This is a genomic window from Ferdinandcohnia sp. Marseille-Q9671, from assembly GCF_976954385.1.
Genome location: NZ_CDRJTA010000004.1, coordinates 346,028 through 403,698, shown reverse-complemented (window position 1 = coordinate 403,698; position 57,671 = coordinate 346,028). Strand labels below are relative to the sequence as shown.

At 36.7% G+C, this 57,671-nt stretch carries 58 protein-coding genes and 1 other annotated feature (1 of these 59 cut by a window edge); of the genes, 14 read left to right on the top strand and 44 right to left on the bottom strand.

The window, feature by feature from the left end:
* The 5 genes from ACWNMY_RS17210 to ACWNMY_RS17190 all read right to left on the bottom strand — a co-directional run.
* A protein-coding gene (locus ACWNMY_RS17210; RefSeq protein ID WP_449539480.1) for an ABC transporter ATP-binding protein crosses the window boundary here: on the bottom strand, positions 1-831 show its 5' portion. Its footprint begins 108 nt before the window's first position; the window shows 831 of its 939 coding nt (coding positions 1-831); it begins with the start codon at positions 829-831; the stop codon falls past the left edge of the window.
* Positions 832-839: 8 nt separating this feature from the next.
* Entirely contained in the window at positions 840-1,889 is a 1,050-nt protein-coding gene (locus ACWNMY_RS17205) for an ABC transporter ATP-binding protein (RefSeq protein WP_449539479.1), read from the bottom strand.
* Positions 1,890-1,901: 12 nt separating this feature from the next.
* Positions 1,902-2,819 carry an ABC transporter permease gene (locus ACWNMY_RS17200; protein ID WP_449539478.1) on the bottom strand — a complete coding sequence of 306 codons (918 nt, stop codon included), beginning with the start codon at positions 2,817-2,819 and terminating at the stop codon, positions 1,902-1,904.
* Between the two features lie 3 nt (positions 2,820-2,822).
* Complete coding sequence (locus tag ACWNMY_RS17195; RefSeq protein ID WP_449539477.1) at positions 2,823-3,758, bottom strand: ABC transporter permease; 936 nt, start codon at positions 3,756-3,758, stop codon at positions 2,823-2,825.
* A gap of 114 nt (positions 3,759-3,872) precedes the next feature.
* Complete coding sequence (locus ACWNMY_RS17190; RefSeq protein WP_449540479.1) at positions 3,873-5,513, bottom strand: peptide ABC transporter substrate-binding protein; 1,641 nt, start codon at positions 5,511-5,513, stop codon at positions 3,873-3,875.
* 173 nt (positions 5,514-5,686) lie between these two features.
* Positions 5,687-5,939, top strand: a binding site (T-box leader).
* A 242-nt stretch (positions 5,940-6,181) separates the two neighbouring features.
* On the opposite strand from ACWNMY_RS17190, the gene trpS reads away from it, so the two are divergent.
* The gene (gene trpS, locus ACWNMY_RS17185; protein WP_449539476.1) at positions 6,182-7,171 is read left to right on the top strand and encodes a tryptophan--tRNA ligase; all 990 of its coding nucleotides are present in this window, start codon (positions 6,182-6,184) and stop codon (positions 7,169-7,171) included.
* Positions 7,172-7,280: 109 nt separating this feature from the next.
* Here trpS and ACWNMY_RS17180 read toward each other — a convergent pair whose 3' ends face one another.
* From ACWNMY_RS17180 to ACWNMY_RS17115, 14 genes are all read right to left on the bottom strand, one after another.
* Entirely contained in the window at positions 7,281-8,030 is a 750-nt protein-coding gene (locus ACWNMY_RS17180; RefSeq protein ID WP_449539475.1) for a DUF3603 family protein, read from the bottom strand.
* A 147-nt stretch (positions 8,031-8,177) separates the two neighbouring features.
* Positions 8,178-9,086: an oligopeptide ABC transporter permease gene (gene opp4C / locus ACWNMY_RS17175; RefSeq protein WP_449539474.1), complete on the bottom strand. Its 909-nt coding sequence runs from the start codon at positions 9,084-9,086 to the stop codon at positions 8,178-8,180.
* 15 nt (positions 9,087-9,101) lie between these two features.
* Positions 9,102-10,052: an ABC transporter permease gene (locus ACWNMY_RS17170; RefSeq protein WP_449539473.1), complete on the bottom strand. Its 951-nt coding sequence runs from the start codon at positions 10,050-10,052 to the stop codon at positions 9,102-9,104.
* Between the two features lie 143 nt (positions 10,053-10,195).
* Entirely contained in the window at positions 10,196-11,872 is a 1,677-nt protein-coding gene (locus ACWNMY_RS17165) for a peptide-binding protein (protein ID WP_449539472.1), read from the bottom strand.
* A 114-nt stretch (positions 11,873-11,986) separates the two neighbouring features.
* On the bottom strand, positions 11,987-13,009 hold the full coding sequence (locus tag ACWNMY_RS17160) for an ABC transporter ATP-binding protein (RefSeq protein WP_449539471.1): 1,023 nt from the start codon (positions 13,007-13,009) through the stop codon (positions 11,987-11,989).
* Positions 13,006-13,989, bottom strand: a complete 984-nt coding sequence (locus ACWNMY_RS17155) for an ABC transporter ATP-binding protein (protein WP_449539470.1) — start codon at positions 13,987-13,989, stop codon at positions 13,006-13,008. The genes ACWNMY_RS17160 and ACWNMY_RS17155 overlap by 4 nt, the downstream gene beginning before the upstream one ends.
* Before the next feature lie 576 nt (positions 13,990-14,565).
* On the bottom strand, positions 14,566-15,474 hold the full coding sequence (opp4C, locus tag ACWNMY_RS17150) for an oligopeptide ABC transporter permease (RefSeq protein ID WP_449539469.1): 909 nt from the start codon (positions 15,472-15,474) through the stop codon (positions 14,566-14,568).
* A gap of 12 nt (positions 15,475-15,486) precedes the next feature.
* Entirely contained in the window at positions 15,487-16,452 is a 966-nt protein-coding gene (opp4B, locus tag ACWNMY_RS17145; protein ID WP_449539468.1) for an oligopeptide ABC transporter permease, read from the bottom strand.
* Between the two features lie 191 nt (positions 16,453-16,643).
* Positions 16,644-18,359, bottom strand: a complete 1,716-nt coding sequence (gene opp4A, locus ACWNMY_RS17140; RefSeq protein ID WP_449539467.1) for an oligopeptide ABC transporter substrate-binding protein — start codon at positions 18,357-18,359, stop codon at positions 16,644-16,646.
* A gap of 55 nt (positions 18,360-18,414) precedes the next feature.
* Positions 18,415-19,407: an ABC transporter ATP-binding protein gene (locus tag ACWNMY_RS17135; protein ID WP_449539466.1), complete on the bottom strand. Its 993-nt coding sequence runs from the start codon at positions 19,405-19,407 to the stop codon at positions 18,415-18,417.
* 4 nt (positions 19,408-19,411) lie between these two features.
* Complete coding sequence (locus tag ACWNMY_RS17130) at positions 19,412-20,428, bottom strand: ABC transporter ATP-binding protein (RefSeq protein ID WP_449539465.1); 1,017 nt, start codon at positions 20,426-20,428, stop codon at positions 19,412-19,414.
* 380 nt (positions 20,429-20,808) lie between these two features.
* The gene (locus ACWNMY_RS17125) at positions 20,809-21,435 is read right to left on the bottom strand and encodes a DUF2268 domain-containing protein (protein ID WP_449539464.1); all 627 of its coding nucleotides are present in this window, start codon (positions 21,433-21,435) and stop codon (positions 20,809-20,811) included.
* Positions 21,436-21,669: 234 nt separating this feature from the next.
* Positions 21,670-22,908, bottom strand: a complete 1,239-nt coding sequence (gene fabF, locus ACWNMY_RS17120; RefSeq protein ID WP_449539463.1) for a beta-ketoacyl-ACP synthase II — start codon at positions 22,906-22,908, stop codon at positions 21,670-21,672.
* Between the two features lie 72 nt (positions 22,909-22,980).
* Positions 22,981-23,913 (bottom strand): beta-ketoacyl-ACP synthase III, encoded by a 933-nt coding sequence (locus ACWNMY_RS17115; RefSeq protein ID WP_449539462.1) that lies wholly within the window; start codon positions 23,911-23,913, stop codon positions 22,981-22,983.
* Between the two features lie 315 nt (positions 23,914-24,228).
* On the opposite strand from ACWNMY_RS17115, the gene ACWNMY_RS17110 reads away from it, so the two are divergent.
* Positions 24,229-24,492, top strand: a complete 264-nt coding sequence (locus ACWNMY_RS17110) for a hypothetical protein (RefSeq protein WP_449539461.1) — start codon at positions 24,229-24,231, stop codon at positions 24,490-24,492.
* A gap of 30 nt (positions 24,493-24,522) precedes the next feature.
* On the opposite strand, the gene ACWNMY_RS17105 is transcribed toward ACWNMY_RS17110, so the two are convergent.
* The 3 genes from ACWNMY_RS17105 to ACWNMY_RS17095 all read right to left on the bottom strand — a co-directional run bounded on the left by ACWNMY_RS17105 (position 24,523) and on the right by ACWNMY_RS17095 (position 26,967).
* Positions 24,523-25,479, bottom strand: coding sequence for a BMP family ABC transporter substrate-binding protein (locus ACWNMY_RS17105; protein WP_449539460.1), 957 nt, complete (start codon positions 25,477-25,479; stop codon positions 24,523-24,525).
* Positions 25,480-25,588: 109 nt separating this feature from the next.
* Positions 25,589-26,146, bottom strand: a complete 558-nt coding sequence (locus ACWNMY_RS17100) for a hypothetical protein (RefSeq protein WP_449539459.1) — start codon at positions 26,144-26,146, stop codon at positions 25,589-25,591.
* Positions 26,147-26,235: 89 nt separating this feature from the next.
* Complete coding sequence (locus ACWNMY_RS17095; protein WP_449539458.1) at positions 26,236-26,967, bottom strand: alpha/beta hydrolase; 732 nt, start codon at positions 26,965-26,967, stop codon at positions 26,236-26,238.
* A gap of 392 nt (positions 26,968-27,359) precedes the next feature.
* Here ACWNMY_RS17095 and ACWNMY_RS17090 point away from each other — a divergent pair, with 392 nt between their 5' ends.
* Positions 27,360-27,548, top strand: coding sequence for a YjzD family protein (locus tag ACWNMY_RS17090; protein WP_449539457.1), 189 nt, complete (start codon positions 27,360-27,362; stop codon positions 27,546-27,548).
* A gap of 173 nt (positions 27,549-27,721) precedes the next feature.
* Here the strand turns inward: ACWNMY_RS17090 and ACWNMY_RS17085 are convergent, their stop codons facing one another.
* The 13 genes from ACWNMY_RS17085 to ACWNMY_RS17025 form a co-directional block, all read right to left on the bottom strand.
* Positions 27,722-27,901 (bottom strand): YjzC family protein, encoded by a 180-nt coding sequence (locus tag ACWNMY_RS17085; RefSeq protein ID WP_449539456.1) that lies wholly within the window; start codon positions 27,899-27,901, stop codon positions 27,722-27,724.
* A 257-nt stretch (positions 27,902-28,158) separates the two neighbouring features.
* Complete coding sequence (gene argF / locus ACWNMY_RS17080; protein WP_449539455.1) at positions 28,159-29,118, bottom strand: ornithine carbamoyltransferase; 960 nt, start codon at positions 29,116-29,118, stop codon at positions 28,159-28,161.
* On the bottom strand, positions 29,115-32,246 hold the full coding sequence (locus ACWNMY_RS17075) for a carbamoyl phosphate synthase large subunit (RefSeq protein WP_449539454.1): 3,132 nt from the start codon (positions 32,244-32,246) through the stop codon (positions 29,115-29,117). The genes argF and ACWNMY_RS17075 overlap by 4 nt, the downstream gene beginning before the upstream one ends.
* Positions 32,239-33,315 (bottom strand): carbamoyl phosphate synthase small subunit, encoded by a 1,077-nt coding sequence (locus ACWNMY_RS17070; RefSeq protein WP_449539453.1) that lies wholly within the window; start codon positions 33,313-33,315, stop codon positions 32,239-32,241. The genes ACWNMY_RS17075 and ACWNMY_RS17070 overlap by 8 nt, the downstream gene beginning before the upstream one ends.
* A gap of 124 nt (positions 33,316-33,439) precedes the next feature.
* A complete protein-coding gene (locus tag ACWNMY_RS17065) occupies positions 33,440-34,591 on the bottom strand; it encodes an acetylornithine transaminase (RefSeq protein ID WP_449539452.1) in 1,152 nt (383 codons plus the stop codon).
* Positions 34,592-34,687: 96 nt separating this feature from the next.
* On the bottom strand, positions 34,688-35,470 hold the full coding sequence (argB, locus tag ACWNMY_RS17060; protein ID WP_449539451.1) for an acetylglutamate kinase: 783 nt from the start codon (positions 35,468-35,470) through the stop codon (positions 34,688-34,690).
* 11 nt (positions 35,471-35,481) lie between these two features.
* A complete protein-coding gene (gene argJ / locus ACWNMY_RS17055) occupies positions 35,482-36,684 on the bottom strand; it encodes a bifunctional ornithine acetyltransferase/N-acetylglutamate synthase (protein ID WP_449540478.1) in 1,203 nt (400 codons plus the stop codon).
* A 169-nt stretch (positions 36,685-36,853) separates the two neighbouring features.
* Positions 36,854-37,894, bottom strand: coding sequence for an N-acetyl-gamma-glutamyl-phosphate reductase (gene argC, locus ACWNMY_RS17050; RefSeq protein ID WP_449539450.1), 1,041 nt, complete (start codon positions 37,892-37,894; stop codon positions 36,854-36,856).
* A gap of 135 nt (positions 37,895-38,029) precedes the next feature.
* Positions 38,030-38,263 carry a molybdopterin converting factor subunit 1 gene (gene moaD / locus ACWNMY_RS17045; protein WP_449539449.1) on the bottom strand — a complete coding sequence of 78 codons (234 nt, stop codon included), beginning with the start codon at positions 38,261-38,263 and terminating at the stop codon, positions 38,030-38,032.
* On the bottom strand, positions 38,260-38,733 hold the full coding sequence (locus ACWNMY_RS17040) for a molybdenum cofactor biosynthesis protein MoaE (RefSeq protein ID WP_449539448.1): 474 nt from the start codon (positions 38,731-38,733) through the stop codon (positions 38,260-38,262). The genes moaD and ACWNMY_RS17040 overlap by 4 nt, the downstream gene beginning before the upstream one ends.
* A complete protein-coding gene (gene mobB, locus ACWNMY_RS17035) occupies positions 38,730-39,245 on the bottom strand; it encodes a molybdopterin-guanine dinucleotide biosynthesis protein B (RefSeq protein WP_449539447.1) in 516 nt (171 codons plus the stop codon). The genes ACWNMY_RS17040 and mobB overlap by 4 nt, the downstream gene beginning before the upstream one ends.
* Positions 39,230-40,498, bottom strand: coding sequence for a molybdopterin molybdotransferase MoeA (locus ACWNMY_RS17030; RefSeq protein WP_449539446.1), 1,269 nt, complete (start codon positions 40,496-40,498; stop codon positions 39,230-39,232). Before ACWNMY_RS17030 ends, mobB begins: the two co-directional genes overlap by 16 nt.
* A 58-nt stretch (positions 40,499-40,556) precedes the next feature.
* Positions 40,557-41,519, bottom strand: coding sequence for a methyl-accepting chemotaxis protein (locus ACWNMY_RS17025; RefSeq protein WP_449539445.1), 963 nt, complete (start codon positions 41,517-41,519; stop codon positions 40,557-40,559).
* 186 nt (positions 41,520-41,705) lie between these two features.
* Here ACWNMY_RS17025 and ric point away from each other — a divergent pair, with 186 nt between their 5' ends.
* Positions 41,706-42,413, top strand: a complete 708-nt coding sequence (gene ric / locus ACWNMY_RS17020; RefSeq protein WP_449539444.1) for an iron-sulfur cluster repair di-iron protein — start codon at positions 41,706-41,708, stop codon at positions 42,411-42,413.
* 198 nt (positions 42,414-42,611) lie between these two features.
* Here ric and ACWNMY_RS17015 read toward each other — a convergent pair whose 3' ends face one another.
* From ACWNMY_RS17015 to modB, 5 genes are all read right to left on the bottom strand, one after another.
* A complete protein-coding gene (locus tag ACWNMY_RS17015) occupies positions 42,612-43,247 on the bottom strand; it encodes a hypothetical protein (protein WP_449539443.1) in 636 nt (211 codons plus the stop codon).
* Positions 43,248-43,257: 10 nt separating this feature from the next.
* On the bottom strand, positions 43,258-43,863 hold the full coding sequence (locus ACWNMY_RS17010) for an SCO family protein (protein ID WP_449539442.1): 606 nt from the start codon (positions 43,861-43,863) through the stop codon (positions 43,258-43,260).
* Entirely contained in the window at positions 43,856-45,337 is a 1,482-nt protein-coding gene (locus ACWNMY_RS17005; protein WP_449539441.1) for a cbb3-type cytochrome c oxidase subunit I, read from the bottom strand. The genes ACWNMY_RS17010 and ACWNMY_RS17005 overlap by 8 nt, the downstream gene beginning before the upstream one ends.
* A 12-nt stretch (positions 45,338-45,349) precedes the next feature.
* On the bottom strand, positions 45,350-45,874 hold the full coding sequence (locus tag ACWNMY_RS17000) for a cytochrome C oxidase subunit II (protein WP_449539440.1): 525 nt from the start codon (positions 45,872-45,874) through the stop codon (positions 45,350-45,352).
* Between the two features lie 254 nt (positions 45,875-46,128).
* Complete coding sequence (gene modB, locus ACWNMY_RS16995; protein WP_449539439.1) at positions 46,129-46,782, bottom strand: molybdate ABC transporter permease subunit; 654 nt, start codon at positions 46,780-46,782, stop codon at positions 46,129-46,131.
* Positions 46,783-46,956: 174 nt separating this feature from the next.
* Between modB and ACWNMY_RS16990 the strand changes: the two genes are divergently transcribed.
* Positions 46,957-47,664 carry a Crp/Fnr family transcriptional regulator gene (locus ACWNMY_RS16990; RefSeq protein ID WP_449539438.1) on the top strand — a complete coding sequence of 236 codons (708 nt, stop codon included), beginning with the start codon at positions 46,957-46,959 and terminating at the stop codon, positions 47,662-47,664.
* 255 nt (positions 47,665-47,919) lie between these two features.
* On the opposite strand, the gene ACWNMY_RS16985 is transcribed toward ACWNMY_RS16990, so the two are convergent.
* The 4 genes from ACWNMY_RS16985 to ACWNMY_RS16970 form a co-directional block, all read right to left on the bottom strand.
* The gene (locus ACWNMY_RS16985) at positions 47,920-49,044 is read right to left on the bottom strand and encodes a TIGR04053 family radical SAM/SPASM domain-containing protein (protein WP_449539437.1); all 1,125 of its coding nucleotides are present in this window, start codon (positions 49,042-49,044) and stop codon (positions 47,920-47,922) included.
* Between the two features lie 322 nt (positions 49,045-49,366).
* The gene (locus ACWNMY_RS16980; protein ID WP_449540477.1) at positions 49,367-49,609 is read right to left on the bottom strand and encodes a DUF5316 domain-containing protein; all 243 of its coding nucleotides are present in this window, start codon (positions 49,607-49,609) and stop codon (positions 49,367-49,369) included.
* 149 nt (positions 49,610-49,758) lie between these two features.
* A complete protein-coding gene (locus ACWNMY_RS16975) occupies positions 49,759-50,373 on the bottom strand; it encodes a molybdenum cofactor guanylyltransferase (protein WP_449539436.1) in 615 nt (204 codons plus the stop codon).
* 146 nt (positions 50,374-50,519) lie between these two features.
* A complete protein-coding gene (locus tag ACWNMY_RS16970) occupies positions 50,520-50,750 on the bottom strand; it encodes a DUF2249 domain-containing protein (RefSeq protein WP_449539435.1) in 231 nt (76 codons plus the stop codon).
* A gap of 193 nt (positions 50,751-50,943) precedes the next feature.
* On the opposite strand from ACWNMY_RS16970, the gene ACWNMY_RS16965 reads away from it, so the two are divergent.
* The 9 genes from ACWNMY_RS16965 to ACWNMY_RS16925 all read left to right on the top strand — a co-directional run bounded on the left by ACWNMY_RS16965 (position 50,944) and on the right by ACWNMY_RS16925 (position 57,522).
* On the top strand, positions 50,944-51,069 hold the full coding sequence (locus ACWNMY_RS16965; RefSeq protein WP_449539434.1) for a hypothetical protein: 126 nt from the start codon (positions 50,944-50,946) through the stop codon (positions 51,067-51,069).
* A 166-nt stretch (positions 51,070-51,235) separates the two neighbouring features.
* On the top strand, positions 51,236-51,925 hold the full coding sequence (locus tag ACWNMY_RS16960) for a Crp/Fnr family transcriptional regulator (protein ID WP_449539433.1): 690 nt from the start codon (positions 51,236-51,238) through the stop codon (positions 51,923-51,925).
* 423 nt (positions 51,926-52,348) lie between these two features.
* Positions 52,349-52,600 carry a DUF2249 domain-containing protein gene (locus ACWNMY_RS16955; protein ID WP_449539432.1) on the top strand — a complete coding sequence of 84 codons (252 nt, stop codon included), beginning with the start codon at positions 52,349-52,351 and terminating at the stop codon, positions 52,598-52,600.
* A complete protein-coding gene (locus ACWNMY_RS16950; protein WP_449539431.1) occupies positions 52,597-52,803 on the top strand; it encodes a DUF2249 domain-containing protein in 207 nt (68 codons plus the stop codon). Before ACWNMY_RS16955 ends, ACWNMY_RS16950 begins: the two co-directional genes overlap by 4 nt.
* 14 nt (positions 52,804-52,817) lie before the next feature.
* A complete protein-coding gene (locus ACWNMY_RS16945) occupies positions 52,818-54,059 on the top strand; it encodes a hypothetical protein (protein ID WP_449539430.1) in 1,242 nt (413 codons plus the stop codon).
* 14 nt (positions 54,060-54,073) lie between these two features.
* Positions 54,074-54,373: a metal-sulfur cluster assembly factor gene (locus tag ACWNMY_RS16940; protein ID WP_449540476.1), complete on the top strand. Its 300-nt coding sequence runs from the start codon at positions 54,074-54,076 to the stop codon at positions 54,371-54,373.
* Positions 54,374-54,603: 230 nt separating this feature from the next.
* Positions 54,604-54,912 (top strand): metal-sulfur cluster assembly factor, encoded by a 309-nt coding sequence (locus ACWNMY_RS16935; protein ID WP_449539429.1) that lies wholly within the window; start codon positions 54,604-54,606, stop codon positions 54,910-54,912.
* Positions 54,913-55,317: 405 nt separating this feature from the next.
* Positions 55,318-55,563, top strand: a complete 246-nt coding sequence (locus tag ACWNMY_RS16930) for a hypothetical protein (RefSeq protein WP_400244283.1) — start codon at positions 55,318-55,320, stop codon at positions 55,561-55,563.
* Between the two features lie 3 nt (positions 55,564-55,566).
* Positions 55,567-57,522, top strand: coding sequence for an insertion element protein (locus ACWNMY_RS16925; RefSeq protein ID WP_449536377.1), 1,956 nt, complete (start codon positions 55,567-55,569; stop codon positions 57,520-57,522).
* Positions 57,523-57,671: the final 149 nt, after the last annotated feature.

Genomic DNA, 57,671 nt, shown 5'->3' with positions numbered 1-57,671 from the left:
GTCACTAGGATCATATAGGATTCTTTCGCGAGTTCTTTCATAATCTGGGTCAGGGAGCGGTATAGCAGATAATAATGATTTTGTATAAGGATGAATTGGATTTTTATACAGTTCTTGAGCATCTGCCAGTTCAACTATTTTCCCGAAATACATAACTCCAATCCGGTCACTTATGTATTTAACCATTGATAAATCATGTGCTATGAATAAGTACGTTAGTCCTTTTTCATGTTGTAGTTTTTTCATTAAATTCACTACCTGCGCTTGTATTGAAACATCAAGGGCAGAAATTGGTTCATCGGCAATAATAAAATCTGGCTTTACTGCAAGGGCACGTGCGATCCCTATCCTTTGCCGTTGACCTCCACTAAATTCATGTGGATACCGATTTGCATGTTCACGATTTAAACCTACAGTTTCTAAAAGATTATATACTTGTTCCATGCGGTCAGACTTATTTTTAGCGAGCCCGTGTATATCAATTCCTTCAGCAATTATATCGGCAACTGTCATTCTAGGATTCAGTGATGCATAAGGGTCTTGAAATATCATTTGCATTTTTCTATTGAATTTTTTTAGTTCCTGTCTTGACTTGTTCCCGTGCACATTTTCTCCATTAAACAGGACCTCTCCACCGGTTGCATTATACAAGCGGATGATTGACCTTCCCGTTGTTGATTTGCCACAGCCTGATTCACCGACTAAACCAAGTGTTTCTCCTTTGTAGATATCAAAAGTAATTCCGTCTACTGCTTTTACCATGTTTGGTTTTCCAACATTAAAATATTGCTTTAAATTTTTTATTTCGACTAATTTTTGTTTTTCAGTCATTCCATTCATCATCCTTTCTCGGAGCTTTCGGATGTGAAGTTTTTCATTCTTCTTTTTACGGCTTCTGGAGGCTCTACTTTTGGTGCATCAGGATGTAAAAGCCAAGTTGCTGCATAATGAGTATCTGAAACCTTAAACATCGGAGGTTCCATTTCATGATCAATTTTCATGGCATAACGATTTCTAGGAGCAAATGCATCCCCTTTTGGAGGATTGGTTAAGTCCGGAGGGGAACCAGGTATGGCAATCAACTCTGATTTATCGTCATTGTCTAAACTTGGCATTGATGATAGAAGTCCCCACGTATATGGATGTTTAGGATTATAAAAAATTTCATCAACTGTTCCTGTTTCAACAATTTTCCCAGCGTACATGACGGCCACTCTGTCCGCCACATTAGCTACCACTCCTAGATCATGTGTAATAAATATAATCGATGTTTCTAGCTTCTTTTGGAGATCTTTCATTAATTCTAAAATCTGAGCTTGAATGGTTACGTCTAAAGCAGTAGTGGGTTCATCAGCGATCAATAATTTTGGACTTGAAGCTAATGCAATTGCAATCATTGCACGTTGTCGCATTCCTCCACTAAATTCATGTGGATATTGATTAACTCTCTGCTCTGGTTTTGGAATACCAACTAATCGCAAAAGTTCAATTGCTCGATCCTTAGCATTTCCCTTTGACATATTCTGATGTTTTGTTAATACCTCCATAATTTGAAGGCCAACCTTCATCGTTGGATTAAGAGAAGTCATTGGGTCTTGAAAGATCATTCCAATATCTTTCCCTCTAATTTTCTCCATATCTTTATTGCTTTTAGGAACCAAGTCCTCTCCATCAAAAAGAATTTGTCCTTTATTTATTTTTCCAGGTGGCATGGGAATAAGCTTCATTATAGTCTGGGAGGTTACGGATTTTCCAGACCCTGATTCTCCTACAATTGCTAGCGTCTCACCCTTATATAAATCAAAATTAACGCCACGAACTGCTTTGACTTCCCCTGCGTATGTTTGAAAAGACACTTCAAGGTCCTTCACTTCTAATAATTTTTTCATAAGCTCACTCCCTTACTTGCGCAGCCTTGGATCTAATGCATCACGCATTCCATCACCAATTACGTTAAAAGCAAAGATTGTGACACAGATTAAGGTAGCTGGAAAAAACAACCTCCACGGATAATATTCAAAGGCTGGTAACCCCTCAGAAGCCATAGTTCCCCAACTTGCAAGTGGAACCTGTACCCCTAAACCGAGATAACTTAGAAAGGATTCTGTAAAAATCGCATTTGGGATTGTTAATGTCATGGTAACTAAAATTGGACCCATTGAATTTGGTATCAAATGCTTAAACATAATTCTGGAAAGGTCCGCTCCTAAGGTTTGAGCTGCAAGTACATATTCCTGATGCTTTAACTGCAGGACCTGCCCTCTGACAATACGGGCCATATTAATCCAACCTGTTATAGTCATAGCAAGAATCATCGTTCCCAATCCTTGTTCCAGAATAACCATTAATAAAATAACCAACAGCAAATACGGAACTCCGTATAAAATGTCTGCAAATCTCATCATTAATTCATCAACTCTACCACCCATATAACCTGATATTCCGCCCCATAGTACACCAATTACCAAATCAATGACAGCTGCTGCAAGTCCAATAAATAAAGAGATTCGCGCTCCTTCCCATGTACGGGTGAATACATCTCTTCCTAGTTCATCTGTTCCAAACCAATGTACGCTTGAAGGTGCTTCATTAGCATGGGCAAGATCTGTTGTCCGATAATCAAAAGGAGTCATCATTGGACCAAATATCGCCATAAATAACAAAAGGAATAAAACAACAACACCTGCTAATGCAAGTTTATTGTTCTTAAATCTTGTTGTAACGTCCTTCCAGAACGACAAACTTGGCTTTGAAATTTTTTCTGCTTCTTTTTCGTTTATCGTTGCAGGAGTAAACATTTCCTTTGGAATATTCTGCATACATTACTCTCCTTTCTTCGCGCCAGACAGCTTGATGCGAGGATCAATAAAGCCATATAAAATATCAACAAGGAGAACAGAAACCAATAGTAAAATACTATAAAAAACTGTAACACCCATGATTACTGTATAATCACGATTCGTAATACTTGTCACAAATTCGTCCCCTAATCCAGGTATCCCAAAGATTTTCTCAATAACAAAACTTCCTGTTAAAATACCGGCTGTTAATGGCCCCATATATGAAACAACAGGCAGCATTGCATTACGAATTGTATGCTTAATAGTTATTGTACGCTGTGCCAGTCCCTTTGCACGTGCTGTTTTTATGTAATCATTACTTAATACCTCAAGCATACTAGAACGTGTTAAGCGAGCAATGAAGGCCATTGGTGAAGAAGCCAAGGCAATCGCTGGTAAAATGGTATGCATAAATGATTCCCATCTCGCTACCGGAAACAAGTCCAGCTTTATAGCAAATATATATTGTAAAACCGTCGCCAAAATAAAGCTTGGAACTGAAATACCAAATACAGCAATAATCATCGCAGAATAATCCTGCCATTTATTATGGTAAAGCGCGGCAATCACACCTAGCAAAACACCAAAAGCTATTGAGAGTAAAATTGCCTCAATTCCTAAAAATAGCGAGATTGGAAATCCCCTATTAATAATTTCATTTACTGTCATAGCCTTATATTTAAAGGACGGACCAAAATCCCATCTTGCGACATCAGAAAGATAGTCAAAATACTGTTTATATAATGGCTGATCTAATCCATAATGAGCATTTAAAGCAGCTTCAATTTCTGGAGGGACATCCTTTTCCTTGGTAAATGGACCACCTGGGGCTGCTTGCATTAAGAAAAATGTCGCAGTAACAATCAAGATAAGCGAAACTACCATATAAACCAATCTCTTAATTATATAAGTTGCCACTAAGACACCTCCCGTCAACTATCATTGACCTTCAAAAAGCAAGGTATATAGGTCAAACTATATACCTTACTCTGAATTTGCCGATTCTTTTGTTTCTATTGTATTCAATTACCTTTATTCAAAATGTGCCCACTTAAACTGAACGTCTCCAAGTGGTGAAATGACAACGTCTTTTAAATTGTCTTTTTGAACCCAGTTATTTGTGTAGAAATAGATTGGTGCTATTGGCATAGCATCAATGACTACTTGTTCTGCTTCTTTTAAAATTTCAAGTCTCTTTTCTTTATCTGTCTCTACAGCAGCTTGAGACAAGAGGTTATTAAACGTCTCGCTTGTCCAACCAGTATCATTATTTCCTGCTGGTTCCGTAAAGATTTCAAGAAAGTTCACAGGGTCATTAAAGTCAGCTAACCATCCAGTACGACCAATTTGGAAATTTCCTTGGTCAATATTATCAAGATACACGTTCCATTCAGCATTATTTAAGGTTACTTCGATGCCTAGAGTCTTTCTCCACATATCTTGAATTGCTTGTGCAACCTTTTGATGTCCTTCAGATGTGTTGTAGGAGAGTGCAATTTCAGGTAACTCAGAAACGTCAGATAATCCTAATTCCTCTAAACCCTTTTGTAAGAACTCTTTTGCAGACTCCGCATCATTGTCCTTAAAGTAGCCTTTCTCGTTTTCCTTTACGATTGTTGGAGGAACTAGGGCCATTGCAGGTACTTGTCCACCTTGGGTAACATTATCTACTATGGCTTGACGATTAATTGCGTAAGCAAATGCTTTTCGTAAATTTTCATTTTGGAACGGTTCTTTGTTTGTATTAAACTTATACCAGTAGGTTCCTGCAATGACACTCTCTTTAAGCGTTCCATCTTTTTGCAGAGTTGGGATTACGTCTGTTGGTAAGGAAGATGTTGGAGCACCCGCCCAATCTAACTCCCCTTTTTTGAAACTCTGGTATTCTGTATTTGGATCGTTAATCATATCCATTGTGATTTTTTCTAGTTTTACTGTATCTGCATCCCAATAGTCCTTGTTCTTTTCAAGAGTGATGCTAGCAGATTTATCTGTAATGACGAATGGCCCATTTGAAACAAATGATTCATCCACACGGTCTGCCCATTTTGGATTGTCTTTTGCAATTTTACTATTTACCGGAAAATACGTATAAAAAGCAGTTAATTCTAAGAAATAAGCAGTTGGATTAATAAGCCTTACTTCCAAGGTTTTATCATCAATTGCCTTCACACCAACGTTTTCCATTTTCTCAATCGTTATATCGGGCGTGTTATACGCTTCTTTTGCCCCTTCGATATAATTAAATAATTGAGATGCATAGTCAGATTGATTTCCAGGTACTAACACCCATTTCCATGCATATTCAAAATCGTGTGCAGTAACCGGATCTCCATTTGACCATTTTGCATCACGAATGGTAAACGTATAGGTTTTCCCGTCTTCTGAAACATCAATTTTTTCTGCCATCGCTTCTTCAGGTTCCCCATTCTTACTGATACGAGTTAATCCTTCAAAAGCGTGCTGTATAACCACTCCAGATGTAGAATCACTAGCTAGTCCTGGGTGTAGTGTAGGAGGTTCGGAACTAATGTTTATTCTTAGTTCCTGTGATTTTGATTCACCCTCGCCTCCACCACCTTCGTCGTCTGCATTATCGAATGTTCCACAGCCTGAAAGTAAGAGCGCACTAACTAAAAATATGCTTAGTAGCCAAGAAATTTTTTTCAACAGATTACCTCCTCAATATGTAATTTATAAATCTAATTCTTGAATATATACGCTACTTATGTTGTTTCAAAAGGAGCTATCTTATGCGCTAGGTTTCTATTGAAATTTGGTTTATTTTGGCTCCAATACTTGCATTCTTATCCGAAAAGATTATAATATGTAGATAAGAATATATGTAACTTGCTATGATAAAGAGTAGTACATATGAGAGCCATTTTAAGAGGGGTTTTACTCTATCAGAGAGTCTGTGGTTGGTGTGAACAGATATTGGTACATATGGAATGGACTTTGGAGCATCTTCGCCGAACAATTTGAGAGTAGGCAAAGCCGTAATCCTTACGTTACAAGGAACGAGAGATTTTACTATTCGATAATGATGAAATAAGTAAAATAACTAGGGTGGCAACGCGGTAACCATTCGTCCCTAACATTTATTGTTAGAGGCGAATGGTTTTTTTAATTTTATTCAGCAAAAAGTTATCCTCATCTATCAATGGTAATACAGTTTTTAAAAAATCATTAACATTGAATTTGGGTATTCTTATATTGGATAAAGTTAATGCCTCCGGCGGTTTCCTCAGATTTTCAAAGGAAATTTATCGAGCAAACACGATAAAATCTACGCACAAATACGCCAAGGCGTATTTGCTGAATTTAAAGGAGATATTAGAATGCAAACTATTTTTTCAGGTATTCAACCAAGTGGAACTGTAACATTAGGGAATTATATTGGGGCAATGAAACAATTTGTTGAACTCCAAAACAACTATAACTGTTATTTTTGTATTGTTGACCAGCATTCAATTACAGTGCCACAAGACCCTCAAGAGTTACGAAAAAATATTAAAGGCCTAGCAGCGCTTTATCTTGCTGTAGGACTGGATCCAGATAAGGTTACTCTATTTATTCAGTCAGAAGTACCTGCACACGCTCAAGCTGGATGGATGTTACAATGTGTATCTTATATTGGAGAATTAGAAAGAATGACTCAATTTAAAGATAAATCACAGGGGAAAGAGGCTGTTGTTGCTGGATTATTAACATATCCACCATTAATGGCAGGCGATATTCTTCTATATAATACGGATTTAGTTCCGGTTGGAGAAGACCAAAAGCAACATATTGAATTAACACGTGATCTTGCTGAGAGGTTTAATAAGAAATATCGTGAAATCTTCACCATTCCAGATGCTCGAATTCCTAAAGAAGGTGCAAGAATCATGTCGTTAGCAGAACCAACTAAGAAGATGAGTAAATCAGATCCAAACAAGAAGGCATTTATTGCATTACTTGATGATCCAAAGCAGATTGAAAAGAAAATTAAAAGTGCTGTTACTGATTCTGAAGGAATTGTTGTTTATGATAAAGAGAATAAACCTGGTATCTCAAATTTACTTACAATCTATTCTACATTTAGTAAGTTATCAATAAAGGAGATTGAAGCTAAATACCAAGGAAAAGGGTACGGTGAATTCAAAGCGGATTTAGCTGAGGTAGTATTAAATGAAATAAGACCTATTCAAGATAGATATTATGAAATTATCGAATCACCAGAACTAGATGAAATTCTAGATGCAGGTGCTGAAAAGGCAAATCAAGTAGCAAGTAAAATGATCAAGAAGATGGAAAGTGCCATGGGTCTTGGTAGAAAAAGAAAATAACAACAAAAAAAGGATTTGTTCGATAAACAAATCCTTTTTTCATTCGCTTTACACCTGGTGTAATCAGAGTTAGTTATAAGAGAGCAAGTACACCATCCATATAGCAAGATTACACTTTTGACTCATGTTCAATTTCCCAAAGCTTTTCAAAAAATGGTTGCCCTTTTATTAGGTTTTCACAAAGCAAAACATGTTTGCTTGTCCATCCATTTCTAGTTTCTTCATAGAGGTTTTGCCACACTTCTTCAAAATCCATTTCTTGTATCTCTTGGTATCTTGAAGGATTCCACTCGGTATACCAATATCTTATCTCTGCCGCATTTCTAGTTGAAGCTAACTGATCTAACGCCATAAATAATAGCTGCTTTAATTGTCTTTCTTTTCGAGTTAGCCCTGCCATTTCAATCGGCGAAGGAGATAAAATATGATATTCCTTTTCATTTTTGCTATCCTTATAATCAAATGTATAAGGAATCGCTTCATGTCCACTCACCATTTCATAAACGAGTTGTTCTTGTCTAGGTATTAATCTACTTTTCCGAATCGGGATGTTATAGCCTATTGTGTCTACAGCAAGAATACCTTGACCATCGGTGACAACAAAACAATAATCTAGCTGAATCCGTTCATGATTTTTTCTAACATACGCTTTTTGGTGAACATCCATTAACAATTGTTGAGGAAGTTCCATTAAATCATTCTCGATGTAGTTAAACAATGGAGACTCAATTTTTAGTAAAGGTACCTGGTCTAACAGTTCAACACTATCTTCCTTGCGCCATTCATGGAAGTGACAAACGTTGTAACCATTTTCTTCACCTTCAAACCAATTTACCCAAATATCATGAAGAAACAACATTTTTTACCCCTCACTTCAAAGCTGTTTGTCAACAGTATAGGCAGAAGAAATGAGTTTTATTCCATAATATTCATGTATTGTAAGAAAATACTTGAATACACGATACACCAACCCAAAAAGAAAAAGCCAAGATGGCATCTTGGCTTTTTACTCATTTACTTTTGGATCAAGTGCGTCACGTAATCCATCACCTACAAAGTTAAAGGAAAGTACGGTAATTAAAATCATTAAACCTGGTGCTAATGGTACCCACCACTGATTAAGCATGATTGTGATACTTTGTGCACCATTCAGCATATTTCCCCAGCTTGGTGTAGGTGGCATAATACCTAATCCAAGGTAGCTAAGAGCAGACTCTGCTAAGATAACTCCACCAATGGAAAGTGTTGCTGCAACGATAATTGGCCCCATTGCATTAGGAAGGATTTCCCTAAAGATAATGGTAAAGCTTCTTGTCCCAATTGTTTTAGAGGCTAATACGAATTCTCTGCCTCGTAATGATAAGAACTCACCTCGAACCAATCTAGCAGTACCCATCCATCCAGTAAGTGCAAAAATAAGAATTAGCTTATCAACACCTGGATTAAAAATAGTTACAAGTGTAATTAATAAGAAAATTTGTGGAATCGATAACATGATATCAACAAATCTCATAATTAATGCATCAATAAAACCACCATAGTATCCTGCTATTGCCCCAAGTGCAGTTCCGATTGTAATGGCTCCTGCAACTGAAGCAAAACCAACAAGTAAAGAAATTCTAGCCCCAAACAATAATCGAGTTAAGATATCACGTCCAAACGTATCTGTTCCTAATAAATGTTCCTTGCTTGGATCTGCTAATCTTTTTATTAAGTCTTGGTCCTCGTAATTGTAAGGAGTTAATAATGGAGCAAATATAGCTGCAGAAATAATAATAAAAAGCAATACCGAGCCAATCACTGCAAGCTTATTCTTAAAAAACTTACGAACCATTATTTTTGTCAATGTATCTGGCTTTGAGCTTAAACCTTGAAGTTCTATTTCGTTTCCTGGTGCTAAATTCGGTTGTGCCATCTTTCTTCCCCCCTTCTAGTATTCAATTCTCGGATCAAAGACAGCATATAGAATATCGGCAATTAAGTTTCCTAGTACTACTAGTACAGAAGAAATTACAGTTATCGCCATTACAATTGGATAATCACGTTGGAAAGCAGAATCAATAAATAATTTACCAAGACCTGGCCAACCAAATACCGATTCAACAATTACGGAACCACCAATAAAGCTCGGAAGCATTAACCCGAATATTGTAATAACAGGAATTAACCCATTACGTAAACCATGCTTCACGATAACTTTTCTTTCTCTAAAACCTTTCGCTCTAGCAGTTCTCATATAGTCTTGGTTTACAACTTCAATCATACTTGAACGAGTATAACGTGTTAAACTCGCCATATCAGCTGTAGCCAAAACGAATGCCGGCATAATTAAATGATGTATACGATCCCAAATACTAAATGGAGCATTTAATGTTTGAGTACCCGAAGCAGGGAACCAATGTAAATGAACAGAGAAAACCATGATCAAAACTAATCCAAACCAAAAGTTTGGGGTAGCCAGTCCTAAAAAGGAAGTTACTGTTACAGTATAGTCAACTTTTGAGTATGGTCGAACTGCAGATATAACACCAAAAGGAATTGCAATGACCATTGCTAATATTGTGGAAGCAACCATCAATAATAAAGTATTAGGAAGTCGATTCCAAATTAATTCAGATACATCTCTTCCCTTATTAATAACAGAATCTCCGAAGTCACCTTGAAGCATATTTCCTAACCACTTAAAATATTGTACATGTATCGGGTCATTAAACCCATACTTCTCCATAACTATCTCTCTATCTGCTGCACTAATATTAGGATCCATCATAAGTGCAGTTGGGTCACCAGGGGCCATATGCATAATTGCAAATGAGATGATGGTAATACCTAATAATAGGGGAATAGCCATTAACGTTCGACGGATGATATAAGATACCATAGCTATTTCTCCTTCACAATTTAATAAGTTTCCTCTATTTTCATCTAGATATAGGTACCTAGTAGTTTTCAGTATTCAAAAAGAAAGAAGGAAGGGAAAAATTTACCCTTCCCTCTGTAACTATCATGTTAGCTATCTATTTTTTAGTTAGATGGTTTTAACCACCATTTGTGAACATTGTAGAATGGTGATCTTGAGTGGAACTCATAACCACTTAACTCTTCCGGCATAGCACGGAATTCTGTTGGGTAATACAGGTAAGTATATGCTTGGTCTTCAACAAGAATATTGTAAAGCTCTTTGTGAATTTCTTTATACTTTTCAACATCAGTTGTTTGTCTTGCTTCTTCCATTAACTTATCAGCTTCTGGATTGCTGTACCAAGTCATGTTTAATCCTTCAGCAGCTTGTGAAGAGTGGAAGATATCATATTGATCAGGGAATGTTGATAGCGCCCAACCAAGAATCATAGCTTCATACTCCCAGTTTGGAGCAGAAATTTGCTCGATGAATGCAGACCACTCAACGATTTCAGGTTTTGCTTCAACACCAATTTGTTTAAATTGCTGTTGTAAAACTACAGCGATATCTTCACGAACTTTGTTACCTTGGTTAGTTTTAATAGAGAATGACATTTCTTTACCATCTTTATCTACGATACCATTACCATTAGTATCTTCCCAACCAGCTTCAGCAAGTAATTGCTTAGCTTTTTCTAAATCATACTCAAATTGTGGTACATCATCATTGTAAGTCCACATTAATGGGCTATCTGGAGCAGTTGCAGGTTGACCAGCACCATTCATGATGCTTGTAACGATTGCTTCTTTGTCAATTGCATGTGTGAACGCTTGACGAACTTTCTTGTCTTTAAAACGCTCATCCTGTTGGTTGAATCCAAGGAATGTATAAGATAAAGCTAAACCTTCTTCAACTTTCGTACCTTCAATAGCTTTTACAGTATCAATTTCAGTTCCTGGAACTGCATTGTACATGTCAATTTCACCAGCTTGTAAAGCAGCAACTAATGCATTTGCATCTGCCACATATCGAGTAGTGATAGAATCTAAGTGAGGACGTCCTTCAAAATAATCTTCGAATGCTTCAACTTTTACGTATTCTCCATCTTTCCACTCAACAAACTTGAATGGACCTGTACCGATTGGACTTTTTGTATTGAATTCATGCTCGTGTAATTCACCAGCAGGAACATCTTTTAGGATATGTTCAGGTAATACAGAGTAGCTTAAAGTAGTTGGATAGAAAGTTACGTCTACTTTGTTTAAAGTGAATTTAACAGTATAGTCGTCAATTTTTTCTACTTTTTCCATACTTTCAAAGTTTGACTTACGCTCTGAAACTACGTCTGGGTTTTTCATTAATCCATAAGAGAATACAACGTCATCAGCTGTCATTTCTTCTCCATCATGGAATTTAACACCTTTTTTAAGTTTTACAGTGTACTCTAAACCATCTTCTGAAGCAATGATTTCTTCAGCTAGGTCATTTGTTACTTCAAGATCTAGGTTTACTGTTACTAATCCATTGTAAATGAATCCTTCAATGTCACTTGAAGCTGTATCAGTAGAGAAATATGGGTTGAATAATGTTGGGCTACCAGCAGAACCTACTACTAAATCTCCACCATTAACTGGCTCATCGTTTGCTGGCTCTTCTTTTACAGGAGTTTCTTCTTTTGGTTTGTCTTCTTTCTCAGCATCTCCGTTAGCTTCTTCTTTACCACCGGAACAAGCTGCTAAGAAAAGAGACATTACAAGTGTTAGGACTAAAAATAGCCATAAGCTTTTTCTTAACTTCACGTTTGTTTCCCCCTATCGTTTTGTTTGAATTTTTAGTTTTTACTGCTTGTGTTCGATCCCTTATAGGTTGTATCTCCCCCCTTCAAAGAATCTATATATTCTGTGCCGTTACCTTTACTCATAAAGGTGACAAGCAACAAAATGCCCTGTTTTAACTTCTTTAAATTCTGGTACAAGCTGACGACAAATATCAGTCGCTGCTGGACATCTAGTGTGGAACACACATCCAGTCGGTGGATTAGAAGGACTTGGTAGCTCTCCTTTTAAAACAATTCGTTCCCTCTTAATAGAGCCTTTCGATTTAGGAACTGGAACAGCTGATAATAGAGCTTGTGTATATGGATGAAGTGGTTCAGCATATAAATCCTCTTTTTCTGCTAATTCCATCATCTTACCTAAATACATAACTCCCACTCTATCACTTATATGCCTTACAACACTTAAGTCATGCGAGATAAAAATATATGTTAGACCAAATTCTTCTTGAAGGTCTTCCATTAAGTTAATAACCTGGGCTTGAATCGACACATCTAGTGCTGAAACAGGTTCATCAGCAATAATCAATTCAGGATTTAAAGCTAATGCTCTAGCGATACCAATTCTTTGACGTTGTCCACCAGAAAACTCATGTGGATATCTATTGATAAATGAAGAATTCAATCCAACTGTTTCCATTAATTCCTTAACCTTTTCTTCACGTTCTTTTGCGTTATAAAGATTATGAGTGATCAATGGTTCTTTAATAATGGAACGTAACGTTTTTCTCGGATTTAGAGTTGCAAATGGATCTTGGAATACCATCTGAATATCTCTTCGTACAGTCTTCCTTAATTCACTTTCTGACATATGAGTAATATCTTTACCTTTGAAAATAATTTTCCCATCGGTAGGTTCATATAATCGTATGATAGTTCTTCCGGTAGTAGACTTCCCACAACCAGACTCACCAACTAGTCCAATAGTTTCACCTTTTTTGATTTTTAAGCTAACACCATCTACGGCTTTTACATTTCCTACATTTCTCTGTAGAAGTCCAGCCTTGATAGGAAAATACTTTTTTACATCTTGTAGTTCTAGAATAATATCATTGTTTTCTTTCGTAGCTTCGTTTTTATTTTCTACATTCGTTGAAATCATGCTTTTGCCCCCTCGTCGTCATATAGAAAACAGCGAACTGCTCGATCCTGACCCATTTGTTTTAGTTGTGGTTGTTCAGCAAAACAACGGTCAAATGCTTTCGAACAGCGTGGAGCAAATCTGCATCCTTTTGGCATATTTTCTGGAGATGGTACATTTCCTTCGATTGATTGAAGGCGTTCAATTTCTCCATCGATTGCAGGTATTGAATTCATTAATCCAACTGTGTATGGATGGAGCGGTTCATCGAATAAATCGTCTACTGGTGATTGTTCAACAACTTGCCCTCCGTACATAACTACTATTCTATCTGCAACTTCTGATACAACACCCAAATCATGAGTGATTAGTAGGATGGAAGTATCAAATTTATGGCTTAGGTCTTTCATTAAATCTAAGATTTGAGCCTGAATTGTAACATCTAGTGCAGTTGTAGGCTCATCCGCAATTAGAAGCTTCGGATTACAGCTCATCGCGATTGCAATCATGACCCTTTGACGCATGCCTCCAGAGAGACGGTGTGGATAATCATTGATTAATTCAGCTGCCCTTGAGAAACCAACTAATTCTAACATTTCAATTGCCTTCTTAGTTGCTTCTACCTTTGACATCTTTTGATGATACATAAGTACTTCTGTAATTTGTTCACCTACTGTTAATACTGGGTTTAGTGATGTCATTGGTTCTTGGAAAATCATAGAAATTTCATTTCCGCGAACTTTACACATTTCACTTTCAGACAACTCAACTAGGTTTCTACCATCAAGGATGATTTCACCCTCTACAATTTTCCCTGCCGGACTTGGTACAAGCTTCATAATTGATAGTGAAGTAATACTTTTACCAGATCCGGACTCACCTACTATTGCTAAGGTTTCACCTTTATTAATTGTTAAATCTACACCATCTACTGCTGGTATTACGGCCTTCTTTTTGAAGAAATGAGTTTTTAGATTTTTCACCTCTAGTAATGCAGCCATAAATCTATTCACCTTCCTTATCACAACTAAGCAACCGAATTCTTTCGTAATTCAAAATATCCTATTTTTTCAGAAATATCAACTTAAATTTCTAGCAATCTTTCATTTTATCTAAGTAAAGCTCTAAAGTCAAAAGCATTCAAATTATCTGACAATAGAATCAACTAAATTTTATTACAGAAAGATTACAAATTCAAGTTAATTTTTAAAATAGTATTAATTTGCTGAAATAGGCAAAATAATTATTCTCTTAATCTATTTAAAATTTTATAAAAACTATGTCGAAATTGCAAGACAATTTTTATTATTTTTATTATTGTTTATTAAATAAATTTGATATTAGTGGTTTTGGAACAGTTGTACCCATAAGTTTAGCTCTTGTAAAAACGATTGAAATTATTTTACCAATATAGTTCTTTATCGCAGTAAAACGTTACATTAGTAAAATACTTTTAAAGGAAATATTCCTTATAACAACACCTTTTCCTGTAAAGAATCACCAATCCTTGCTCTACTAACTTTACATTAAATTTTCCAGCAAAAAAAAAGATCCATCACACTTAGTGATAGATCTGATTAACGGTTGGATTTTGGATTTAGCGCATCCTTCAACCCTTCCCCTATAAAGTTAATAGATAGGATAGTCAACGTAATGGCAGTTGCAGGCGGTGCCCACATCCATATTTTATTACGTAATACATCTGAATCTCTTGCTTCTGCCAGCATATTTCCCCAACTTGGTGTATTAGCAGGTACCCCAATACCTAGGAAACTTAGGCCAGATTCAGCAACAATCATAACCGCTAATATTAATGTTGCTTGTACGATAATGGTAGATGATACATTTGGTAATAGATGCTTAATAATAATTTTTGAAGGCTTTGTCCCAATCGATTTCGCGGCAAGGATATACTCATTCTCTTTTTCTGCTAATACCCTACTACGAACGATACGGGCAACTCCACCCCAGCTAAGTAAACTCATTACCAGAATGAGAGTCCACGCTCCAGATAACTTACCAACAAAAATAGAGTTTAATACAATGACAAACACCATAAAAGGGAATACTAAAACAAAATCAGTAAAACGCATTAGCATTTGGTCTATTTTCCCACCATTATAGCCAGCAATAGAACCAACTATTGTCCCAATTAAGGTAATAAATATCATACAAGAAAAACCTATCATTAAGGATGTTCTCCCGCCGTAAAGCATTCTTGCAAAAACGTCACGACCATTTGTATCAGTACCTAGCCAGTTAGATGCTGAAGGCTCTTTACTCATGTTCATAAAATCAACACGAACAATATCCTGCTTATTAAAAATAGGTCCAAAAATCGTAACCAAAGTGATCAGAATTAGAAAAACTAAACTTATCATAGCTAGTTTGTTATTCATGAATTTTTTTCTAGCTATTGCCCAAGGAGAAAGACCTCTTTTTGCATTTTTGGGTGTATCTACATTTGTATTTGTAACTACTTCCATTTGATCTCCTCCTTAATCCAATCGTATACGCGGATCCACTATACCATAAAGTAAATCTGCAATAAGATTTCCGAAAAGTGTTAGAAATGAAAGTAACATTGTGATCGTCATCATAACAGCATAATCTCTCGTATTAACGGATTCTAAGAAAAGTTGTCCAATACCAGGATATGTGAAGATAGTTTCAGTAATAACCGCTCCACCTATTAAGGTTGCAATATCAAATCCTAAAAATGTTACTAACGGAATAATCGAATTTCGTAAAATGTGTTTATTATAAATAGTTGATTCCTTTGTACCCTTTGCTCTTGCTGTTCTTACAAAATCTTTTCGACTATTGTCAATAATATCATTTCGCAAGAATTGAGTATAAGATGCTGTACCCATTAAACCTAAAACTAGTGCCGGTAATAAAACATGGTGAATTTTGCTTGCGTAATATGCAAAAGTACCTTCATCAAGACCTACTTCCACTGATCCACTAAATGGAAACCAGCCAAGTTGAAACGAGAAGAAATAAATTCCTACAATCCCTGCAATAAACGAAGGAATTGCTAATCCCACATAATTATAGCCAGCAATCAAATTATCTCCAAGAGTATACGGTTTCCGTCCTGCATACATACCCATAAAAAATGCAAAAATGTACGTAAAAAACAGTGAAACAACCGCTAAAAATAATGTATTTGGAATTTTTTGGGCTATTAGCTCAGAAACATCCATTTTATGTGCTGTAGATTTTCCAAAATCTCCCTGAACAAAGTCAGTGACCCATCTCCAATATTGTACATAAATTGGGTCGTTATACCCCAATTTTTCACGCATTTCTTCAATGTATTGCGGATCTGTATTGGCTGGATCAATTTCTCCCCCAAACGGGTCTCCTGGCATCATTTTTGCTAGGGAAAATACCACAATGGAGGCAAGGAGTAACAATGGAATCATGCCTAGTATTCTTCGAAGTGAGTATTGTAGCATGTTATTTGCTCCTTATCCTAAAAAATCTCTTGCATCTACTTAGATTCAAAAAGTCACCGATCAGAAGCTTGAAACTCAGGAATCTCTCGGCTTGAGGACCAACGTATAAGTTAATACGTGATGGCCTCAAGAACCGAGTGACGCCGAGATTCGCCACTTATCATTTGGTGACTTTTTAAACCTTACTAAAATCAGTCAGTTACATACCACTTATGAACATCAGTTTGGAATCCAACCGCATTTACATGTACACCTTGAAGGCGTTTGTTAATTCCATAAAGGTCCATATTTTCCCATAATGGCAGAGCTGGTAACTCTTCGTTGAATAGTTTTTGCCACTCAACATATACTTGTCCACGGTATTCTTTATCAAACGCTTTTTCACTTAAGCCTTCATTAAGAAGTCTATCATTGTCTTCATTTACCCAACGACCATAGTTCCACTCAGCATCGTTAGCCCATAGACCAGATGGATCTGGGTCAGAACCTGTTCCCCATGAACCGAAGAATGCTTCTAGTTCTTTATCGTCGTTATCTTTCATTTCGTTATAAAGATTGAACTCAATTAAACTACCTGTAGCTAATTCAGTCTTCACGCCAATGTCATTCCAGCTTTGAATGATGGCTTGTGAGCGCCCTTCAAACGTTGCATTACCTGCATAGTGTCCAAATTTGATAGTGAATGGCTTACCTTCTGGATCTTCAACAAATCCATCACCATCTACATCTTTGTAACCAGCTTCTTCAAGTAATTCTTTTGCCTTATCTGTGCTAAATTCATATTGGTTAAGCTCTGCTTCGTCAGCTGCCATCCAGAATGCAGAAGGGATAACAGTGTTAAATACTTTACCTTTTCCAGATAAGAAACCATCAATCATTGCCGGACGGTTGATTGCATGTAATAAAGCTTGACGTAATTCTTTTGATTCAAACTTATCAAAATCTGCTACGTTCGTACGTGATTCTTGATCACGATGTCCAAAACGTAGACCGATATAAGAATATGAAGTACCAGTAGCTTCTTCAATACGAACATGATTCATTTTTTCTAACTCTTTAACAGATGCTGGAGCAATTGACATAATGTCAACTTCACTATTTTGGAAAGCACCGTTAGCTAAAGAAGGATCAATAACTTTAATTACTACTCCATCAAGAAGTGGCTTACCTTCCCAATATTCATCAAAACGTTCTAATTCAACATACTCACCTGCGACAACCTTTTTAACTTTAAATGGTCCAAGACCAACTGGATTTGTACGTACTTGTTCAGATTCTCCAAGTTCTGCTACAGGAACACCTTCGTAGTGTTTCTTTGGCATTGGATCTGACCAAAGGTTTTCTAAGTTATTGATTTTTACTTCTTCGAAAGTAATAGCAACTGTGTATTTATCAATTACGTTAACACCTTCGATTGTTTCTGCTTTGCCATCTTTTTTAGCTTTTGCACCTTTGATTCCTTCAACATAGTTGAAACGAGAACCATCATAATCTGGGTCTGCAATTGTTTCTAATGCAAACGCATAATCATCAGCTGTTAATTCTTCACCATTGTGCCATTTAACGCCTTCTTGAAACTTGAAAGTATACGTTAATTTGTCATCACTGATTTCCCATGATGCTAGGTTAGGTACATACTCTAAGTCGTCATTTACTTTGTAAATACTACCACCTGTAAAACCTAGGATTTGAGCATCAATAACACTTCTGTAATATGCAGATTCAAAAACTCCTTCAGGAGCTTGGTCTACTGCTAAAGTGATTGTTCCGCCTTCTTTTGGTTCAGATGTTTCTGAGCCAGTATTTTCATTTTCTTTTTCAGCTGTTTTTTCATTACCACCGCAAGCTGCTAGGAATAAAGACATTACTAACATAAGTGCGATCGTCCACAATGCTGACTTTTTCATATTGGTTTCCCCCCAAATTAATAATGTATGTTTTTTGAAAATTTAGCCGCCAAAATTACTTATATAAATGACAAGCCACTCTATGTCCTGGCTTCACCTCCTTTAATTGAGGTTTAGCTTTCGAACACTCTTCCATTGCCATTGGGCATCTTGGATGAAAAGGGCAACCACTTGGTGGATTTGCTGGACTAGGTACATCCCCTTGTAATACGATACGTTCTTTCTTACGTCGTGGATCTGGTTCTGGGATAGCCGAAATCAATGCTTTTGTATAAGGATGTAATGGTTCTGCATACATGCTATCCTTATCAGCAATCTCAACAATTCCTCCTAAATACATAACTCCAATACGGTCACTCATATGTTTTACAACGCTAAGGTCGTGTGCAATAAATAAGAAAGTTAAACCGAATTCATCTTGAAGCTCATTTAATAGATTAAGTACTTGGGATTGAACAGAAACGTCTAACGCAGAAACAGGTTCGTCAGCAATAATTAACTTTGGTCTTAAAGCTAATGCTCGTGCAATTCCAATACGTTGACGTTGTCCACCTGAAAATTCATGAGCATATTTATAATAGGCATCTTCAGGAAGTCCAACCCTTCTTAATAACTCAATTACTTCATCTTTTAAATCTTTTAGTGATTTACCCGTATAATTAATAATTGGTTCTGCAACAATATCCCCAACCATTTGCATAGGATTTAATGAAGCGTACGGGTCTTGGAAAACCATTTGAAAATCTTTTCTGATTTCTCTAAGGGATTTCCCTCTTAATTTAGTAATATCTTGCCCGTCCAAAATGATTTGTCCATCAGTTGCATCGAGCAAACGTAGAATCGTTCTTCCTGTTGTTGATTTACCACAACCAGATTCTCCAACAAGACCTAATGTTTCTCCTTCTTTAATTTCAAAGGAAACATCATCTACTGCTTTTACATATCCGATTGTCTTTCTGGCAAAACCTCCCTTAATAGGGTAATAGGTTTTTAGATTTTTTACTTCTAGTAATATATTATCTTTCTTTTCTAGAGTTTGATTAGTCATTCCCTTATCTCACCTCTTCTACTTCAGGTTGACTACTCTTATACAATAGACAGGAAACCTCGTGACCTTCCTCTGCTTCTGCTAAAACTGGAGTTACAGTCGTACACTCCGGCATTGCCATTGGGCATCTATCAGCAAAGCGACAGCCAACACGCGGCATATTTTTCAAGGATGGTACAATCCCTTCAATTGAACCTAACTCATCCACTTCTTCATTTAACTTAGGAATAGATTCCATTAATAGTTTCGTATACGGATGTTTAGGGTTGTAGAAAAGATTATCAACATCTGTTCTTTCTACGATTTGACCAGCGTACATTACAATGACCTCGTCACACATTTCAGCAACTACACCTAAATCATGTGTAATCAAGATAACTGACATATCATTTTTTTCTTGAATACTCTTTAATAAATCTAGTATTTGCGCTTGAACAGTTACATCAAGTGCTGTAGTCGGCTCGTCCGCTATTAATAGCTTAGGTTGACAAGCAATCGCCATTGCAATCATGACACGCTGTCTCATACCACCAGATAACTGATGCGGATACTCATCTACTATACTATCAGGTCGAGATATCCCAACTTGTGTTAATAAATCAATACTAATCTCTCGAGCTCTTTGTTTTGAGATTTTTTGATGGTTTAATAGAACCTCTTGTAATTGAAAACCAATTGTAAACACAGGGTTTAAAGCTGACATTGGTTCTTGGAAGATCATTGAAATATCTTTACCACGAATCTTGTTCATCTCAGTTTGTGAATACCCCTCAATGTTCTGCCCTTGAAATTTAACCTCTCCGTCAGTGATTTTTCCGATACCAACAGGTAAAAGTTGCATAACAGACATTGACATTACACTTTTTCCGCAACCAGATTCACCAACAATTCCGACAATTTGGCGCGGGTTAACCTTAAAGGATACTCCATCAACTGCGTGATATATATTCCCATCTATGTTGAAACCTGTTTTTAGTCCCTTTACTTCTAGCAAAGGTGCTTCATTATTTGGCCGTTGCATTAAAAACACCCCAAATTCTTCTAGATTAGACACAATTAATATGTAATAAGAATTTTATTACTATAATATTATAATTGCAAGACAATTTTATAAATTTATTATTTAATTTTTCAAAAACCTGTAATAATAAGTCTTTTCGCTAACATTCCATATAATCAAATAACTTAAACTATTCTAAAATATTATAAAGATATATTATCATTCGAATTTTCAGACAACATGTATATACAGTTATAATTCCGAAGTATTCGCTTTGACTTTTTCTTCTTGTACCCATACGTCTATACAAACTAGTTTTTTTAGATTTTATTCTTTCCACCTATAATCCATTTCAAAATCAAAACAAAACCAGCAGGAACATTTTTGTTCCTGCTGCAAAATTAAAGATAATTCTTAATGAACTCTTGCGCATCTACTGGTAGGACTATTCTTGATGACGTTTCATGTTTTTCCAAATATTTCCTAACAAGATAATACCCTACACAGTAACCTATCATTTTCGGGTAAAAACCTCGTCCATATAAAAGATCTGTATGCTTTCGGTCATTTCTATTGAGATATCGATTCGGGATGATTAGTTCCTCAATCATTTTGTTTAACTGTTCATCAGGATAATACTTCGTCCAGCCTGCTACATTCGTCTCCCCGCAGTGTTCTCGAACTGCATTCTCTGCAATTCCCTCTAGTATCACCGTATCTAGTAATGTATAGTCTGCTTCATTCTTCTGATATTTTTTCAAGCGACACACATGATTGTATTCATGTGTGAAAACAGCCTTAATTTCACCAGATGTATTATGTGGAGAGTAAAAAAGAAATAATTTATCCGAAAAAGCAAGCCCTGATTTCCCATTCAACTCTCTCTTGATTTTAAAATTTGTCTCATCTGCTGGAAAAATAAAGACAGGAACTTGTGGACCATCCCATCTTTTCTGTAGGTATTGGTACTCTCTCTCAACCTGTTCCCAAACGTTCTTCGGAAGTCTATCAAGTATGTTTTCAGTCATTGTCCTATACATTCCGTGCATTTTCAAATACTGATAAATTGCATGTTCAGATGCTTCTTTCGGAAAATAGCCTGTGAGTTTTTTGCAAAGTTGAAAAGGACTAGCAGATTCCTTCAACCATCGATCCGTTCGTATTACCCCACTACATCTTCACTCCCTTTTCTAAAGACAATATAGCGTATTCGATAATCATAAAAAAGAGCCAGGCCAATTGGCCTGACTCTTTCACAAGAATTATTGATATTTTTTAAATAACAGAGTTGCATTGTGACCACCAAAACCAAGTGAGTTACTTAATACAACATTTACTTCCTGAGCCCTCGATTTATTTGGAACATAATCTAAATCACATTCAGGATCTGGTGTTTCGTAATTAATGGTTGGTGGAATGATTCCTTCTTTAATAGCCAGAACGGAGAAGATGGCTTCTACTCCACCAGCAGCTCCTAATAAATGGCCTGTCATTGATTTTGTAGAACTAATCGCAAGTTTATAAGCATGATCTCCGAATACTTCTTTAATGGCTGCTGTTTCAAACTTGTCATTGTAATCCGTGCTTGTTCCATGAGCATTGATATAATCGACTTCGCTCGGCGAAAGGTTAGCATCCGAAATGGCTTGACGCATTGCCCGAGCTCCTCCTTCGCCACCTGGTGCTGGAGCTGTAATATGATAAGCATCCCCAGTTGAGCCATAGCCAACGATTTCTGCATAGATATTTGCACCACGTGCTAATGCATGTTCAAGTTCTTCAATTACAAGTATTCCTGCACCTTCACCCATTACAAATCCATCACGATTTTTATCAAATGGACGGCTTGCTGTATTTGGATCTGGATTTAGAGACAATGCTCGTGCTGAAACGAAACCTGCAAATGACATATTTGTTAATGGTGCTTCCGTTCCGCCTGTAATCATTACATCTGCATCCCCACGTTGAATTACTTTGAAAGCATCTCCAATTGAGTTTGTTCCTGTAGCACAAGCTGTAACCGTACAAGAGTTGATTCCTTTTGCACCTATTGCTATGGATACTTGGCCTGCCGCCATGTCAGGAATCATCATCGGTACATAAAACGGACTCACTCGGCGATAACCTTTTTCTAAGAAAATCTTATGCTGTTCTTCATGTGTTTCCATTCCGCCGATACCAGAACCAATCCACACTCCCACTCGTGGTGCAATATCATCAGTAATGTCTAGATTCGCATCTTTGACAGCCATAACGGATGCAGCTAATGCATACTGTGTAAAGCGGTCCATTCGTCTAGCTTCTTTTTTATCCATATAATCTTCAGGATTAAAATCCTTTAATTCTGCTGCTACTTTTGCTGGTAGCCCTTCAATTTGAACCCTCGTTAAAGGACCAATTCCAGATTTACCATTTTTCGCGTTTTCCCAAGTTGTCTTCGTATCATTACCCAACGGTGAAACCGTACCTAATCCAGTTACTACTACACGCTTTTTTTCCATAATTTTTCTCCTTCCAACATTTAATACTCATTGTTGTAACCGTCGATATAGTGTAAATAGAAAGGCACTTACTTAGCTCCCCCATCTGATTGCTATCGCGCCCCAGGTTAAACCTCCACCAAATCCTACCATTACAATTACGTCATCGTCTTTAATTTTTCCTGCTTCTAGATCCTCAACTATTGAAATTGGGATAGATGCTGCTGAGGTGTTACCGTATTTATTAACTGTTTTTGACATTTTCTCAACGGGTAATTCCAATCGTTCTCTAGATGCTTCCATGATTCGAATGTTTGCTTGATGTGGAATTAAATAGTCTACATCTTCTCGCTTTAATCCTGCTTTTTCAATCACATTAATACTGGACTCACCCATTTGCCGTACTGCAAATTTGAATACCTCACGACCGTTCATAATGATATGTTCATCTTGATACAAATGTTTTGCTCCAGTACCATCAGCCCCAAGCTCAAAGGAGAGAATTCCTCTACCTTCAGAGACTTCACCAAGAACTACAGCACCCGCACCGTCTCCAAATAGTACAGCTGTATTTCGGTCGCTCCAATCCACGATCTTTGATAGTTTTTCAACACCTACTACTAATACGTGCTTATAGGTACCTGTTTCGATAAATTGTTTTCCTGTAATAATTCCGTACATAAAACCTGCACAAGCAGCACTAATGTCCATAGCTGCTGAACCTTTTGCTCCTAGGCGTTCTTGAATCATACACGAAACAGAAGGAAAAGGATGATCGGGAGTAACAGTAGCCACGATAATCAAATCTAGCTGTTCAGGTGTGATACCTGCATTTTCAATTGCCTTTCTTGCCGCTTCATAAGCCATGTCAGATGTATTTGTATCATCATCTGCAATTCTACGTTCTTCTATTCCTGTCCTCGTACGAATCCATTCATCTGAGGTATCTAGTATCTTTTCTAAGTCTTTATTTGTTACCACTCTTTCCGGCACAAAACGATTAATTCCTAGAATTCCAACACCCATACAAACATCTCCCTTATTTATGCGTTACGTAAATTAACATACAATAAAAAATCTATATATACACGCTATATTTATTATCAATTATTATGACTTGGTACTAATTCTAATTCATTTTTTATTTCTTATCAACTCTTAGAATTTATTTTTTTAAAGAATCCACTTATGCCTAATGTTTTGCGTGATACAAACCTATCTCATTTTAATTCGTACTTGCATATGATTATAGTAAAATGTTCTGGATGTCTTTATTCAGTAAAATCTTAGCGCAACATAGCCAAGGTGCATTTGATTCTACAATGTAAGTAGGTGAATAAAATGAGTCATCGGCATGAGGATTTCGAAGGTAATCAAACAAAAAAGCATGAGCCTAAGAACGATCCATTTGATCAACTCATGTTTGGTCCGCGCGTTAAGAATGTGGAAACCGTTGAGGATCAAGGGGAAGTTAATAAGGAAAACAGTACAGCAGATTTTTCTCACCTTTTAGGCCAATTAGACGATATTATGACCTCAATAAATAATATTAAACCTGCAATAAAAGAACTATCCCAACTCCTTGATTATTTTCGAAAAAAATAAGAGAAGCTGTCACAATCGTGATAGCTTCTCTTATTTGGAAGGAAGATCCCCGTTTTCTCTATATTCATTTATAAAATTCTTTAATTCCTGAATATACTTTTCATCTACTAAATTACTGAAGGTTCCCATTGAAATTACCTCGTTATCGAAATCAAAGTAAAGGTTCCCTGATTCAAGTTCTCCTTCATTAAATTTGTTTGCCACAAGTACATAAAGGTGATCAACATGTTGTACAGTGCTTGTAAGTACTGTTTCTTTGCCTAAGTCAGATTGGTCGGACACATATCCAATTGCATATAGACCTTCTTCTTTTAGTCTTTCTATTACCGAAACATTGTAACCATCACCTGCTGGATAGATGATGTCGACACCACTCTTTATCATTTCCTCAGCAATTGCAATCGCCTTTTCATCATTATCCCAGTTTTTGACGTAGCCAATATCTACATCAACTTCATCATTTTGAAATAATACACCTTCATAAAACCCATTAATTTCAGGTTGCCACTCAAAGGCAGCGATAATCCCGACTTTATTTGACTTAGTCATTTTACCTGCAACCATTCCTCCGAAAAAACCCATGGCATGACCTTCAAAGTTTAGACTGGTAACATTCTCTTTTCTTGTATCTCCATTGAAAAAGATAAAATGAACATCAGGGTATTTATCTGCTATTTCATTAAAGATTGTATTATATTCACTACCATGACCAAATATTAGATTGACACCCTTATCTACAAATTCATCAACTGCTGTTAATGTAGCAGCTTCCGTCTTGATTCCTTCTTTGTAGAAGACATCAACCTGAAATTGGGACTTAATTTGCAACAAACCCTTATACCCTTTTGTTCCCCATACTTGATCATCGATTGTATCTGATACGAGCAAACCTACCTTTTTTACTCCGATATCAGACTCAGTTTGTCCACATGATGCTAGGATGAAAAATAAGAATAAGAGAGGTACCACTCTAAATCTTTTTAGCATTACTACATCTCCTTTAAAACCACCAAAAAAAAACGAATCCTTTAATTAAACTTTTATCTATATTTTATTGTACTTTTACTGGATTGGAAAGTAAAAATAATGACTGGTATCAAATGTACTGGGAAATCCATTCTTCATGTTCATTCATTTTATTGATACCTTCCTTAAAATTAGTAGTAGAAAAGTCGATAAAGGAGAACAGAAATTCTATGTTTTTCGTTCTAATTTTGCGATGTTCAATTAGGTTATTGTCCATGTTAATCCTTGTGTACCAATGTTCATCAAGTTCGCACTCTAAATGTTGCATATCACAATTATTTTTAACATAGGCTGATGCGAGTACGAACTTCGTCTTCGTATTGTTGCAGTACCTCAGAATAGTAATCATATCTTTGTCTTCCTCTTTTTGCGTTATATGTGCAGGTCGGAACCAAGGATAAATTACGGCGTCTGATTTCTCTAAAAAACCCAAGTTAAACAATTTTGGATTGTATTCTCTAAATTCAAAATTAGCATTTCGTCCAATCCGAAGCATTTTATCTTCTTCAGGACTACCTTCCTTCGGCATCGCATCGATACCCACTACGTGAATTTCATTCTCAATCATGTTAGCACATAGACCATAACCTACAAACGAGAATGCGTCGAACAGAATAACCTTCTTCACTTGTAACATCCCCTATTCGTTTTGTTACAGTATGGTATGCGGGGCCACAATAGAATAGTCCCTATTTCTCTAGAAGAAACAGGGACTATTTATAATTCCTTTTCATTTTCCTTAAAAAAGCTTCCGATTGAGCGACTAAATGCGTACGTATTCTCACTAATGTGATAGCTAAGTGTAACCATTTCACTACTATTTTGATATTTTTTACTATGAATTTCAGTTGTGTATGTCTTTTCATTTGTGTTTTGCCAAATTTTAATTGGAACAGTAGGTGAGAATAAATTATCCTGTGGTGAATATTTTCTAATTTCCGATTCTACTTCCCGTTCGTCCAGCTTATAAGCTTTTGCTATTTCCTTAATTAGTTTTTTATAGAAAAATTTATTCGTTCTTTCATTTTCTATATGTGCGATTAAATCAATACACGGGTTTAAGAAAGCCATAGATCTTATCTCACCATTCAGTTTTTTTATTAACTGCATAGCAGTTAGAGCACCCATTCCCTCAGCCAGTATATGAATCCGTTTATTTAAGATTTCCCGCTTCATAATGATATGATAGAGTTGGGTAGCTAATTTAACTGAATCAGGATTTCCCCAATTTGCACCGTACATGTTTGAATAAAAAACCGTATATCCTTCATCCTTAAGGTATTCAAGGATTTGCGATCTAGCATAGTTTTGAATCCAATAGCTTGAGTTCTCCTCAACGAAATTTCCCTTATCACCAATAATTAAAACACCAAAGCCATTTGGACGTTTTGGCAAATGAAGAGCAGACCACTCTGTATCGAGCTTAAAAAAAAGTTTGTTTTGTACCATTATCTCCTCTCCTACTCTTATTTTCGTCCTTCATTACTAATGTATGTTATTTATAAAAAGATGAAAGGGGGAAATGCCTACAAAATCTCTTTTCTTAGTGATTACAAGTGTGGTAAACTAATTACATATTGCGTTTAACTTTATTCAGCACATGTATCTCTTTAGAAGTAATGATATAGATGCTATAGAGTTATACAATTTAGAATTGTACCCTCACATAATAAAGCTAATGCCTCAGGCGGATGCTCAGATTTTCATCGGAATTATTTTCGAAAATAGGCCAAAAACTAAGAATGCCACATCCTGTGGCAACGTCTTTGTGACCCACCTCGTGTAGACCTAAAAAATCTGGTAGCAAATACGTTAAGGCGCATTTGATTGGAGTGAAGAAGTTGCGTTATTTTTGGACACTTTTTTGGACATTCCTTTTAGTCCAAATGGCTTCATATGTTATTGGATCAATGCAGGCAGCTACATATTCATTTAGTACAGCTTCTGTTGTAGCTGTAATTGTTACAGCCCTAATCATTATTTTAGGTGCTGTTATTCCAAATGAGCCTGTTGAAGATGCTCATCATTAATGAGAAATGCACTAGGCGACAGCTTATCGGCGACAAGCATAAGGCACGCGTTGACAGAAGGTGCTTATTACCTTCAGAAGCGATTGCCTTATGACCTCGCGCCGATGGTGCCTGAAGCTAGACAATACAAAAAAAGACCCTAACGGGTCTTTTTTTGTGTATTATTCGCATTCTTATGGCTTTCTTTTGTAAGTCCATTTTCGGTTGTGGTTCGAAGATTCTGGGAACGCGTCCCCGGCATTTAATTTAATACTTTTCGGGTTTTTGACCATATCTCCCTGCTCACCAATTTCAACATATATCCCATTATTTGGCGCCTTTTGCCCAGAGCGAAATTCATGACTTTGCCCCATTATAATCCTCCTTTAAAAAATAGTACAAGCTTACTATTCCCACTCTGGTTACAAATCATGAAAACATCTATATTCAGGCGAGCCAAAAGGTGAACCTAAAGTATCAGCCACCACCCATCTTGGCTATAAAGGACTTTTCTTCCCCCCTCAACAGGTAACTAGCTCATGCACTTAGCACTAATCCACAGTTATTATTTAGCTTGTAAAAACAATAAAGCTCCAGCACCTCTAAAGTACTGAAGCTTTTACATCTACTTCTATTCCATAATGGCCTTTAAAACAGCTTTTTGTACGTGGAGGCGATTTCCAGCCTGTTCAAAAATGACAGAATGGGGTCCATCGATAATTTCTGCAGTTACTTCTTCTCCACGATGAGCTGGCAGACAGTGCATAAATGTGTAATTTTCTTTTGCCACACGCACAAGATCACTGTTAACTTGATATGGTATAAAAGCTTGTAGTCTTTCCTGTTGTTCTTGCTCATGTCCCATGCTTGCCCATACATCAGTGTAAATAAAATCTGCTTCATTCATCCCCTTAATCGGGTCATGACTTACTTCAATCTTCGCGTTTGTTTCCTTCGCAATTTTCTGGGCTTTTTCTACAATTTGTTGTTTTGGAACATATTGAGGTGGACATATGACGGTACAGTCCAACCCTACTTTGGCAGCACCTATCATTAGGGAATGTGCCACATTATTGCCATCACCAATATATACAAGCTTATATCCTTTAAAGCTCTTCTTTATTTCATAAATGGTAAGTAAATCAGCCAAGGCCTGACAAGGATGAAAGTCCTCCGTTAATCCATTAATCACAGGGATACTTGCGAATTTCGCAAGTTCCTCGATTTTCTCATGTTCAAACGTACGAATCATAATTGCATCCACATATTCTGATAATACCTTTGCTGTATCGGCAACAGATTCTCCTCTGCCAAGCTGCAAATCATTGCTACTTAGAAAAAGAGCATTACCGCCAAGCTGAAGCATTCCAGCCTCAAAGGAAACTCTTGTACGTGTAGAATGTTTTTCAAAAATCATCGCAAGATTTTTCCCTTTTAAATAAGGAGTATCTTCACCATTTTTATGTTTTTCTTTCATTTCTAAAGCTGAGTCTAATAAAGCTAAAATTTCATCTTTTGTTAGATCTAGAAGGGTTAATAAATCCTTATCCTTCAGTGCCTTATTAGCATTTTCCTTTAAAGCATTCGTCATTTTATTACCACTTCTTTCTGCTTTTTATGCGTACTTCTTCGTTCTTGAATGGACATTACCGTAAAGGAAGAACTACGGAATGCTTGTAAAAATGCTTGTAATGTCTCTATTTCTGTAAATACTTGAATTCTCTTCTGACTTACTTCAATCTTCTTCTTTTTAGATTCTGCATCATTTGTGAGACTGACATATGCTAATGCCTGATCACTCTTAACCCATTCCGATATATCATGCAACTGGTATATAGATAATCCTACTTGCTCGGCAAGATTTTTAATGGCAGGTGGAATTGCATTTGCATTCGTATCAAATACAATCTCATTTGCAATCTTCTTCGATTGTATATAACTATGAAAGACCTTTGTTAATGCCTCATCGATTGTTTCTGCAATACTAATCCCTTCTCCTGTAGATTTCATTTCAGGTCCTACTGTAGGATCGCCTAGTAGCTTATACGTTGAGAAAACCGGGTATTTCACAGTATAATACGGTAGGTCTGGTAGTAAACCTTTTTGAGCTGTTAGTTCGCTAAGAGATTTTCCAAGAACAAGCTTTGAAGCTAGCTGAGCCATTGGAATACCCGTAATTTTACTTACAACTGGTACAGTACGACTTGCGCGAGGATTCACCTCAAGTACATAAATATCGTTGTCTTTCACAACAAATTGGATATTCATAATTCCTTTAAATTGCAACTCTCTTACAATCTTTGTTGCATAAGAAACAATTGTAGCCTTGTTTTCCTTTGACAGTGAAATGGCTGGCATTATTGCGTGGCTGTCTCCTGAGTGAACTCCTGCTTTTTCGATATGCTCAACAATCGTTGGGATTAAGATATTCTCTCCATCAGACAACAAGTCAATTTCAATTTCTAACCCTGGTACATATGCATCAATTAAAAGCGGAAACGATTGATTTGGTACATTACTCACAAACGATTTAAGTTCACCTTCATCATCGAATAGAATCATTCCTTTACCACCGATAACATACGACGGACGAACTAACACGGGATAACCAATCTCTGTGGCATTATCCACTAATTCTTGAGGCTTATTAGCAATTTCCCCAGGTATATGCGATATATTTGTCTTTTCCAATAGTTGATAAAAACGGTCACGGTCTTCAAGTTGATCAATAATATCATGTGTAATCCCAACAATGGTGACACCGGCTGCTTCCAGTCCTTTAGCTAAATTAATTGCAGTCTGCCCACCAAACTGAACCATAACTTGATCAACCTGTTCAGCTTCAATTACATTTAGAACATGTTCTAATGTAAGAGGCTCAAAGTATAACTTATCAGCAATCTCATAATCCGTACTAACTGTTTCCGGATTATTGTTCATTAACAGGGTTTCATAGCCTTCTTCTTGTAGTGCAAGAATCCCATGGACGGAACTATAATCAAATTCAATCCCTTGACCAATTCGTATCGGACCCGATCCAAGAATTAACACCTTTGGTTTAGTTGATACAGTAAGTTCATTTTCACCAAAATAACTGGAGTAATAATAAGCTGTTTGTGATTCAAACTCCCCAGCACATGTATCAACACATTTATAGGATGGTATTATCCCAAATTCCTTACGTTTGGCTCGAACATTCCCTTCCTCATCATTGCAGAGATAAGCAATATAATGATCAGAAAATCCTTTTTCCTTTAGCTCTTGAATGAAATCAACATTGAGGTCATTAATCGACTGATTTCTAAGTTTATTTTCATATTCAACAAGATTTAGAAAAGTGTGCAAGAAGAACAAATCAATCTTTGAAATCGCATGAATTTCCTCAATGGTAGTACCTCTTCTAAGTAGTTCAAGTATTGCAAAAAAACGATTTTCAGTTCCTTTTTCAACAAACTTTTGTAGCTCTTCTTTTGAGTTCAAATCCATTTTAGGTAAACGTAGACTTTCATTATCTGCCTCTAATGAATGTACGGCTTTTTGAATTGCACTTTCTAAATTACGGTCAATTGCCATTACCTCGCCCGTAGCTTTCATTTGAGTTCCTAGTGTATTAGGAACATCGGTAAATTTATCGAATGGAAAGCGTGGAAATTTTACAACAACGTAATCTAATGCCGGTTCAAAGCTTGCAAATGTTTTCCCAGTTACAGGGTTAAGAATTTCATCTAATGTATAGCCAACAGCTAGCTTTGCTGCCATTTTTGCGATTGGATAACCCGTAGCTTTTGATGCAAGAGCAGATGAACGACTTACACGTGGATTCACTTCTATTAAATAGTAGTTCTTGCTGTACGGGTCCAATGCAAACTGAATATTACATCCACCAATAATCCCTAAAGCTGAAATAATATTGATAGATGCAGAACGTAGCATTTGGTACTCTTCATCAGTTAGAGTTTGCGACGGAGCCACAACAATTGAATCTCCTGTATGAATGCCGACAGGATCGATATTCTCCATATTACAGATGGTAATACATGTTCCTTTTTGGTCTCTCATGACCTCATATTCGATTTCCTTATATCCCGCAATACTTTTCTCAATTAAACATTGGGTAATAGGGCTTTCAGATAAGCCATTTTTGGTTAAATCGATAAGTTGTTGTAAGTCTGTTGCAATGCCTCCTCCTGTTCCCCCCAATGTGTATGCTGGACGTATTATAACCGGAAATCCTATCTTCTCGGCAAAAGTAACTGCCTGTTCAACGGTTGTAACAATTTCACTGTCCGGGACAGGTTCATCTAGTTCATTCATTAAACTTCGGAATGCCTCTCGGTCCTCACCTTTTTTAATTGATTCAATTGGTGTCCCCAGCACTTTAACCTGATAGCGTTCTAAAATCCCTTTTTCACTTAAAGCAAAGGCCAAATTCAGTCCAGTTTGGCCGCCGAGTGTAGCAAGTAATCCATCTGGGCGTTCCTTTTCAATAATTTTCTCTATGCTTTCAACTGTAAGTGGCTCAAAATAGACAACATCTGCATTCACTTCATCTGTCATAATCGTCGCAGGATTGTTATTTACTAGGATGACCTTAAAGCCTTCTTCCCGTAAAGCCCTACAACCTTGTGTCCCTGAATAATCGAATTCTGCAGCCTGCCCAATTACAATTGGGCCGGAGCCAATTACTAAAATTGATTTTATTGAATGATCCTTAGGCATATAACTTCTCTCTCCTAACAGCACAGTTGTTTGCTATAAATTCGTCAAAGATCCAGCTGCTTTCTGCCGGTCCAGGGTGGGCTTCCGGATGAAATTGAACTGTTAATATTGGTAGATTCTTATGTGTCAATCCTTCAATGGAGCCATCATTGCAATTCTTAAATCTCGCTTGTAAATCTGTTGTTTTTAAACTAACTTCATCCACTACGTAGCTGTGGTTTTGGGATGTAATAAGAACTTTATTACTAAATAAATCTGCCACAGGCTGGTTGGCGCCTCTGTGTCCGAATTTTAGTTTTTTTGTATCCCCACCTAAGCTTAGTGCAACTAGTTGGTGCCCTAAACAAATGGCAAGTGTAGGAAACTGTTCTAAAATTTGTTTTATGGAAGGAAGATATGACTGTAAAGCCTTAGGGTCCCCAGGTCCATTTGACAAGACAACACCTGTAGGATTCAGTTCCTTGATTTTTCCGATAGGGGTGGTATATGGTACAACGGTAACTTGACACCCCCTGTCAAGGAAAGCATTCATAATGGACTTTTTATAGCCAAAGTCAATTAACACGATATGGTTTTCACCCGTACCAAACGTTTCAATTGTTTTACTCGTTACCGCCTCTACTGGATTTATTGCAAGTTGGTGTGATTTTAAATCTACTGATGTTGCATTACTTATAACAGCCTGCATGGTTCCTTCCGTTCGAATTCTTTTAACTACAGCACGCGTATCTACTCTCGTTAGAAAAGGGATATTCCATTTTTCTAAATACTGTTTTAATGAATACTTCGCATTATAATTAGAGTAATTATCCTTCATTTCATAAACAATAACACCCGCAACATGTGGTTTTTTACTTTCAAAGTCAAATTCATTTATTCCGTAATTACCGATTAGTGGATATGTGAAAACAATGATTTGATTTTTATAAGAAGGATCTGTTAAGACCTCTTGATACCCTGTCATTCCGGTATAGAATACGATTTCTCCCGTAAAATTTGAGTTTTGACTATTTGGGAATAACGTTCCTTCAAAGCTTTCACCATTTTCCAAGTGTAAATATCCCTTCATTGCTCCACCTCGTATTTTTATTTAACTTGACGTATTTTTATGCATTTATATTCAAAAAAAATGGTTTATTATGACTGATAGTCAGAAGAATAACTCTATCTAACTACCAGATCATAATTACCTTCTAGGCAATGTACTCCGAAACAAGAGTACTTTTTATAATATTTACCGCTTCATCAATTTGTTCATAGGAAATAGTCAATGGTGGCAATAGCCTAATTACATTAGGTCCGGCTGGAAGTGTTAACAGTCCATTGTTTCGAAGAGATGCAATAGTAGCAGCCACTTCTGACTCACAAGCGATTCCCACCATAAGCCCACTACCACGAACCTCAGTTATCAACTCATTGTCAGCAAATACAGATGTAAGCTTTTTCTTTAAATAGGAGCCCTTTTTCTCAACTTCTGATAAGAAGTCTTCCTCAAAGATAATCTCAAGGGTAGCTTTCGCTGCAGATAAAGAGATAGGGTTTCCTCCAAAAGTAGATCCATGTGAACCTGGCCCAAAAGCTTCCCTTAGCTTTGTCTTCCCTAGCATCGCCCCTACTGGTAAACCACTGCCTAAACCTTTTGCTAATGTGATAATGTCTGGAGAAAGATTATAATGCTGGTGTGCAAAGGCCTTTCCTGTTCTACCAATTCCTGTTTGAACTTCATCTATAATAAATAAGGCATCATGTTTTTTACTAAGTTCTTCAATCTTTTTAAGAAACGACTCGTTACCTGGAACAACTCCACCTTCACCCTGAACAACCTCAACCATTATTGCTGCAACGGAATCATCCATAGCCTGTTCAAGTGCTTCACTATCGTTATATGGAAGGTAGACAAATTCCTGCAGAAGTGGACCAAATCCGGAATGTATCTTTTCCTGACCTGTAGCTGCCATTGTCCCAAATGTTCTACCATGAAACGATTGGTTAAACGTAATAACCTTTGATTTTTTTGTGTATTTTCGAGCAAGTTTTAATGCCGCTTCATTGGCCTCTGCACCACTGTTACAGAAGAAGACAGCATCTAAGTCAGAGTGTGAAATTAGTTTTTGCGCAACTTCTTGTTGAATATCAGTATGGAACAAATTGGATACATGCCAATACTTTTTCAACTGCTCTTCCACCGCTTGGGTAACAGCAGGATGGCAATGTCCCAGGTTACAAACGGCGATACCTGATACAAAATCTAAATATTTTTTACCAGTGTTGTCGATAATGGTTGCACCTTCTGCAGTTTCAACTGTGACATCCCATCTCGCATAAGTTGGAAATAAGGCATCCATTATACCACCTCAAGTTCTTTAAAAATTTTGTGTTATAAATAAAACAAATCGGCAACTACTTGACTGTTGAGCTCTGAATTTCCCTAGACTCAGCTATCATTTGGTGACGTTTTGAACTTCCTTGCTGATTTTTGTTCCTTTTAAAGTACCATCTAGGGACAACAAAGAGTCTTTTCCATTTATTATCGTAATCTCGTTTAGCCCACCATCATTTAGTGCAGAAAGTGCCGCATTTACCTTTGGAATCATACCTCCGTAAATCGTCCCATCTTCAATTAATGAAAGGACCGAGTCAGTGGACAATGCAGGAAGTACTTCACCATTTTTAATGATTCCGTCTACATCTGTAACAAATAATAAATGCCTTGCTTCTAAGGCTATCGCAACGCTAGCTGCTGCCGTATCCGCATTTATATTATACTTTGTAAAATCAGCATCGATCCCAATTGGGGAAATTACTGGAACATACTTTTCAGCTAATAGGTACTCTAAGAAAGAAACATTGACTTGCTCAATTTCTCCAACATACCCTAGTTGGTCAATGTTTACAGGTCTAGCTTGAAGAAGTCTTGCATCACAACCAGATAATCCAACTGATGGAATACCTGCTTTTTCTAACTCAGTCACAACCTTTTTATTGACCAACCCAGACAACACCATTTCCACAACATCGAGTACTTCCTTCGTTGTCTTACGTAACCCATTTACAAACTCACTTTTTATATTCAGTGAGGAAAGTGTCTGGCCAATCTCCGGTCCACCACCGTGAACAATGACAACTTTATAGCCGCTCTCTTTTAATTCTCTAATACTTTTAAAAAATGAGTCTGACAGTTGTGCAAGTATACTGCCCCCACATTTAATTACAATAGTCTCCATTTCAAGCCTCCTTAGGTGCGGTAGCTTGCGTTAATTTTGACATAATCATAGGTTAAGTCGCAGCCCCATGCTATACCAAAACCATTTCCTAGATGAAGGTCAACATGAATGACTATATCAGTTCCCTCAAGATAGGCTTTTGCAAGCTCCTCAGAGAAAGCTACTGGCTGGCTTTCCTTTAACATTTGAATAGACCCGATTGAAATATCAACAATATCAGGATTAACCGTTGCGGTACTATGTCCAATCGCCCCAATTATTCTCCCCCAGTTAGCATCTGCTCCATAAATAGCAGTCTTAACCAGGTTTGACCCTACAATCTTTTTAGCAATAATACGTGCATCGTTATCGGAAACTGCTCCAGTTACATTTACTTCTACAAGCTTTGTAGCTCCTTCGCCGTCCCTTGCAATTTGCTTTGCTAGATCTTCAAACGTTAATTGAAGAACCGAAAGGAATGATTCCCATTCAGGATGTTCAGGTGTAAGTGGATTATTTTCCGCCTTTCCACTTGCCATTACCAATACCATATCATTAGTTGACGTTTCCCCATCTACAGTAATTTGATTAAAGGTAACATCCGTTACAGCTTTCATTGCTGCTTGAAGGGTATCAGAATCTATGTCTGCATCTGTCGTAACAAAACCTAACATTGTCGCCATATTTGGATGTATCATCCCAGACCCTTTAGCAGCTCCTCCAACTGTGATGGTTTTCCCATCAATCGTTGTTTGATAACAAGCTTTTTTCATAACAAGGTCTGTTGTTAATATAGCTGTTTGGAAGTCCTCCGCTGCACTTACTGTACTGGCAGGTTCAAGCATCTTTATACCACTTTTAATTTTGTCCATCTGTAATAGCTCACCAATTACGCCTGTTGAAGCAACCGCAACTAGATGATCAGCAATTCCAAAATGAGCAGCTGTTTCAGCTCTCATTTCATATGCATCTACTAAGCCTTGTTCCCCCGTACATGCATTTGCACATGCACTGTTAATCACGACAGCTTGTAGTTTATTTTCAGTAGCAATACTTGCTTTTGTTACTTTTAAAGGAGGTGCTTGGAAATGACTTTGTGTATAAACAGCTGCACAGCTAGCAGGGACATCACAAACAATAGCCCCTATATCTTTCTTTGAGTAACGTAAGCCAGCATGAACACCTGCTGCTTTAAATCCTTTCGGGGTAACAACCGAACCCTCTTCTACCTTCATAATTTTAATATCCTTAGTATCTAACAAGCAAAGTCACTCCTTATCTATGAATCTCTTATCAAATATGCTTTGGCGTAATGGCACCCAGGTTTTTTATCTGGCTCGAATTATGTTCATGTTCTGTATTCAATCCACAAATTGAATCAGGAAATTGAATTTAATGTAGTTATTATGGAAATAAAGGTACCGACTGTAACCCAGTATTTTCTTCCCAGCCAAAGATAATGTTCGCATTTTGGATTGCCTGGCCAGCGGCTCCCTTTACCAGATTGTCGATAACCGAAACAACAGTTATTCGGTTTGTTCTTTCATCGTAAGCTAGACCGATATCACAAAAATTTGTACCGTAAACTTCTTTTGTAGACGGGAAGGTACCCTTCTTCCTAATTCTTACAAACTGGGAATCTTTATAACTCTCCGTGTATAATTCATGTAGACTATCCAATGAAAATGAATCTGTTAAACTATTTATATACATAGTGGACATGATTCCTCTGGTCATTGGTACTAAATGTGTACTAAAAGTAACATATGGAATTGCTTCATTCCACCCACGAAGTACCTGTTCAATTTCTGGAATATGCTGATGTTGATTCACCTTATAAATCGAAAAATTATCATTGCTTTCCGCAAAATGTGTAGTTCTTGATGGGCTCTTACCAGCACCTGATATTCCTGATTTAGCATCTATCACAATTGATTTTTCATCAATCAGTTTATTTTTCACTAAGGGTGCCAAACCAAGAACAGTTGCAGTTGGGTAACAACCCGGGTTTGAGATGAATCGACTTTTCTTAATTTCTTCCCTATTCCACTCTGATAATCCATATGTAGCTTCGTTAAGGTCTTCCTGTACAGCAGCAGGCTTTTTATACCACTCTTCATACAGGCTTGGATCCTTTAAACGATAATCGCCTGAAAGATCAATAATTGTTACGTTTTCTTTTAGCAATTCAGGCACAAGCGATGTCGAAACACCAGACGGGGTGGAAAGAAAAACAACATCCACTTCTTTTCCAATCTTAGGAATATCTATTTCTTCTAAAGAATGACTTACAAGATTTGTCACATGCGGGTAGACCTCTGAAAGCTCCATCCCTGTCTGTGAAGAGGAGTGAATGGAATGAACGTGTATATATGGGTGATTTGCTAGTAATCTAAGTAGCTCAATTCCTCCGTATCCAGTAACCCCTATAATTGCAGCTTTCAAAATATCCACCTCAATGTTTGTATTGTTGAAATATCTATCATTATAAATCTGTATAAAAATAAAATCAATTGTATTTTTATAAAAGTTGTTGAGTTTTTATGCAAAAAAACCACCGTAGAGTGGTTGGTTACTAATTCAACCTCCACTTACTGGTGGAATGAGTGCTACAGTATCGCCTGTTTTAACAATATCGTCATCTGTCGCGTATTCTTCATTAATAGCAAACATGATTTGATCAAGATTTTTTAATGAGTGGTCCCGGATAAGCGTTTCTTTTAGAACGGAGATTGAAATATTATCATCGTTCAGAGTTATTTTATCTGTTCCAGCCAAGTCCTGTAGATGAGCAAAAAATAATACAGTTATCAAATTAAATCCTCCTCTTCGGGCTGCCCACTTGGATATTGTTTTGTTTCTAGTTGATCTCCAACCCACATTTCGCCATCCTCCCAGTGCTCTTTTTTCCAGATTGGGACGATTTGCTTGATGCGTTCAATCGCATATTCGTTTGCTTCATAGGCATCTTTACGATGTGGAGTAGAAACAGCTATGACAACTGCTACCTCAGAAATGTCTAGTCTACCAATTCGATGTGTAATTGCTACTTTTGCATTTGCCCATTTTTCATTGATTTCTTCCCCAATTTGAGCAAGCTTCTTTTCTGCCATTGGTATATATGCCTCATACTCTAAATGAAGTGTGCGTTTTCCCTTTGTAAATTCTCTTACAGTTCCAATAAATGTTGTCACAGCACCTGCTTCACGCCTAATGACTTTGTTTGTTACCTCTTCAATTTGAATCGGCTCTTTTGAAATTGTAAATAAATCAATATTTTTCATTTAACTTCCTCACTATGGTTAAAGATCCAACCTAAGTATTTTTCTTCATCTGTTATATGAAAGAGTGGATACATACATTGTATCGGAATCCACGAGATTACAGCTACAATATTTGTAAGTGATTTTACGAGCTCTCTATCTCCTTCATGCCTAACTAGTACAATTTTAGGATAATCCTCTCTTTTAAAGCCTTCAATGATAATCATATCATTTTCAAAAAGTGAATAAAGCTGGAGCAGCTTATCCAACGTCCAATTTGTTGACTTTGCTTCAAGTTGAAGATTTCCTCCTCCTTCCACAATAGTTGCAGTTGCTCCTGCATGAAAGTGTCGGGAGGAATCCTTTTCATAATTGGTGTTTTGAAGACTAGTCATATGTCCATGATGTTTAATGGTAGCAATTTTATGCCCTAGCCTAGTTCCGTGTTTTACCACTTTCTCAACAAGTGTAGTCTTCCCGCTATTTTGATAACCGACAATTTGTAAGATAGGGTAATTTATTCCCAAGGCCATTTACTTCCTTCCTGACCCTCAAGGTATAATACCTCAACTTCCATTCCCTTTTCAAAACCACGAGTACCACCAGGTAATACCATGAAAGCATTTGCTCCTGCTAAGGACGATACGACATTAGATTTATCGAGCCCACTTGGAGTTACAACTAATTTACCGCCATCAAAACGCAATTGGCTCCGCACAAACCTAGTAAATGGATTTGGCTTTGGAAAATCTGCATTAAGTATGGCTTTCATATTTAAAAGATGAGGTTTATTTGAAAACAATCTTTTACGAATAACAGGTCTCACTAATAATTCAAAGCCCACATAGCAAGCAGATGGATTACCAGATAGTCCAAACAGTAGCTTTCCATTTAACTGGGCAACTGTTGTGACACTGCCCGGTCTCATCGCAATCTTATTAAATAATACTTCAGCACCTAATTTTTCATAAATTGCTGGCAAATAATCATAATCACCAACAGAAACTCCACCTGTTGTTACTAAAATATCAACTTCATTTATTGCTGTTTTAACAGCCTCATAACATAGTTCAAAATCATCAGGGAGCTTCCCATAGTACAATGGTTCGGCACCAGCCCTTTGGATTTGTCCGTTAACCATATAAGCGTTACTATTGCGAATTTTCCCTGGAACTAACTCTTCGTTTACATCTAGTAATTCCGTTCCTGTTGCGTATATCCCGATTATGGGCTTCTTCGCAACTTTTACCTGATCGTAGCCAAAAGTAGCTAGAAGAGCTTTAACTCCTGGGTTGATATTACTACCTTTTTCAACAAGAACGGAGCCCTTTTTGGTGTCTTCACCTTGAAAAGAAACATTATCACCTGATTTAAATGGCCTTTTTATTGACATACATTTCTTGCCGTCACGTTCGTATTCATTTGTTAACTCAAGCATGACTACTGCGTCACATTCTGTCGGCATTTGTGCACCTGTCATTATACGTATTGCTTGAAAAGGCTCTACCTTTTTCGATGCCACAGAACCAGCCCCAATCTCTTCGATGACCTCAAATTCAACTGGCTGTTCCTGATTCGCCTCTTTTGTATCTAAAGCTCGAACCGCAAATCCGTCATAAGGTGAACGGTCAAAATGTGGAACATCGTGATCTGCTCTTACATCCTCTGCTAAAAATCTGCCGAAACTAGCTTCGATTGCAACAGATTCCTTTGTCCCTTCACTTGCATATTTCATTACACGTGACACAGCTTCTGGTACTGGTATTGGTATTCGCCTTTCTACCATATCTTTTCACTCACTTTATCTACTTTTTTCCTATTGTAGTATATTTAAGGAAAAACCACTACTTTCTTGCTGTAATTTCGTTCAGTTGGATCATTCCTTCTTCTAGCTTCTCATCAACTACCTTTGCGTCTGTGATATGCTGCGTAATCAAATTGTTCGCCTTATCAAATAGATCCTTCGTGTTTGCTATTTCTTCCATGACATCCTGTGAGTATACCTTTTGCTCCTGGATTGTATTTATTACAAAATGCACTTCCTCCTGAACAGACTGAATGACTGACAAAATATAATTAATTTTTTCAGTTGTACTCGTGCTTACCTTAATTCCTGAGAGTACAAGTCTAGTACTATTTGTCGTAGACTGTAAGGTTTCATCAATTTCTTTTTGAATCGTTTTCGTCAGTGAACTTATATGTTCCGTACTAGAAGCAGTACTTTCTGCTAATTTTCGTACCTCAGCAGCCACAACCGAAAATCCTTTTCCTTGTTCACCTGCTCTGGCAGCTTCAATCGAGGCATTGAGAGCTAACAAATTGGTTTGATCGGCTATTTCTTTTATAACTTGAACAATATTTTCTATTTCCTTTGACCGACTATTTAAGTGCGTCATCTTAAGAGTTGTGTCATTTAATTGAGTGCCCAGCTCCTTCATTATTTCTTCAACCTTCGTTACTTGTTGCTTTCCTTCAGTTGATTTTGACACCATATCTAGGGCAGCTCCAAGTAACGATTGACCGTTGTCATGTAATTTAGTCGAATTTGCGTAGGATGATAAACTTAAATGCTCCACTCGATCAAATTTTGATTTGATGTTAGCGACAAGTTCCCCAAGGACATGGTGCTGTCCGTTGACATGCTCGTGCTGTTCAATTGTTGCTACAAGTTCCTCATAAAAGCTCTTAAAGAAGATAGTTGTATTTTCTATGTGCTGTTCTCTCTCAGCTTTCATTTCATTTAATTCTATTTTAAGCTGTTCATTTTCTTTTTCCAATTCATGAAGGTACTGTTTACGGATAAACATTTTCGAACATCTCCTTGTAGCTATCTATGTTTGGCTTTATCGTACCAAACATGTCCTATTTACAACTGTGAGGTATATCACTCTTGTTTCTATTTAAGATTTTTTTGTAAGTGTGATTGTAATCACCTCATTCTACTTCCTTAAAAGCTATTCTATAAGTAGCAAACTATTTAGGAGGCAAGGAAAATGGAGCAAATATTCACAGAACAACATATTATTGGAGAAATCGTAACCGAGTTTCCAAAGGCTGGAGACCTTTTTAAATCATATCGAATTGATTTTTGCTGTGGAGGAAATCGTCCACTTAAGGAAGCGCTTGAGGAACGAAATCTTTCTAAGGATGAGGTATTAGCTAGATTAAATGCTCTCTACCTGGAAACGAAAGACCTTAATGAGAAAACAATTGATTGGAAGTCTGCTAGCTATTCTGAGTTAATAGATCATATTATAAATAAACATCATCGATATTTAAATGAAGAGCTTCCACAACTAAGCCCTTATGTAACGAAGGTTCTGCGCGTTCATGGTGGTAACCACCCACACCTTGTTAGAGTTCATTCATTATTTAATCAGTTGAAAGTCGAGCTCGAACAACACACAATAAAAGAGGAAGCTGAATCTTTTCCTCTAATTGTTACGTTTGAGAAAGAACCTACTGAGGAAAACCATATATTAGTTAAGAAACATGTGGAAGAACTAGAAGACGACCATGATGAGGCAGGTAAGATTATTAAAGAAATCCGTGACATCACTAACGATTTTCAGCCACCAATTGGTGCATGCGGAACCTATCGTCTTGTCTACCAGCGTTTAGAAGCACTTGAGGCTGACTTATTCCAACATATTCATTTAGAAAATAATATTTTGTTCCCAAGAGCTGCAGCAGGAAATTAATTGACTCCAAAGTAAACCCGCCTAGCGGCGACAAGCATAAGACAAGCGCTGACAGAAGTCGTTGTTTGTCTTCAGAAGCGATTGTCTTAGACCAGAGATCCATTTCGCCTGGAGCTAGACACCAAAAACTACGTGCAAAATTTAATACTTTCTTACCTGGTAAATCATAACCACGATTTTTAAACTAAATCGTGGTTATTATCTTTTTATTAATTTTTGATAAACCATTTCCTCTTTTACAATTAGGAACTTGTCAGTTTTCTTGTTTCTCGTTACCAACGGCTTGCCAATAAAAGCACGACCAATAAAAAGTACACAAATACCTAGTCCTACTATAAACATTGCTTTTCCTAGTTGTTGTTGGGACGTAACTAAATAATTATTGCATAATCTTACAGGTGAGACTGTATAAAGCCAGCTCATAACAAAAATCATTGAAATACCATTCGCCCAGATAAATGCTTTGCTAATTGGTCCAAGTAACTTCCAGCTATAGTACATTAAAATCCCTGCAACGAATGGTAGTGTCATATACTTTGAGATTTCCATTAATATTTCATTTAAGGCGCCATCAATTGACCGAGGTAAAAACCAATATGCTATAACGGATAACGTTACTACTATGCCAGGGATGCCATTTTCATTGAGATATCCAAATAAGGCATGCCATTTCCGCGGAAAGCCTTTTGCTAGTAAATAGCCACTACAAATAAGCAAGGGGATTTGAACAAGCATTGTTCCAATCATACTCGCCTCTAATGTTACCCTAACATATGGCATGATAAGAATTAGAAGTAATAGTAGCCCTACAAATAGATATCGATTCCGGAACATCATTTCACCTCTAGAAAAGAATAGTGTCTAAATAATTTATGACAGTTTGTGGCGACTGGTAATCAAATATATTTGTTAATTTACCCTCTGGATTAATAACATAGAAAGCTGAATTATGCTCATATCCTCCATATTCATTTGGTATCACGATTACCTCTAATGCATCTAAAACACCCTCTAATTCTTTCTTATCTTGTATTGTAGCCATTTTCCATTGATCTCCATCCGCTCCAAAATGCTCTGAATATGCATGTAAAACACTTGGAGAATCATGCTCTGGATCAAAACTTATGCTAAGTAGGACAATATCTTCTCCTCGTATATCGGCTGGGATATTTTCATAGATTTCAGCAAAGTTTGTTTCGAGAACTGGACATACATCTCCACATGACGTATACATAAACGTCAATAGCGCATATTTCTCATCTAACTCTTTTATATTAAAACTTTCATAATTAGAATCAAGTAATGTAGCAGCAGGGAGCCTTGGCTGCTCCCTTTCCAATGTAAGTATTCTAGCTTTTTCAGCTGTAAAGGCTCGAAATCCATCTGTCCCTACCCATAGCAATGATAAGCTGGCCATAAGTGCAAATAGAATACTTATACATTTACGCATGCTGACTCGGTCCTATATCTTCTCTAAAGCTACTATCAATGGATCTAGAAAAATTCCAAAAACGTAGAACAAATGTTAAAACGGCTAAAATAATAAAGATTCCAAACACGACTCCAATTCGATCAAATGGAATCCATTCTGGGAAATGTTCTGCCCATCTTCTTGGTGCCCCTGCTTTCCCGGAATAGAGGAATGAACCACATAAACCAAGGAAAAACATGACATACACCCAGAAACTGATTGCATCCAGTGATGTTTCTTTATTTTTCTTATTTACTTTTGCAAGGTAATACATAAAACCAAACAACATTGCTGTAGCACCCAATCCCATATACATATGAAAATGTCCTGGCACCCACTTCGTATTATGCATAACATGGTTAATAACAATCGTTGCATCAATAATCGCTGGTACTACACCAACCACCCAGCCAAACATTGATAAAAAAATAAAAGATGATGCAATATCCCACTTAATACCTGATCGAAAAACAATCATTAGGGCACCGTACGCAGTAACAACTAATACCGGTAATCCATTTGCATATGATAATACTTGCCCCAGGATAATCATCCATTTCGGTAGTGCGAAGTCCATTAATAAATGGTGGGGATAAATGATGATTGTAAATAACGTTGAACAGTTCCACGCGATGAGAAATGGCCGATTTGCTTTCCATGGACGATTTGTGTACAATGCCAAAATTTCATAAACAGCAATAACACCCATATATATAATTGAATTTGCAAATATATGACCAAACGCATATGTTAGGTTTTTTGCAAGCAGTGGGTCAATTGTAATGGTTGGTATAAATAGATTTATAAGGCTCATAACTAAAATGGTTGCCCCAGATACCAGTGCTGTGATGTTCACAATCACAACCATTGTACTCGCTACAACAGCCGCAGGAGGACCATAGCCTTTCTTTTTCCCAAAGACAATTGACCAGCCTAACCCGCCTCCTAAACTCCCATATTGTTTAATAATTGCTCTTGCAACATCTAAATACAGTAATAAAAATCCAACACCTATTACAAGCATACCTCCAAGATATAGAGCTGCTCCTACAACTCCCCATCCTCCAGCCGAAATTGCAGGTAATGGATACAAGAAAGTCCATCCCCCCGCAAAGTCAAAGCTGAAGATACCTACCAATACCATTGCTACCCCGATAATAAAGAAGATAAAATTTGAAATAAAAATCCCTTTGTTTAGTTGAACATATTTGCTTAGGAAGTACCACATAACTGCTGCTGCAGACAATGCTGATGCACCTACCATACCGGTTCCATGGACCGTTAGAATTTCATAAAAGAAACCTGGATCAACATCAATCATATTTCCTTGTGCAAGTAACATTAAGACTCCAAATATCATCATAAGTAAAATAACTAGACTGCCAGTTAGTAGATACATGATAAGCGTTCGATTTTGGGAGGGTTTTGAATCTCCCATTGTAATAGTAGCCATTGAAAGTCCCCCTTAGTTTGTAACGGCAATTTCACCAATCATTACATGGTGAGCTAATCCACAGTATTCCAAACATAAAATTTGATATGTCCCTGGTTTTTCAAAAGTGTAGAAAACATTATTTGTATAGCCAGGCATCGCCTGTGTTTGCGCCAATAGATTCATATCTTTGTCATAAATACCAAATCCGTGATTTACATCAGCACTTGTTACATGGAATTCAATCGGCTCCCCTACCTTGAATTCTGTCTGACTCATATTCCAACCAAATTGAATTGCCTCCACATTTACCAAGATAGGATCTTCTCCTTCTCCGTATACTGGTCGTTCGAAAGGTAAATCCTGTAGCGTGAAATAAGTTACTGTACCCAATACAATCAGAAGAACAATGAAATAAGCTGTTCGAAAGCGATACCACTTTTTCTGTATACCTTCATACGCTATCCTTTTGTTGGTATTCAAAACCACAAAAATAAAAATGATTGCAATAAATGTCATTAACAGTATTGAAAGATACCATGCAGCTGTTTGATACAATAGATAACCCTCCTATAAATAGTGTTCAAAAAATGATTCGAAAAGCGAGGAAATAAAGGAAAGGTAGACTCTAGGACCAAAGTGGTCGAGTGCCAACCCAATTAGTAACTTATCATTTGGTGACTTTTTGAACATCCTCTGTTAAGCTATGTATTTCTCTCTCAATAAAAGTTTCACATATTACAGATCCATAAATCTGTTAAGTTTGTCACAAAATAGAAAAAGACACATTCTTGTCAAGAATGTGTCTTTTTCTATTTAATTAAATATGTCGCTGCTAGCATTAAAAATGAGATAAAAATCGTCGTAATAACCCATAGCCAGGCCAATTCCATATTCCCACTGTCTATGGCTACATAAATAGCTGTCGGTAATGTTTGTGTCTTCCCAGGTATGTTTCCTGCGAACATAAGAGTTGCACCAAATTCTCCCAAGGCACGTGTAAAGCTTAAGATAAAGCCTGTAATGATAGCTTTTATTGATAAGGGAATGGAAATAAATAGAAAGATAGAAAATTCATTTGCTCCATCTGTCCTAGCAGCATCCTCAATGTCTGTTTCTACTGATTGGAAGCCTGTCTTTACAGATTGATACATGAGCGGAAATGCAACAACAGTCGAAGCAATAACAGCCGCCCACCACGTAAACATGATCGATTGACCCGTTACGTTTTCAATAAATACTCCCACAATACTATTTCTCCCAAAAATAACAATTAATAAAAAACCTACTACTGAAGGAGGTAGTACAAGTGGTAGCATCAAAATTGTTTCTACAATAAGTTTTCCCCTAAACTGTCTACGCGCCATCGATTTTCCTGCTAACAAACCAAGAAGTAAGACGATGCAACCTGATGTGATTGCAATCGTTATAGATAGTTTAATAGGGGACCAAAAAAGCTGTTCCATAGCTAAGACCTCAATTGTTAAAAAATGTTCATATAGTATCTATTTCTTTTGTAGCAAAGGTTTATGCTCTATTTTTATAAAAAGTGTGATTTATGTAACACCCACTAGATAGACTACCATTATATTATCACAATAGAACAAAATATAGCATTCTAACGTAAGAAGGTGTTATCTATGAATCAAAGAGAGACAATACAGAAACCCACTCTTTCACATGAATTAAAAGAGCTTTTACAATCTGCCAACCATACTCTCAAAGTAGAAAAAGGTGCTTCTCTATTTAGAGAGGGAATGAAAGCATCAGAATTATATCTTATTCTATCCGGTCGTGTAAGAGTTAGCAAAGGAACATCTGATGGTAGTGAATTATCGCTTCGTATATGCGGCCAAAATGAAATTGTTGGAGAATTAACATTGTTTACAGATGATCCAAAGTATTTATTTGATTGCCGTATTTTAGAAGATAGTGAAATAGCCGTTATTCAAAAGGAAGTCTTAGAAAGAAAACTTTTTGAAAATACCAGTCTTGCATTTGAATTCATGAAATGGATGAGTGATCATTTTCGAAAAACGCAAACTAAATTTAGAGACCTCGTCTTATTGGGAAAGAAAGGAGCACTTTATTCGACACTAGTTAGGATGACAAATAGCTATGGGGTTAATAAAGAAAATGGTATTTTGATTAACCTTCATTTAACAAATCAGGAGTTGGCTAATTTTTGTGCCACAACAAGGGAAAGTGTGAACCGAATGCTGCATGAATTGCGTGATAAACATGTAATTACTGTTTCAAAAGGATATATTACCATACACGATTTGGCCTATATAAAAAATGAAATACAATGTGAAGATTGTCCAGCAAAATATTGTAGTATTGAATAAGTAAAGGCCCATGGAAATGGGCCTTTCAGAGTGTAGACAAAGTCAGTACTGACTTTGTCTACACGATTTTTCACAGTACTTCTAAAAATAAATTACTTTCCCCAGACTGTCTTGAAAACACTTGTCAGACAAGGCGCGCAGTCGATCGAAGACGCGAATAGAAGTTGCCTTCATGAGCGGACGAGAGAGGCAAGCAACGCTGTATGCGAGCGTTTGTCAACAGTCTGAAAGGCCCATGGAAATGGGCCTTTGTTCTTATCTTGCAGTTTTTTCTTTAGTACGAAGAGCTTTTGGAATATATACACAGAATGGTTCACTCTCCATATAATCTCCCGTCATGGCATACGCACGAGAACGTGAGCCACCACATACATGTCTGAATTCACATACTCCACATTTTCCTTTATACTTATCAGGATTGCGAAGATCTTTGAATATAGGTGATTCACGATAAATTTCAGCTATTGGAGTCTCACGAATATTACCAGCTTTTACAGGAAGCAAACCACTTGGATACACGTCACCAATATGAGAAATAAAGACAAATCCGTTTCCGTCATTTACACCTTGTGGGGCTCTTCCAAGTCCATCAATTTGTCCAGTCTTTCCTTGCATAAGCGCATCTTCATATCGAATTTGTTTTTCGATGTCTTTTGTTTCCCGCATTTTTGATTGGATTACAACACGTCTGTAGTGCTGAGCAGCCGTTGTTTTTATATCGAATTTCACACGCTTACTTAAATCATATAGCCAACGAAAGACCTGCTCATGTTCAACTGGGGAAATCATATCTGAATCCTTTCCGCGTCCAGTGGGTACAAGGAAAAAGACACTCCATAAAACACAATCCAGATCCTCTACTAACGTAGCCATTTCATCTAAAACGTGAAAATTATACCTTGAAATAACTGTGTTGATTTGGATGGGGATTTCAAGTTCATGCAAATACCTAATTGCATTCATTGTTAAGTCAAACGATCCCTTTGTGCCTCTGAAATGATCATGTATTTCTGCAGTCGGGCCGTCTAGACTAAATGCCCACCTTGCTAGTCCAACTTCCTTTGCTTTTTCAATTGCTTCTTTTGTCACATTAGGGGTTGCACTAGGTGTCATAGACACACGTACACCTTTTTTAACTGCATAATCTGCAATATCATAAACATCAGGGCGCATTAAAGGGTCCCCGCCAGTGAAAACAAGCATTGGATTATTCATTTCATAAATTTGGTCAATTAGGTTTTTACCTTCTTCAAAAGAAAGCTCTCTTGGGTCTCTTGTATACTGTGCTTCCGCACGACAGTGTAGACATTTAAGCTGACAAGCCCTTGTCAGCTCCCAAATCACAATAAATGGATCTTTATTATAGTCCCTTTCAAACATGAGGCCATCCTCCTTTTGTAATGTCCACATTTTATCACTATAGAAAAGTGAATTATGTGAGGCATATCACACAAAAGGAAGGTGTCCAAAATTGTTCACAAATCTAGTGGAGGTTATGGAGCCCACCTAATTAAAGAAAACAAGCCGATACCAGAAGATTATTTTTCTAGTATAACTCGCATAGTTTCTTATCAATTAACTGGACTATAGAACCTCTGCCACTTAGAGCAAACATTTGAATATACTTTATGTTCAATCTTTCTACACGGTTAAAGAAATTATTTTGAAGTTAACTAATCGAAGAATATATAATGAAGAAATATTACATGTATTTGAGGGTTAAAGCCAGTGCTACAAGTAGGTTAGGAACCCCCAAGAGGAAAAATATATACGAATACCGAAATTTCCTTTTTCGGTCTTTCTTAGGTTCAGTATAATAATTCGCTCTTGCACGATCTCCGCTTACAAAAGTTTCTGATACAATTCCTGCTAACAATAAACAAATAATCCCAAGTGTGCCAGAGATAACAGAATACGCTTCAAATTGTTGAGTAGACAAACCCATAAAAAATAGAAGTCCAGAGGTTATAATGCCTAATAATAAGCCTACTCTCAGAATAATCCCTCCTTCCAAAAGTACCTGGTACTTCTATTTTATCGTATTTTTCTGATAATTATGTGTATACACCTCCATTTTTTAAACATTTAGAGTTTCTACCTTGAATCATTTGGCCTCTGCTTTGCTTTTTCATATTCTTCTTTATTGTTAATATTCTCAAACTCTAATCCTTGTAACTCCAAATTGTCATTTGTTACATACCTCACGTTACAAGAATCCAACAAAAAGCTTAATTTAAACCTTTTCTCGAATAGCAGTTCTTCTATCCTTTGTGCAACTCTTGAATGATAAATCGCGACTAATGGTTGCTTCCTTCCATCGATGACTGGAACAACCGCATCTATGTCTTTGTTAGTTGTATATGAGATAAGTTGTTTTACTAGGTTATTGGTAACAAAAGGAGTATCACATGGCAAAACAACATACCAATCTGCTTTGTCCTCTTTCATGGCGGTTATTAATCCTGCTAAGGGACCATATCCTTGGAACTGTGGTACATCTTGCACAATTTTTAAGGTAACGTGTTTCTGAAACTGATTGATTAGTCTAGGATGGCTTACTATATTAATGTTATCTACATTACCCTGAAGTGCATCGATCGCATATTCGAAAAAATATTTATTATGAAGTGTAGCAAATGCTTTAGGGCTTCCAAACCTTCTAGATTCCCCACCTGCTAGAATAATCCCCATTATATTTTGTTTTTTCACTGAAATCTTCCTTTTTTCTTCATATTATCACGAAGGATAGACAAGACCAAACTGATTCTCTTAATAAGGCTACAATTCAACCAAAAAAAAATGTAGACAAATTCAGAAATGACATTTGTCTACATAGTGAGAGATTAAAAGAATTCTTATCTTTTACCGATTGCAACCCGCCATACTTCTGGGCCTTCTTCAAGATATTCCCATGTGAATTCATCGCTTCGTTCCATCATAAACTGATATTGAAGTGGTCTTGGATCATGGTCATTTGTAAGTTCCATGATTTCACCTGATTGTAGGCTATCAAATGTTTTAAAGATTGTTGGATGCTTATCCTTCGGTGCATAATCTGGCGCATTTACTTTTGCTGCAAATACCATTTATAATTCCTCCTTTTGTTTTATGGGTTCATTGTATCGAAGGCCTTTACGTGATGTAGTGAATCTTATCACTGTGTTGATATGTTTTTTATCATATCTCTTTTCAAAATATGGGATAATAAAAAAAGAGATTACCACGTGCATCTTGTATAACCTCCTTGATTCGTGGATAACTAATGACGAGGTGAAACAGATGAAAGAATTAGTAGGAAATTGTGCCGAATGTGATAAAGAGATTTATTGTTTGGAAGGCTTCATTAATGGTGTTGTACTTGAAGATAAAAAAGGAATTTTGTGTTTTGATTGTGCAGAAGAATAAGTCAAAACAATATTGATTAACTAGGAGACTGATTCTCCTAGTTTTTTTGTGTCTATTTTTTGAATAGTGATCATGATTCGCATCACATGTGATGCAAATCACAGTCTCAAAACGGGAGATTGCTACACTTAAGATAAGGTACTTTTAATTACAAGGAGTGAAGTTGATGGGACTACCATCTATACAGGAACAATTAAAAACAGTTCCTCTTTTTCGAGAATTAACTCGTGAAGAACTTGAACCTATTATCGAGATTTCTCAGTCACGATTATATAGACAAAAAATGTTTGTATTTATGCAAGATGATCCCCTAGATCGTGTATTCTTCATTCAATCTGGTAAGGTAAAGATTTACAAGTCAGATATGCACGGAAAGGAACAAATTGTCTCCGTACTCGAAGCTGGGGAAATGTTTCCACATGCAGGCTTCTTTAGAAAAGGGGGATATCCTGCTCATGCAGAAATAATGGAGGATGCAACTATTATCTATACTCCAATTGATAAGTTTGAGGAAATATTGATAAAGTACCCGGAACTTTGTATTAAAATCTTCAAAGTTCTTGGTGAAAAGATTATCGACCTACAGAAACGATTAGAAGAGCAAATCCTATTAAACACTCAAGAACAAATTGTGATGCTGTTGCTTCGATTATGTAGGAGTAATGGTGAAAAAATAGGAAATCGTTTTAAGCTTACTACTCAATTTACGAATCGTGAACTAGCCAATATGATTGGAACAACGCGCGAATCTGTAAGTAGAACAATCAGTGTGCTAAAAAAGAAGCACATTGTTGACATCACTCCTGATGGTTATTATTTGTTGGATCATATGAAGCTTCACGATGAGATTTTTTAGACCAACGGGTAGAGGTTTTTTTCGTCTTTTGATGTTCTCTAAACTTGTGACAACGTCTAACACTTATTTGTATGGGAATTGGTTACTTATGTAACTACCTGTGATTACAGTCACAACATTCTGCATTGAAAATGATTATCATTAGTATATAAATGTTTTTCCTTTATTCAGTGGAGTTACCTGCTTCTATAAGTGTTTGGGATTAATGCATAGGAGTAATCAGTACAGAATTGTCTATACACAGACTGAATAAAGGTAAGGTCTCGGCGAATACCTCGATTTTTTAAAAGGGATTTTTCGAGTACAAGACAAAGACTAAATAATCCACATTCTGTGGCAAAGTCTTATGAACTACCACGTGTTTTGCCTAAAAATCGAGCGCGAATACGCAAAGGCTTATTTAAATAAGGGGGAGATAATACCATGAGTCAAGTAGAATCAAAAACAGTGGAATTAGATGTTAGAGAGGATCTGAAAAATAAAATTGAACCTTTTCAAAAGATTATGGAGGCTGTAAAAACGTTAAATGATGGGGATATATTTATTTTACACGCTCCATTTAAACCTACTCCATTATTTCCAATATTAAAAGCAAAAGGTTTTTCAAATGAACCAGAGCAAATTGACAAAAAACATTGGAAGATTACCTTTGTTAAAAGAGGTGGCAATAAATGAAGTTAGATAACCGAGGTCTTGAACCACCACAACCTATGATGAGAACGTTAAAAGCACTCGAGAAGTTAAAAATGGGTGAAACCCTATCAATCATAAATGACCGAAGACCCATGTTTTTGTATGAACAGTTAGATGATCTCGGCTACAAACATTCAACAAAACCAAATCCCGATGGCGGCTTTCAAATAGATATTACGAAATAAGGAGCTGCTTGCAAATGTTACCTCAATTATCAAATGAAACGGATATTAGGCTGCCGCTTTCATTCATTATTTTTAGCGTTGTTGCCTTACTGGCTTCCCAAATCATTCTACTATTTAACGGCCATATGATGATTGAGGGAAATTTTCGAACACCTGCCCTACTCTCATCTGCTCATCTATTAATTCTCGGATGGGCTTTAATGGTAGCTATGGGAGCAATGTATCAGCTTGTACCAGTAGCCTTTTTAACACCTATATGGAACGAGAGGTTCGGCTTTGTCCAATTTTGGATAACAGCAATAGGCTTTGGAGGATTCGGGGTCACTCTTTCCTTCTCACCTACCATATCTATTTTTACAGGTAGCCTCGCTGTCAGTGGCATCTTATTATTTCTCATTCAAATGTTTATGACAATGCGGAATCAAGCGAAAAAGAATATATTAACCCTGTTTGTAGGGAGTGCTCTCTTTTGTTTGCTACTAACAATCACACTAGGCATTTTATTGATTGTTAACATGGGTATTGGAATCGAGAATTTTAATCATCTCGCCGTGTTAAAAAGTCATATATTACTTGGTGTAGCTGGTTGGTTTACATTCTTAATCTTTGGTTTTTCCTATAAAATGGTTCCTATGTTCTCATTAGCACATGGTTTTACAATGAAGCCGGCAAAATGGGTATTTATTATTTACGGACTTGGTTTACTTGTTGCGATATATAGCTTTGCAGCAGAGACTTCCTATTTATTACAGGCAGCAATGAGTTTACTATTCCTAGGATTTGCAATTTTTACGTATCATATTTCCACTATTATCAAGGTGAGATTAAAGAAAAAATTAGATAAGCCATTTATTTTCTCGTTAGTAGCGATTGGATTTGGACTAATTCTTCATTTTTGTGGGATGGTTCTTTCTTTCTTTCCAGATTTTTATGAGTATTTTGGTTTTTTTATTTTCTTATACATTTTATTATGGATTGCGAGTAGCATTCTTGGGTATTTGTATAAAATAATTCCTTTTCTCTGGTGGACCCACCGTTACAGTAAGCTAATGGGAAAAAGAAATGTACCTCCTTTAAAACAGCTGATTGATGAAAAAATGGCGATTCCTATTTTTACAGGTGTTGTTATTGGAAGCGTTGGTGTAGTGTTAGCGATGGTTACTGAGCAATTGCTCATTTTCACAATAAGTCAAAGCCTTATCGTCGCCGCATCTATCTTTTTTATCTATACAATTATGAAAGTACTTTTTAAATAAAGGAGTTCATTATGATGGAATTAGAAGACAAAATTCTTGAACAGTTAAAACATGTAATTGATCCTGAATTAAATATTAATGTTGTTGATTTAGGACTTATTTATAACATCGAAATTAAAGAAAATATGAATGTATTTATAGAAATGACATTAACAACACCAGGTTGCCCTTTACATGATAGCATCACTAGTGGTGTAAAGCATGCAGTCACTGACATTGAAGAAGTTAATGATGTTGAAGTCCTTATTGTCTGGCATCCTGCCTGGTCACCTGACCGAATGTCATCAGACGCAAAAAAACAATTAATGGGATAATAGGTAGAGGTGGAGGACTTCTGCTGAATAAAGGTATTGTATTTCACTTTCTTGTTATGTTTCGTTATACTTAAGAAAAGCACAAGGCGACTGCTTATCGGCAACAAACATAAGACATGCACTGACAGAAGGCTTCCTTGCTTTCAGAAGCAAATGACTTAGACCCGAGAGCCGATGGCTTCTTGAGCTAGACATAAAAATAAGCTATTTCCAAAAAGGAGTGTTATATAATGGATGAAGCATTAAAAGAAAATATTATGGGTGCATTAGAACAGGTAACTGACCCTGAATTAGGGATCGATATTGTAAACTTAGGTCTTGTTTACGATGTGGACATGGATGATGAAGGTGTTGCAAAAGTTTCTATGACGTTAACATCAATGGGTTGTCCACTTGCTGGAACAATTGCAGCCGATGTAAAAAGCGTTCTTTCTGATTTACCTGAAATTAAAGATGTTGATGTGAATATCGTTTGGAATCCACCTTGGAACAAAGATATGATGAGCCGTTACGCAAAGATTGCTCTTGGCATTAGATAATGAGATAAACGAAAGCCTTTTTCAGCCTTGAAGAGGATAAGACAAGACGCGAAAAGTTAGCTCTTTGACCTTTTTGACTAATTGGTTTATCAAAAAGACTAGGCGCCGAGCTGGTCAGAGCAAAAAAGAAACGTGTCAACTTTAGTAACGGGTTCCGATAAGGGAGAGAAACTCTACAATTAGAATGGTAATTAGCAGACTAATTCGCATAGCGATTTGGTCTGCTTTTTTTATTGCTATATCAACGTTTGGAATGAATTAGCAATGGAAATAATTATACTATTAGCATATGAATTTTTAGGAGGGCAATAGTTGTTGTCCGCTGTAAAATTGTTGTGCTAAAATCATTGCTAAAACATATGTTAAAAAGATAACCATTTTACAGAAAGGAATTGAAATAATTCGATGAAGAAATTCAACTATATAAAGCCTAAAAACCTTAATTCAGAGCGGGTGAACTGGGTTATCTCAGAACAAACAAGAAACATTGTAGCTGCATTTTCGGAGTACAGTGAATACACCGAAAGTGAAGTTGTAGATGAATTTTTAAAGAACATCCTTACTGATGAAGAGTTTGTTGATTGGGCTATGAAAAAACGAAATAATAAGCGATTGCTTAAACAACTTGGGTTAGAAGAAATGGAGGTTTAATGGTTGGCTCGACTGAAACGATTGGCTGAAAAAGATGAAGAATTAATCATTGTACAAACACCTATAACAACTACTGAAATCGCTGACCGAGTAAAGAATTATGATTTATTAGAGCCGAGCAAATTCTCCAAACGATACAATAATCTTTTGTATCGTCCCGTTTCTTTTTCGTTAAACGGGAAGGAACACAAAATTCAATATAACTTTTGTGGCAACCCGTATTGTAAATGGCACGGTCTTCCACAAGAAAAATTCACTAGTGCAAAGGGTAACCCTAGTCGCTATCGACTGAGTGGACGAGGAAAAGGAGAAAATCAGGCTATCATCTGTAACGAAGATCCTGTTGGTGTAGTTAAGGGAGTAACCTGGGGCTGCACAACCTCTCCTGTGTCAAACTGGTCTGTGGCAGAAGAGATAAAACGTCTTGTGCATATTGAAACGATTAAAGATGTGGAACCAAATTATCAGTTTCATAAAGAAGGATGCATCCAAGAAGGAACAACCCCATTTGAAGATGTTCACTTGTTCTATAAGCAAGGAAAGAGCAAAACGAATGCTCAAGTATGGCAATGTAAAACTTGTAAAAAGAAAACAAGTTTAATGCCTTCTAGAAAGCAATCAACCACCTATCATCAAAAGCGAAACGATATACTCCCTTCTTTGGTAATGGACTTATTAAATAGGACACCCGTAACTAGAACTTGTGAAAAATTAGAGATAGGTGTCAGTACCTATTATCACAAATTAGAGTGGATCTATCGTCGTTGTTTAGAATTTGTAGAGCGACACGAAAAACCAGCATTTGAAAGAATGGAATTCTCTGTAATGTGGTTGAATACGGATAAAATGACTTACAATCTCAATAACGTCCGAAAGAAAGGACAAGGTGGTAAGGGATTTGATGATGTAGAAGAAGCACAATTTCCAACACAAATCGTTGTGACCGCAGATGTTCATTCTAAATATGTATTTCGCTCAGATATTGCATACGATTGGAATATTGATATTAATGACATCAAGTTGGACACTGTGTTGTTGAAAGAAGACCACCTAAATGAGTTTTGCAGAAAGCACGGTCGATTTAGGAAACATTCCTTTTATCCAATGCCTCCGTCGGAAAATGACATACAAACAGAATGGGAATATAAACAAGCTCTGCAAGAGTTTGACCGAAGAGAACAATATATTGATGGATTACACGTCAATTCTACCTATACGACAATCGCACACCTTTGGTTGATTAAACGGATGGTAAAGGCATCTGAATGGCGTTTTGTTACCGATAAAGATAATTCTTTAATGACTGCTTTTTCTCGTGTATTTGCGAATGAAATACGCTTGGCAGAGGCACATCATTTTATTTCTATGGTGGATAGATCGAAGTCATTAAAACAGTGTAATCAAGAGTTTAAAGACGGTAGAGCAGATTTACAACGATGGGGTAACGCTATGATGCACGATACCCGATCCATTTGGCAATTAGCTTATTTATATCTCATTGATGTATTTAAGAGTAAGCAGTTCCACGAAGAAGTAATGGTTGGTTCGGAAATCCATCATAAATGGGCGGAATCCCCTATCGAACATCCGATACCAACAAGGGATAAAGGGTTTTATTATGTGGATTGCAAAACGGATTTATCTTCTTTGGAACCCAAAGAAATTGCTAACCTCGTATTGAATGTAAGTGATTATTCAACGAATAATTTTATGCAACAAATTCGCAGAAGACTATCGATATTAGAAAGACCACTTGTAACGGCAAGAGGTGATGGTAAGAGTTATATCTATGCAAATTTCAACCCTAAGTATGCACAGTATGCTTTGACCATCCTTCGTACCTTTTATAACTTTTGTGAAGCTACTAAAGACCTTGATGGTGAGAAGAGAACTCCTGCACAAAGACTAGGTATAACAGATAAACAGTTTGATTTAAAAGATATAATTTATTTGAGATAGTTCGCTAAATTATAGCGAACTTATTTTTTTTGAAGGTAAATGGAAAATTTATGCTAAAATTATTATTATAGCATTTACAAAGAAACATTCTTAAACTAGCGGTGCAGTACAGTTGAAGTAGAATTTGTGGTAAAAAGCCAATTTACTAG

What these genes read in the sequence shown, in the direction of transcription:
- ACWNMY_RS17205 (WP_449539479.1), bottom strand. Translation starts at nt 1,889, where the DNA reads ATGAAAAAATTATTAGAAGTGAAGGACCTTGAAGTGTCTTTTCAAACA.
- ACWNMY_RS17200 (WP_449539478.1), bottom strand. Translation starts at nt 2,819, where the DNA reads ATGCAGAATATTCCAAAGGAAATGTTTACTCCTGCAACGATAAACGAA.
- trpS (WP_449539476.1), top strand. Translation starts at nt 6,182, where the DNA reads ATGCAAACTATTTTTTCAGGTATTCAACCAAGTGGAACTGTAACATTA.
- ACWNMY_RS17180 (WP_449539475.1), bottom strand. Translation starts at nt 8,030, where the DNA reads ATGTTGTTTCTTCATGATATTTGGGTAAATTGGTTTGAAGGTGAAGAA.
- opp4C (WP_449539474.1), bottom strand. Translation starts at nt 9,086, where the DNA reads ATGGCACAACCGAATTTAGCACCAGGAAACGAAATAGAACTTCAAGGT.
- ACWNMY_RS17170 (WP_449539473.1), bottom strand. Translation starts at nt 10,052, where the DNA reads ATGGTATCTTATATCATCCGTCGAACGTTAATGGCTATTCCCCTATTA.
- ACWNMY_RS17160 (WP_449539471.1), bottom strand. Translation starts at nt 13,009, where the DNA reads ATGATTTCAACGAATGTAGAAAATAAAAACGAAGCTACGAAAGAAAAC.
- ACWNMY_RS17155 (WP_449539470.1), bottom strand. Translation starts at nt 13,989, where the DNA reads ATGGCTGCATTACTAGAGGTGAAAAATCTAAAAACTCATTTCTTCAAA.
- opp4C (WP_449539469.1), bottom strand. Translation starts at nt 15,474, where the DNA reads ATGGAAGTAGTTACAAATACAAATGTAGATACACCCAAAAATGCAAAA.
- opp4B (WP_449539468.1), bottom strand. Translation starts at nt 16,452, where the DNA reads ATGCTACAATACTCACTTCGAAGAATACTAGGCATGATTCCATTGTTA.
- opp4A (WP_449539467.1), bottom strand. Translation starts at nt 18,359, where the DNA reads ATGAAAAAGTCAGCATTGTGGACGATCGCACTTATGTTAGTAATGTCT.
- ACWNMY_RS17135 (WP_449539466.1), bottom strand. Translation starts at nt 19,407, where the DNA reads ATGACTAATCAAACTCTAGAAAAGAAAGATAATATATTACTAGAAGTA.
- ACWNMY_RS17130 (WP_449539465.1), bottom strand. Translation starts at nt 20,428, where the DNA reads ATGCAACGGCCAAATAATGAAGCACCTTTGCTAGAAGTAAAGGGACTA.
- ACWNMY_RS17125 (WP_449539464.1), bottom strand. Translation starts at nt 21,435, where the DNA reads ATGACTGAAAACATACTTGATAGACTTCCGAAGAACGTTTGGGAACAG.
- fabF (WP_449539463.1), bottom strand. Translation starts at nt 22,908, where the DNA reads ATGGAAAAAAAGCGTGTAGTAGTAACTGGATTAGGTACGGTTTCACCG.
- ACWNMY_RS17115 (WP_449539462.1), bottom strand. Translation starts at nt 23,913, where the DNA reads ATGGGTGTTGGAATTCTAGGAATTAATCGTTTTGTGCCGGAAAGAGTG.
- ACWNMY_RS17110 (WP_449539461.1), top strand. Translation starts at nt 24,229, where the DNA reads ATGAGTCATCGGCATGAGGATTTCGAAGGTAATCAAACAAAAAAGCAT.
- ACWNMY_RS17105 (WP_449539460.1), bottom strand. Translation starts at nt 25,479, where the DNA reads ATGCTAAAAAGATTTAGAGTGGTACCTCTCTTATTCTTATTTTTCATC.
- ACWNMY_RS17095 (WP_449539458.1), bottom strand. Translation starts at nt 26,967, where the DNA reads ATGGTACAAAACAAACTTTTTTTTAAGCTCGATACAGAGTGGTCTGCT.
- ACWNMY_RS17085 (WP_449539456.1), bottom strand. Translation starts at nt 27,901, where the DNA reads ATGGGGCAAAGTCATGAATTTCGCTCTGGGCAAAAGGCGCCAAATAAT.
- argF (WP_449539455.1), bottom strand. Translation starts at nt 29,118, where the DNA reads ATGACGAATGCTTTAAAGGAAAATGCTAATAAGGCACTGAAGGATAAG.
- ACWNMY_RS17075 (WP_449539454.1), bottom strand. Translation starts at nt 32,246, where the DNA reads ATGCCTAAGGATCATTCAATAAAATCAATTTTAGTAATTGGCTCCGGC.
- ACWNMY_RS17070 (WP_449539453.1), bottom strand. Translation starts at nt 33,315, where the DNA reads ATGAAGGGATATTTACACTTGGAAAATGGTGAAAGCTTTGAAGGAACG.
- ACWNMY_RS17065 (WP_449539452.1), bottom strand. Translation starts at nt 34,591, where the DNA reads ATGGATGCCTTATTTCCAACTTATGCGAGATGGGATGTCACAGTTGAA.
- argB (WP_449539451.1), bottom strand. Translation starts at nt 35,470, where the DNA reads ATGGAGACTATTGTAATTAAATGTGGGGGCAGTATACTTGCACAACTG.
- argJ (WP_449540478.1), bottom strand. Translation starts at nt 36,684, where the DNA reads ATGAAGGTAGAAGAGGGTTCGGTTGTTACCCCGAAAGGATTTAAAGCA.
- ACWNMY_RS17040 (WP_449539448.1), bottom strand. Translation starts at nt 38,733, where the DNA reads ATGAAAAATATTGATTTATTTACAATTTCAAAAGAGCCGATTCAAATT.
- mobB (WP_449539447.1), bottom strand. Translation starts at nt 39,245, where the DNA reads ATGGCCTTGGGAATAAATTACCCTATCTTACAAATTGTCGGTTATCAA.
- ACWNMY_RS17030 (WP_449539446.1), bottom strand. Translation starts at nt 40,498, where the DNA reads ATGGTAGAAAGGCGAATACCAATACCAGTACCAGAAGCTGTGTCACGT.
- ACWNMY_RS17025 (WP_449539445.1), bottom strand. Translation starts at nt 41,519, where the DNA reads ATGTTTATCCGTAAACAGTACCTTCATGAATTGGAAAAAGAAAATGAA.
- ric (WP_449539444.1), top strand. Translation starts at nt 41,706, where the DNA reads ATGGAGCAAATATTCACAGAACAACATATTATTGGAGAAATCGTAACC.
- ACWNMY_RS17015 (WP_449539443.1), bottom strand. Translation starts at nt 43,247, where the DNA reads ATGTTCCGGAATCGATATCTATTTGTAGGGCTACTATTACTTCTAATT.
- ACWNMY_RS17010 (WP_449539442.1), bottom strand. Translation starts at nt 43,863, where the DNA reads ATGCGTAAATGTATAAGTATTCTATTTGCACTTATGGCCAGCTTATCA.
- ACWNMY_RS17005 (WP_449539441.1), bottom strand. Translation starts at nt 45,337, where the DNA reads ATGGCTACTATTACAATGGGAGATTCAAAACCCTCCCAAAATCGAACG.
- modB (WP_449539439.1), bottom strand. Translation starts at nt 46,782, where the DNA reads ATGGAACAGCTTTTTTGGTCCCCTATTAAACTATCTATAACGATTGCA.
- ACWNMY_RS16990 (WP_449539438.1), top strand. Translation starts at nt 46,957, where the DNA reads ATGAATCAAAGAGAGACAATACAGAAACCCACTCTTTCACATGAATTA.
- ACWNMY_RS16985 (WP_449539437.1), bottom strand. Translation starts at nt 49,044, where the DNA reads ATGTTTGAAAGGGACTATAATAAAGATCCATTTATTGTGATTTGGGAG.
- ACWNMY_RS16980 (WP_449540477.1), bottom strand. Translation starts at nt 49,609, where the DNA reads ATGGGTTTGTCTACTCAACAATTTGAAGCGTATTCTGTTATCTCTGGC.
- ACWNMY_RS16970 (WP_449539435.1), bottom strand. Translation starts at nt 50,750, where the DNA reads ATGGTATTTGCAGCAAAAGTAAATGCGCCAGATTATGCACCGAAGGAT.
- ACWNMY_RS16965 (WP_449539434.1), top strand. Translation starts at nt 50,944, where the DNA reads ATGAAAGAATTAGTAGGAAATTGTGCCGAATGTGATAAAGAGATTTAT.
- ACWNMY_RS16960 (WP_449539433.1), top strand. Translation starts at nt 51,236, where the DNA reads ATGGGACTACCATCTATACAGGAACAATTAAAAACAGTTCCTCTTTTT.
- ACWNMY_RS16955 (WP_449539432.1), top strand. Translation starts at nt 52,349, where the DNA reads ATGAGTCAAGTAGAATCAAAAACAGTGGAATTAGATGTTAGAGAGGAT.
- ACWNMY_RS16950 (WP_449539431.1), top strand. Translation starts at nt 52,597, where the DNA reads ATGAAGTTAGATAACCGAGGTCTTGAACCACCACAACCTATGATGAGA.
- ACWNMY_RS16945 (WP_449539430.1), top strand. Translation starts at nt 52,818, where the DNA reads ATGTTACCTCAATTATCAAATGAAACGGATATTAGGCTGCCGCTTTCA.
- ACWNMY_RS16940 (WP_449540476.1), top strand. Translation starts at nt 54,074, where the DNA reads ATGGAATTAGAAGACAAAATTCTTGAACAGTTAAAACATGTAATTGAT.
- ACWNMY_RS16935 (WP_449539429.1), top strand. Translation starts at nt 54,604, where the DNA reads ATGGATGAAGCATTAAAAGAAAATATTATGGGTGCATTAGAACAGGTA.
- ACWNMY_RS16930 (WP_400244283.1), top strand. Translation starts at nt 55,318, where the DNA reads ATGAAGAAATTCAACTATATAAAGCCTAAAAACCTTAATTCAGAGCGG.